Origin of the sequence: Stenotrophomonas sp. NPDC077420 (assembly GCF_044543385.1) — a bacterium.
In the GTDB taxonomy this organism is placed as follows: domain Bacteria; phylum Pseudomonadota; class Gammaproteobacteria; order Xanthomonadales; family Xanthomonadaceae; genus Stenotrophomonas.
In genome coordinates, this window is sequence record NZ_JBITVZ010000001.1 from 1 (window position 1) to 57,671 (window position 57,671).

The 57,671-nt window shown below is 67.4% G+C and carries 43 protein-coding genes and 1 tRNA gene (1 of these 44 running past the window's edge); 23 read left to right on the forward strand and 21 right to left on the reverse strand.

The annotated features are described in order from the left end of the window. Positions 1 to 344 (forward strand): integrase core domain-containing protein (locus ACIGII_RS00005; RefSeq protein ID WP_399657363.1); only part of this gene is annotated, 344 nt, incomplete at its 5' end. A gap of 144 nt (positions 345 to 488) precedes the next feature. Here the strand turns inward: ACIGII_RS00005 and ACIGII_RS00010 are convergent. Next, a complete protein-coding gene (locus tag ACIGII_RS00010; protein ID WP_399637462.1) occupies positions 489 to 1,430 on the reverse strand; it encodes a DUF808 domain-containing protein in 942 nt (313 codons plus the stop codon). Between the two features lie 179 nt (positions 1,431 to 1,609). Between ACIGII_RS00010 and ACIGII_RS00015 the strand changes: the two genes are divergently transcribed. The 3 genes from ACIGII_RS00015 to ACIGII_RS00025 all read left to right on the forward strand — a co-directional run bounded on the left by ACIGII_RS00015 (position 1,610) and on the right by ACIGII_RS00025 (position 11,690). Beyond that, positions 1,610 to 3,250, forward strand: coding sequence for an ABC1 kinase family protein (locus ACIGII_RS00015; protein ID WP_399637800.1), 1,641 nt, complete (start codon positions 1,610 to 1,612; stop codon positions 3,248 to 3,250). Between the two features lie 250 nt (positions 3,251 to 3,500). Next, positions 3,501 to 5,603, forward strand: a complete 2,103-nt coding sequence (locus ACIGII_RS00020) for a phosphoglycerol transferase I (protein ID WP_399637464.1) — start codon at positions 3,501 to 3,503, stop codon at positions 5,601 to 5,603. 267 nt (positions 5,604 to 5,870) lie between these two features. After that, positions 5,871 to 11,690: a hypothetical protein gene (locus ACIGII_RS00025; protein WP_399637466.1), complete on the forward strand. Its 5,820-nt coding sequence runs from the start codon at positions 5,871 to 5,873 to the stop codon at positions 11,688 to 11,690. A gap of 10 nt (positions 11,691 to 11,700) precedes the next feature. Here ACIGII_RS00025 and ACIGII_RS00030 read toward each other — a convergent pair whose 3' ends face one another. Further along, on the reverse strand, positions 11,701 to 14,094 hold the full coding sequence (locus ACIGII_RS00030) for a DUF3772 domain-containing protein (RefSeq protein WP_399637803.1): 2,394 nt from the start codon (positions 14,092 to 14,094) through the stop codon (positions 11,701 to 11,703). A gap of 226 nt (positions 14,095 to 14,320) precedes the next feature. On the opposite strand from ACIGII_RS00030, the gene ACIGII_RS00035 reads away from it, so the two are divergent. The 3 genes from ACIGII_RS00035 to ACIGII_RS00045 all read left to right on the forward strand — a co-directional run bounded on the left by ACIGII_RS00035 (position 14,321) and on the right by ACIGII_RS00045 (position 16,655). After that, a complete protein-coding gene (locus tag ACIGII_RS00035) occupies positions 14,321 to 14,815 on the forward strand; it encodes a lipocalin family protein (RefSeq protein ID WP_399637469.1) in 495 nt (164 codons plus the stop codon). A gap of 6 nt (positions 14,816 to 14,821) precedes the next feature. Continuing rightward, complete coding sequence (locus ACIGII_RS00040; protein ID WP_399637472.1) at positions 14,822 to 16,033, forward strand: NAD(P)/FAD-dependent oxidoreductase; 1,212 nt, start codon at positions 14,822 to 14,824, stop codon at positions 16,031 to 16,033. A gap of 121 nt (positions 16,034 to 16,154) precedes the next feature. Then, positions 16,155 to 16,655: a hypothetical protein gene (locus ACIGII_RS00045; protein ID WP_399637474.1), complete on the forward strand. Its 501-nt coding sequence runs from the start codon at positions 16,155 to 16,157 to the stop codon at positions 16,653 to 16,655. Between the two features lie 21 nt (positions 16,656 to 16,676). Here ACIGII_RS00045 and ACIGII_RS00050 read toward each other — a convergent pair whose 3' ends face one another. Beyond that, positions 16,677 to 17,111 carry a PepSY domain-containing protein gene (locus tag ACIGII_RS00050; RefSeq protein ID WP_399637477.1) on the reverse strand — a complete coding sequence of 145 codons (435 nt, stop codon included), beginning with the start codon at positions 17,109 to 17,111 and terminating at the stop codon, positions 16,677 to 16,679. A gap of 144 nt (positions 17,112 to 17,255) precedes the next feature. Here ACIGII_RS00050 and ACIGII_RS00055 point away from each other — a divergent pair, with 144 nt between their 5' ends. The 3 genes from ACIGII_RS00055 to ACIGII_RS00065 are packed head-to-tail and all read left to right on the forward strand — an operon-like array spanning position 17,256 to position 19,539. Beyond that, positions 17,256 to 17,555 (forward strand): PepSY domain-containing protein, encoded by a 300-nt coding sequence (locus ACIGII_RS00055; protein WP_399637480.1) that lies wholly within the window; start codon positions 17,256 to 17,258, stop codon positions 17,553 to 17,555. After that, positions 17,555 to 18,217, forward strand: coding sequence for a response regulator transcription factor (locus tag ACIGII_RS00060; protein ID WP_399637483.1), 663 nt, complete (start codon positions 17,555 to 17,557; stop codon positions 18,215 to 18,217). Before ACIGII_RS00055 ends, ACIGII_RS00060 begins: the two co-directional genes overlap by 1 nt. Next, a complete protein-coding gene (locus tag ACIGII_RS00065; RefSeq protein WP_399637485.1) occupies positions 18,214 to 19,539 on the forward strand; it encodes an ATP-binding protein in 1,326 nt (441 codons plus the stop codon). Before ACIGII_RS00060 ends, ACIGII_RS00065 begins: the two co-directional genes overlap by 4 nt. A gap of 101 nt (positions 19,540 to 19,640) precedes the next feature. Here ACIGII_RS00065 and ACIGII_RS00070 read toward each other — a convergent pair whose 3' ends face one another. After that, positions 19,641 to 19,964 carry a DUF6122 family protein gene (locus ACIGII_RS00070; protein WP_399637488.1) on the reverse strand — a complete coding sequence of 108 codons (324 nt, stop codon included), beginning with the start codon at positions 19,962 to 19,964 and terminating at the stop codon, positions 19,641 to 19,643. An 82-nt stretch (positions 19,965 to 20,046) separates the two neighbouring features. After that, positions 20,047 to 21,936, reverse strand: coding sequence for an arginine decarboxylase (gene speA / locus ACIGII_RS00075; protein WP_399637490.1), 1,890 nt, complete (start codon positions 21,934 to 21,936; stop codon positions 20,047 to 20,049). A gap of 196 nt (positions 21,937 to 22,132) precedes the next feature. Between speA and speE the strand changes: the two genes are divergently transcribed. Continuing rightward, positions 22,133 to 22,987: a polyamine aminopropyltransferase gene (speE, locus tag ACIGII_RS00080; RefSeq protein WP_399637493.1), complete on the forward strand. Its 855-nt coding sequence runs from the start codon at positions 22,133 to 22,135 to the stop codon at positions 22,985 to 22,987. A gap of 476 nt (positions 22,988 to 23,463) precedes the next feature. On the opposite strand, the gene ACIGII_RS00085 is transcribed toward speE, so the two are convergent. After that, positions 23,464 to 24,369 (reverse strand): aspartyl/asparaginyl beta-hydroxylase domain-containing protein, encoded by a 906-nt coding sequence (locus ACIGII_RS00085; RefSeq protein WP_399637496.1) that lies wholly within the window; start codon positions 24,367 to 24,369, stop codon positions 23,464 to 23,466. 422 nt (positions 24,370 to 24,791) lie between these two features. On the opposite strand from ACIGII_RS00085, the gene ACIGII_RS00090 reads away from it, so the two are divergent. Next, positions 24,792 to 25,439, forward strand: a complete 648-nt coding sequence (locus tag ACIGII_RS00090) for an RIO1 family regulatory kinase/ATPase (RefSeq protein ID WP_399637498.1) — start codon at positions 24,792 to 24,794, stop codon at positions 25,437 to 25,439. Positions 25,440 to 25,468: 29 nt separating this feature from the next. Here the strand turns inward: ACIGII_RS00090 and ACIGII_RS00095 are convergent, their stop codons facing one another. Further along, a complete protein-coding gene (locus tag ACIGII_RS00095) occupies positions 25,469 to 25,807 on the reverse strand; it encodes a P-II family nitrogen regulator (protein WP_145478873.1) in 339 nt (112 codons plus the stop codon). Between the two features lie 76 nt (positions 25,808 to 25,883). On the opposite strand from ACIGII_RS00095, the gene ACIGII_RS00100 reads away from it, so the two are divergent. After that, positions 25,884 to 26,150: an accessory factor UbiK family protein gene (locus tag ACIGII_RS00100; RefSeq protein WP_399637501.1), complete on the forward strand. Its 267-nt coding sequence runs from the start codon at positions 25,884 to 25,886 to the stop codon at positions 26,148 to 26,150. Positions 26,151 to 26,260: 110 nt separating this feature from the next. Further along, positions 26,261 to 27,763, forward strand: a complete 1,503-nt coding sequence (locus ACIGII_RS00105; protein WP_399637504.1) for a YifB family Mg chelatase-like AAA ATPase — start codon at positions 26,261 to 26,263, stop codon at positions 27,761 to 27,763. Positions 27,764 to 27,888: 125 nt separating this feature from the next. Here ACIGII_RS00105 and ACIGII_RS00110 read toward each other — a convergent pair whose 3' ends face one another. Continuing rightward, positions 27,889 to 30,636, reverse strand: coding sequence for a TonB-dependent receptor plug domain-containing protein (locus ACIGII_RS00110; protein ID WP_399637506.1), 2,748 nt, complete (start codon positions 30,634 to 30,636; stop codon positions 27,889 to 27,891). 160 nt (positions 30,637 to 30,796) lie between these two features. Next, complete coding sequence (locus ACIGII_RS00115; protein ID WP_399637508.1) at positions 30,797 to 30,952, reverse strand: hypothetical protein; 156 nt, start codon at positions 30,950 to 30,952, stop codon at positions 30,797 to 30,799. Here ACIGII_RS00115 and ACIGII_RS00120 point away from each other — a divergent pair. After that, entirely contained in the window at positions 30,951 to 31,658 is a 708-nt protein-coding gene (locus tag ACIGII_RS00120; protein WP_399637511.1) for a basic secretory protein-like protein, read from the forward strand. The two genes, ACIGII_RS00115 and ACIGII_RS00120, sit on opposite strands and share 2 nt — an antisense overlap. 147 nt (positions 31,659 to 31,805) lie before the next feature. Here ACIGII_RS00120 and ACIGII_RS00125 read toward each other — a convergent pair whose 3' ends face one another. The 5 genes from ACIGII_RS00125 to ACIGII_RS00145 all read right to left on the reverse strand — a co-directional run bounded on the left by ACIGII_RS00125 (position 31,806) and on the right by ACIGII_RS00145 (position 37,669). After that, entirely contained in the window at positions 31,806 to 33,713 is a 1,908-nt protein-coding gene (locus ACIGII_RS00125) for an asparagine synthetase B family protein (protein ID WP_399637512.1), read from the reverse strand. A gap of 103 nt (positions 33,714 to 33,816) precedes the next feature. Beyond that, a complete protein-coding gene (yidA, locus tag ACIGII_RS00130) occupies positions 33,817 to 34,656 on the reverse strand; it encodes a sugar-phosphatase (RefSeq protein ID WP_399637515.1) in 840 nt (279 codons plus the stop codon). A 149-nt stretch (positions 34,657 to 34,805) separates the two neighbouring features. Then, on the reverse strand, positions 34,806 to 36,503 hold the full coding sequence (locus tag ACIGII_RS00135; RefSeq protein WP_399637517.1) for a peptidoglycan-binding protein: 1,698 nt from the start codon (positions 36,501 to 36,503) through the stop codon (positions 34,806 to 34,808). Positions 36,504 to 36,602: 99 nt separating this feature from the next. After that, positions 36,603 to 37,160 (reverse strand): hypothetical protein, encoded by a 558-nt coding sequence (locus tag ACIGII_RS00140; RefSeq protein WP_399637520.1) that lies wholly within the window; start codon positions 37,158 to 37,160, stop codon positions 36,603 to 36,605. Continuing rightward, a complete protein-coding gene (locus ACIGII_RS00145; protein ID WP_399637523.1) occupies positions 37,160 to 37,669 on the reverse strand; it encodes a hypothetical protein in 510 nt (169 codons plus the stop codon). The genes ACIGII_RS00140 and ACIGII_RS00145 overlap by 1 nt, the downstream gene beginning before the upstream one ends. A 240-nt stretch (positions 37,670 to 37,909) precedes the next feature. Between ACIGII_RS00145 and ACIGII_RS00150 the strand changes: the two genes are divergently transcribed. The 3 genes from ACIGII_RS00150 to ACIGII_RS00160 all read left to right on the forward strand — a co-directional run bounded on the left by ACIGII_RS00150 (position 37,910) and on the right by ACIGII_RS00160 (position 39,989). Beyond that, complete coding sequence (locus ACIGII_RS00150; protein WP_399637526.1) at positions 37,910 to 38,581, forward strand: VOC family protein; 672 nt, start codon at positions 37,910 to 37,912, stop codon at positions 38,579 to 38,581. 88 nt (positions 38,582 to 38,669) lie between these two features. Next, the gene (locus ACIGII_RS00155) at positions 38,670 to 38,801 is read left to right on the forward strand and encodes a hypothetical protein (protein WP_399637527.1); all 132 of its coding nucleotides are present in this window, start codon (positions 38,670 to 38,672) and stop codon (positions 38,799 to 38,801) included. Between the two features lie 3 nt (positions 38,802 to 38,804). Next, positions 38,805 to 39,989, forward strand: coding sequence for a flavohemoglobin expression-modulating QEGLA motif protein (locus ACIGII_RS00160; RefSeq protein WP_399637804.1), 1,185 nt, complete (start codon positions 38,805 to 38,807; stop codon positions 39,987 to 39,989). Positions 39,990 to 40,059: 70 nt separating this feature from the next. Here ACIGII_RS00160 and ACIGII_RS00165 read toward each other — a convergent pair whose 3' ends face one another. Next, on the reverse strand, positions 40,060 to 40,206 hold the full coding sequence (locus ACIGII_RS00165) for a hypothetical protein (protein WP_399637530.1): 147 nt from the start codon (positions 40,204 to 40,206) through the stop codon (positions 40,060 to 40,062). Between the two features lie 398 nt (positions 40,207 to 40,604). Between ACIGII_RS00165 and ACIGII_RS00170 the strand changes: the two genes are divergently transcribed. After that, positions 40,605 to 41,231: a restriction endonuclease subunit S gene (locus ACIGII_RS00170; protein WP_399637532.1), complete on the forward strand. Its 627-nt coding sequence runs from the start codon at positions 40,605 to 40,607 to the stop codon at positions 41,229 to 41,231. Here ACIGII_RS00170 and ACIGII_RS00175 read toward each other — a convergent pair. Continuing rightward, entirely contained in the window at positions 41,212 to 41,523 is a 312-nt protein-coding gene (locus ACIGII_RS00175) for a helix-turn-helix domain-containing protein (RefSeq protein ID WP_399637535.1), read from the reverse strand. The two genes, ACIGII_RS00170 and ACIGII_RS00175, sit on opposite strands and share 20 nt — an antisense overlap. Before the next feature lie 196 nt (positions 41,524 to 41,719). Between ACIGII_RS00175 and ACIGII_RS00180 the strand changes: the two genes are divergently transcribed. Together ACIGII_RS00180 and ACIGII_RS00185 are read left to right on the forward strand one after the other, a co-directional pair. Further along, on the forward strand, positions 41,720 to 43,234 hold the full coding sequence (locus ACIGII_RS00180; RefSeq protein WP_399637537.1) for an N-6 DNA methylase: 1,515 nt from the start codon (positions 41,720 to 41,722) through the stop codon (positions 43,232 to 43,234). Positions 43,235 to 43,450: 216 nt separating this feature from the next. Next, the gene (locus tag ACIGII_RS00185) at positions 43,451 to 46,291 is read left to right on the forward strand and encodes a type I restriction endonuclease (RefSeq protein ID WP_399637540.1); all 2,841 of its coding nucleotides are present in this window, start codon (positions 43,451 to 43,453) and stop codon (positions 46,289 to 46,291) included. Between the two features lie 24 nt (positions 46,292 to 46,315). Here the strand turns inward: ACIGII_RS00185 and ACIGII_RS00190 are convergent, their stop codons facing one another. Both ACIGII_RS00190 and ubiA read right to left on the reverse strand, forming a co-directional pair. Further along, positions 46,316 to 47,707, reverse strand: coding sequence for a short-chain fatty acid transporter (locus tag ACIGII_RS00190; RefSeq protein ID WP_399637806.1), 1,392 nt, complete (start codon positions 47,705 to 47,707; stop codon positions 46,316 to 46,318). Positions 47,708 to 48,082: 375 nt separating this feature from the next. Further along, positions 48,083 to 48,976 carry a 4-hydroxybenzoate octaprenyltransferase gene (ubiA, locus tag ACIGII_RS00195; protein WP_399637542.1) on the reverse strand — a complete coding sequence of 298 codons (894 nt, stop codon included), beginning with the start codon at positions 48,974 to 48,976 and terminating at the stop codon, positions 48,083 to 48,085. Between the two features lie 164 nt (positions 48,977 to 49,140). Here ubiA and ACIGII_RS00200 point away from each other — a divergent pair. Next, positions 49,141 to 49,217, forward strand: a tRNA-Arg gene (locus ACIGII_RS00200). A 17-nt stretch (positions 49,218 to 49,234) separates the two neighbouring features. Here the strand turns inward: ACIGII_RS00200 and ACIGII_RS00205 are convergent. The 3 genes from ACIGII_RS00205 to ACIGII_RS00215 form a co-directional block, all read right to left on the reverse strand. Further along, a complete protein-coding gene (locus tag ACIGII_RS00205) occupies positions 49,235 to 50,590 on the reverse strand; it encodes a Gfo/Idh/MocA family protein (RefSeq protein ID WP_399637543.1) in 1,356 nt (451 codons plus the stop codon). A gap of 53 nt (positions 50,591 to 50,643) precedes the next feature. Next, complete coding sequence (locus ACIGII_RS00210; RefSeq protein WP_399637545.1) at positions 50,644 to 53,634, reverse strand: TonB-dependent receptor domain-containing protein; 2,991 nt, start codon at positions 53,632 to 53,634, stop codon at positions 50,644 to 50,646. A gap of 132 nt (positions 53,635 to 53,766) precedes the next feature. Next, on the reverse strand, positions 53,767 to 57,090 hold the full coding sequence (locus ACIGII_RS00215; RefSeq protein WP_399637548.1) for a TIM-barrel domain-containing protein: 3,324 nt from the start codon (positions 57,088 to 57,090) through the stop codon (positions 53,767 to 53,769). Between the two features lie 357 nt (positions 57,091 to 57,447). Here ACIGII_RS00215 and ACIGII_RS00220 point away from each other — a divergent pair, with 357 nt between their 5' ends. After that, positions 57,448 to 57,671, forward strand: the beginning of a protein-coding gene (locus ACIGII_RS00220; RefSeq protein ID WP_399637550.1) for an SIS domain-containing protein. It continues 934 nt past the right edge of the window; 224 of the gene's 1,158 nt are visible here — the first part of the coding sequence; the start codon lies at positions 57,448 to 57,450; its stop codon lies off the right edge, out of view.

The following is a 57,671-nucleotide window of genomic DNA, read 5'->3' on the forward strand; positions in this document are numbered from 1 at the left end:
TGGAGCACTACCGGAACTTGGGAATCCGCTTCCAGCGGGTGCTGACCGATAACGGCGCTTGCTACCGGTCCAATCTGTTTGCCCAAACCGTCCGGGCGCTGGGGATACGGCATATCCGAACCAAGCCCTACACCCCCCAGACCAACGGCAAGGCCGAGCGATTCATCCAGACCAGCCTGCGCGAATGGGCCTACGCACGCCGGTACGCCTCATCGCAGGAGCGAGACGCCGCACTGCCGGCTTGGCTCCACCACTACAACTGGCACCGACCCCACATGGGGATCGGCAACCAGCCGCCTATTTCAAGAATCCCGCTGAACAACGTACTGGGTTTACACAGTTAGTCGGCTGCCTGACCCGTTCGCCGACTGACAGTCGGCGCTACCTCGGCTGCCTGACCCGTTCGCCGACTGACAGTCGGCGCTACCCTCGGCTGCCTGGCCCGTTCGCTGCCGCTTATCCGTTTCCGTCGTCGGTGTGTCGTGTGGTCAATGCGCCGGGGTCTTCCCGCGCATTTTCTGGAACCCGGTCACCGCCGCCAGCACCACCGCACCGGCGATCACGCCGACGATGAGGTTCGCGCCCGCTTCCACCAGCCAGCCCCACGGCGCCACCTTGCCGGCAATGCCCAGCACGAAGTGATGCACCACCGGCACGTTGTGCACCAGGATGCCACCGCCGACCAGGAACATGGCCAGGGTGCCGGCCACCGACAGGAACTTCATCAGCCACGGCGCCGACGCCACCAGACCACGTCCGAACGCGGCCAGCGCCCCGCCCTTCTTCGACAGGTACAGGCCCACGTCATCCAGCTTCACGATGCCGGCCACCAGCCCGTACACGAACACGGTCATCCCCAGGGCAATCACCACCAGCGCGGTGACCTGGTTGAGGAACGGCGCGGCCGACACCACGCCCAGCGACAGCACGATGATTTCGGCGGACAGGATGAAGTCGGTGCGGATCGCCCCTTTCACCTTGTCCTTCTCCCACGCCACCATGTCGACCTTCTCGTCGGCCAGCGCCTTCAGCCGTGCAGCCTTCTGCTGTTCGTCTTCCTCCTGCGAGTGCAGGAACCGGTGCGCCAGTTTCTCCACGCCCTCATAGCAGAGGAAGGCGCCACCGATCATCATCAGCGGGACCACGATCGGGATCGGATAGCCCTTGCCCTTGAGCCAGGCTTCCAGCGCGCTGATCGCCAGCGCCGCCGGCACCAGGATCGCTTTGTTGACCAGCGACCCCTTGGCCACGGCCCATACCACCGGCAACTCCCGGTTGGCGTTGACCCCGGTGACCTGCTGCGCGTTCAGCGCCAGGTCGTCGCCGAGCACGCCGGCGGTCTTCTTGGCGGCGACCTTGGTCAGGATCGAGACATCATCCAGCAGGGCGGCGATATCGTCGAGCAACGCAAACAGGCTGGCACCGGCCATGGCAATCCAGAAATCGAAGGGAGGCGCCGATTCTGACCCATCCAGCCGCGTTCGTGGAAGATCGCCCGGATTCACCGCCCCACCACCGCCCTGCGGCGACACTGCGGGTCCGTCCTGCCCCGGAGCCCTGCTTGAATACCACCCCTGTCATCCCCGGCTCGCCGTCGCTGGTCAAGGGCATGAACCGCCGCAGCCAGATCCTGCGCCTGCTGCTGCGCTACCGGCATTCGGGGGTGTTCTCGGGAATGAACCTGGATTCCCGTGCCATCCACGACCTGCCGCCGGAAGGCAATGCGGAGCAGTTCGTCACCGATCTGGAGTCGCTGGGGCCCACATTCGTGAAGCTGGGCCAGATGCTCTCCACGCGTCCGGACATGGTGCCGGTGGAATTTGCCACCGCGTTGGAGCGCATGCAGGAGAAGGTGGCGCCGATCCCGGTCGAGCGCATCTACAGCATCATCGAGCAGGAGCTGGGCGCCCCGGTCTCCAAGCTGTTCGCCAGCTTCGACCCGGTGCCGCTGGGCTGTGCGTCCATCGCGCAGGTACACCGCGCGCAGCTGCACGACGGCCGCGACGTGGCAGTCAAGGTACAGAAGCCCGAGGTGGCGGCGCAGCTGCGTTCGGACCTGGAGGTGCTGCGCAGCTTCGCGCTGGCCGCCGACCACCTCACCCAGGTCGGCCGCCGGGTGCGCCTGCGCGACTGGCTCAACGAGTTCGCCAAGACCCTGATGCAGGAGCTGGATTACCACGCCGAAGCCGAGAACCTGCAGCGCTTCGGCCAGCACCTGCGCCCGTTCAAGCCGCTGTGGGTGCCGCAACCGATCTGGGATTACTGCAGCCACCGGGTGCTCACCATGGAGCTGGCGCAGGGTGTCCGCGTGGACATGATTCCCGACGTACGCCGCACCGAGGAGCCGATGGCGCCACTGGCCGCTGCATTGATCCGCGGTTACATCGACCAGATCTTCGTGCACGGCGAGATCCATGCCGATCCGCATCCGGGCAACCTCCGAGTCACGCCCGAAGGCCGGCTGGCGATCTTCGACCTGGGCATGGTCGCGCACATGCCGCCGCGGCTGCGCGAGCGCCTGCTCAAACTGCTGTTCGCGGCCGTGGATGGGCGCGGCGAAGAAGTGGCCGACGAAATCATCGGCATCAGCACCCGCCTGGAAGCCTTCGACGAGGAACGCTACCTGCGCGAAACCGGCCAGGTCATCGCCCGCTACGCTGCCAGCGGTACGTTCTCCGAAGGGCGCGTGGTGCTCGACCTGGTCCGCATCGCCACCGCCAGCGGGCTGCGCACCCCGCCCGAGCTCAGCCTGCTCGGCAAGGCGCTGCTGAACCTGGAAGCGGTGTGCCGGCTGTTGTCGCCCGACCTGGATACGCGCCGCATCGTCGAGCGCCAGCTGCAGCACGTCATGCGCGCGCGCCTGAAGAAGTCGCTGTCGGCCGCCAACCTCGCCAGTGAAGCGATGGAAATGCAGCAGCTGCTGCGCGAGGGTCCGCGCAAGATGTCCGACATCCTCGCGCTGCTGGCAGAGAACCGCCTGCAGATGAAGGTCACCGGGCTGGAGGAATCGCGGCTGATGGAGAACCTCCAGAAGATCGCCAACCGCGTGTCCGCCGGCATCGTCACCGCCGCGCTGATCCTGGCGGCGGCAATGATGATGAAGGTCGACACCGGTTGGCACCTGTTCGGGTATCCCGCCATCGCATTCACCTTGATGTTGATCGGCGTGTTCCTTGGACTGGGCATCATCCTCAGCGCGTTGTTGTTCGACCGTCGCGCACGTTCAAGGGAAGAACGCGGCCATCGGTAAATGCGTACCCACCCACGGTGGGCACCTGGCGAAGGCGCGCATCCGCGCGCCTTCTTCACATGCGTTTTACCCTTTTGAACGCAAGGCGGTGTAAGCGCGCGCAGCGCGTGTTCAACAAACATTTCAGTCAGGTTCGTGCAGGCATGATCCAGTCATCGGCTTGTCATGCGGGTGTGGTTGGACAGCCGGTCGGATGGGAATACGTCGTCACGGCGTCCATCACCACCTGTCTCCGCTGCCGATGATGCCCATGCTCTGGATCCTGCTGCTGTCGCTGTTGCTGCTCACCTGGCTGTTGCTTGCTTCAGGTCGCTGGGCATGGTGGAAGGCAGGCTTGATGTCGCTGCTGCTGTTGACGCTCAGTGCATGGTGGTTGATCAACAAACTCTCCGGCGATGGCCTGAATGCAGCCACCCTGTACCACCTCGGCGCCGACATGGAAGGCGCCGGCGTCTCCGACTTCAAGGGCTACATCGCCGGCTTCATCGCATTGGTGCTGCTGTCGCTGCTGCCCCTGCTCACCCCGCGCATCAAGCGCTGGCACCGCACCGCGCACGGTCGGGGCGTGTTCGCCGGCTTCCTCGCCGTGTGGGTGCTGGCGATCGGCGTCAGCCCGCTGTACCGCGACGGACAGCGGCTGTACCAGCAGATGCGACCGGTCGATTACAGCATGGTGGCCCCGGAGTACCGCGTGCCGCAGCAGCCGCTGCGCAAGCCACGCAACATTGTGTGGATCTACGGCGAAAGCCTGGAGCGCACGTATCTGGATGAGTCCACCTTCCCCGGGCTGATGCCGAACCTGAATCGCCTTGCCGGACAGTCGCTGGACGTGCGCGGGCTGGTTTCTGCCGAGGGCGGTGGCTGGACCATCGCCGGCCTGGTGTCGTCGATGTGCGGCGTGCCCCTGACCACCGCGCAGGGCGATGAGAACAGCATGGACCGCATGGGCAGCTTCCTGCCCGAAGCGGTATGCCTGGGCGATTACCTCAAGCAGCAGGGCTATACCAACCATTACCTGGGCGGGGCCAATGGACTATTCGCCGGCAAGGGTCAGTTCCTGGCCACGCACGGGTTCGATGCCGTGGATGACCTGGCCTGGTTCAAGCAGCAGAAGATCGGCCGCTCGCATTTCTCCACCTGGGGCGTGCACGACGATGTGCTGCTGGACAAGGCCTACGATCGCTTCATGCAGCTGTCCAAGGCCGGCCAGCCGTTCATGCTGACCACGCTCACCATGGATACCCATCACCCGGCCGGGCACCTGCCGGTGGCCTGCAAGCGCACCCGCTACCAGAGCGATTACGGCAACATCGGACTGCTCAATGCCCTCAAGTGCACCGACGGGCTGATCTCCAAGCTGGTCGACCGCATCCAGGCCAGTCCTTACGGCGACGACACGCTGATCGTGATCGCCTCCGACCACCTGGCCATGCCCAATGACCTGAGCCACATCCTGGCCAGGCAGAAGCGCGAGAACCTGCTGCTGTTCCTGGGCAAGGACATCGCCCCGCGCCAGCTTGCGGCCGAAAACGGCTCGACCCTCGACTCGGGCGCGACCCTGCTCAGCCTGATCGAGCCGGAAATCGGCGAGATCGGCTTCGGGCGTTCGCTGCTGCAGCCCGAGCGCCCGAAGAGCGCCAGCGCGGCGGCGTTCCGCGACGACGGCAAGGACTTCCCGCGTTACCTGGCGTTCTCGCGCTCGTTGTGGCTGGGCGACAAGACCCGCCAGCTGCGCATCGACGACGACAACCAGGTGGTGATCGGCCTGCAGCATGTGCAGCCGCCGGTGCTGCTCGAATACGACAAGCAGTGGGACCTGAAGTCGGTGTATCTGGAAAACACGTCGAAGCAGTTCGACCTGGCCGACCCGGCCAACACCCTGGCTTACGTGGATCGCTGCACCGCCTTCGAGGATGGCTCGGCCGACGGCGACTGGTGCGCGATGCTGGTCAACCGCGACAAGGGCATCAAGCTGTACCGCGATGACCAGCTTCGCCAGGGCTTTGCCGTGGATGCGCCGCTGGATCCGTTCAATGGCCCGCGCCCGAGCATCCGCCAGGCGCACATGATCACCCAGAAGGGTCGTCGCACCCGCGCCGGCCAGTACATGCTGCAGCTGGTGGCGAAGCAGTCGCCCGATCGTGGCTTCTGGATCGAGGCGGTCTCGTCCAAGCGCAAGGTGGTGGTGGCCCAGCAGTGGGTGCAGCCCGATGCGGAAGGCCGCATCAGCGTGCCGGTCGGGCTGGATCACGAAGTGGATGATCTTGAAATCCGCGCGTGGTTGAACCATGCCGAGAAACTGGCGGTCGACACGTTCGCGCTGATTCCGTCACGACGTGGCAATCGCGGCTGATCCTGCCGCGCGCCGCGGTATCGCGCGCCGATTCTGCGATGCCTCGCACACATCCGCCGCCCGCTGAGCGGCAAAATCGGCGCCCGCCGATGTCGATCCGGGGAGCACTTCATGCTGGGCCCACTGCCGCCGGCGGGCCGCACGGCGCACGCGCCGTTGCCGGCCGTTGGCGCCGCGGGCACTGCGTCCGCGCGTGTACGGCCTGGCAGCGTTCATAACACCCCCTGGCCGCCAGGCGACGCGCAGCAGCGGCCGTTGCAGCCGGTCGTGGACCGCGTCCTGCGTCGCTGCCCGTTGCTGCCGTCGGAACTGGCCCGGGTAGAAGCACAGCTGTGTGAACAGCTGTCGGTCGCGGCGGCAGACGTGCTCGGCGCGCACCTGGCCAGCGTGCTCCGCAGCACCCCGGTCGCCGAGCGACCGGCCACGCTGGATCGGGTGCTGCGCCACGCGGACGCCGACGCCGCCTCGACCGCGCGCGCGTGGCGGCGCGAAGCGGCGCGCGTCGCCGCGGCGCTGGTCACCGGGCTGGGACAGCTGCACGGCCAGCGGAGTATCGGCATGGCGCTCTACGCCATCGCCAATGCGACCCTCGGCGAGCACGGTGCGCAGCTGCTGGCAGGCGCGCAACTGGCCACGGCGGTGCCGCAGCTGCTGCAGGAGCCGCAGCTGCTGCCGTGGCTGTACTGGCTGTGCCAATTGCCGCTGCCATCGCTGCGCGGCGGCGCCTGGGTGGAGCCGTTGCTGGCGCTGCTGCCGCCGCAGCTGGAGTGCGTGCTGCAGCGGGCCGATGCCACGCACGCCCTGCTGTGCCAGCCTTTGCAGTTGCCGACGTCGCCGTTGAGCCTGCTGCTGCTGGCCACCACCTGGGCGCTGTGGTTCCGCCGGCCGTCGCACCCGGCGCCCGCGACTGCAGCAGGTCGCCAGCTGGCACGGTTACCGGTTGCGCTGGATCGGGTGGACCGGGTGGGTTCAGCCCTGCACCGCCTGTTCGCGCCGCCCGCCGTACCTGCGCAGCGCGCGGCAGGGCCGCATGCCACCGCTGCCGTTGCGGGCGCCGCCACGGCAGCGTCCGCCCGGTTGCCGCGTCCCGATCCCACCGTGCTGGTGGCGATGGCCGCCGCGGTGCCCGTGGCGTGCCGCGCTTCAGCGCAGCGCCGTGTCGTCGCTGCGGTGGCCGGCCTGGCCGCCGCAGGCGCCGGGGCTGCCTGGCTCGGTGCGGCCTGGAACAGCGGCGCGAGCGCGCCGCGCCCGGAGCCGCCGGCGCAGACGTTACCCGGCGATCCCTCCCGGCGCCGGTCACCCCGCGCAGCCGAGGGCGATCCGGCGCGCGAGGAAGCGGCCGCGCAGGACCGCGTTGCCCTGATCGACGCGCTCTGGGCGCTGCGTGACAACGCATTGGCCGTGGGCAGCGCGCCGGTGCCACCGTCACCGTTCGTTCCCACCGAAGGCTCGCCGTTTACGATCGCCCTGCAGCGGGTCCGCCAGCAACTGACGTGGCTGTACCGACAGGACGATTTCCTGGAACGGTTGTATGCCGAACGCACGCCGCCGTCGACGCTGCGCGTGGCCAACGCCACGGTGAGCGCAGCGCGGGTGGTCTCCGGTACCCCGGTGGTACTGCATCCGCTGCCAGCCACGGACAGTGGGGGGGCCTGGTCCGCCCCGACCGCCGCGCTGCTGGACGATCTGCTGCGTCGCGTGGGGGCCGCCGGCGGGTGTTTCGACAATGCCATGACCGCGCGCCTGGATTGTGCGCTGGGCTTCTATGCCGGTCATGCGATACCGACAACGCCGCAGACGCCCCACGCCATCGACCGGCTGATCCTGGCGCAGGAGCAGGTGCTGCACCGATCCGGGGACGGCACCACGCCGGCCACCAACGAAACTGCCACCCTGCTCCGCCTGCGGCAGCAGGTGCTGAAGGTGAAAGCGCTGCCCATCCGGGGCCTGGCGCCGCATTGGCCGGGCTGGCGCCCCGATCCCCGCTCGCACCTCGGCCACAACATGGCGTTGGCGCGCAGCCTGCTGCTGCAGGTGTCGGCCCATGCCGAGGTGATCGCACTGTGCTGGCACCAGCATGCCGACCCTGCGCGACTGGTGTATCCGGCGCACGGCCCGGTGCTGGCGCGCGCGTTGCAGGGCCCGCGTACCGTGCCGCTGTTCGAGGCCGGCCACCCACCGCCGGCATTGAGCGCCGTCGACACCCTGCTGCGTGGCATCGCTACGCTGCTGCACGCACCGGTGCGCTCCGACGGTCGGCTGCAGGTGCCGGAAATGCTGGCGTACTATGCCGCGCCATTGCCTGCGGCACCGATGGACGACGCGCCGTTCGATACCTGCCTGGCCATCCTCGACCGACAGCTGGCGCCGCCGCCAGCACCGGCGACCGGGCCGCACCAGGTGCAGGCCCTCTGGGATACCGCGGCCTCGGAGCTGGCAACCCGGGATCATGCACGCCTGCTGCAGCACCTGTGGGAACGTTTCGACGCCCGGCTGGACACCTGGGACGCAGCGCTTGCCCAACAGCGTCTCACCCCGGCGCACGGCTCGCCGTTGGAGACCGCCTGGCGCGACGCGCAACGCCAGGTGCGGCAGGTGTTTGAACTGCCGACGATCTGGATGGAGATGCGGCGCCTGAATGCCTCGTTCCATTCACTGCGGGTAGCCACCGATGGCATTACCGCGCGGGTGCGCGGCTCCGGCCGGAGCGTGGTGGTGGTCGACGGGCTGGCGGACACGCTGGAAGCGTCCCTCGCCCGGCGCCTGGACGCGTTGTACCGCATGACCGACCGCCTCGGGCGGTTCTCTCCCGGCAACAGCGTGCCACTGGCCAATGCGCTGCAGTTCCACGGTGCGCTGCCGCGACCGGTGGTCGTGGCGTGCGCCTCTCCGGTGCTGTGCACCCAGGCCCATCTGCTGCATGCCATCGCACGGGTACACGACGACTGGCTGCGGCAGACCGCGGCGCCCTCGCGCTGGCACCAGGCCAGCAATGAACTGCAGGCATTGCGCTCCTTGCTGGGCCGGGACCCGGACGCAGCCACCCGCGGCCACCGCATGGCCCTGGGTACCGCCACCGCCACCACGCTGCAGCCCGCGTTGTCGGCGTTCGCCGACCTGCTTGCACTGCCTGGGCTGGAGGCGTCGCTGCAGCACCTGCGGCCGCCGCCGCTGTGGATCAGCGTCGACGCCGACGGCACCGTGGCCGCCCAGGATGCCAGCGGCCTGCTGCATCCGCTCAATGCCACCGCTGCGTGGCGGCACGATCCGTCCGTGGCGCCGCTCCTCACCGCATTGCGCGACACCGCGGCGCGGCTGGGCGGACGGGTGCGCTCGGACGGACGCGTCAATGTCTCGGACATCCTGACCGCACACGGTGGCTGCGGACCCGAGGAGGAAACCCATTTCGATGGGGCCGCACGCTGCGTGGAGCGGCTGCTGGGTGAACTGCGCCTGGGCATGCGCGCTGATCTGCTGCACGCGTGGGACACACTGGACGTCGACGACCTGGCACGGATCCGTGCGGCCACGAGCGCGTTCCTGGCCCAGCGCGCCCCCGACGAACAGACCCTGCTCGAGTACCTGGCGCGCCCCCTGCTCGAGCGCGGCGACATGGGCTGGGACCAGGTGCACCGCACCAGTCACCTCGTCGCCGCCATGGCGCGCACCCCGCGCGCGCTGCTGCTGCAGGCCGCCCTGCTGCACGCACTGGGGTGGTACGCCGGCAGCGTGCACGCGCCCACCTCCCCCACGCTGCTGGCGAGCCTGACCCGGGTCGCCATCGTGCTCGACCTGGGCCCGGCCTCGGACCGCGAGGCCCGGGTGCTGCTGGGTTACCGCCTGCACAAATCCTCCAACTGGGGGCGCACGTTCGCGCAGATCCGGCTGGATTTCCAGGACTACCTGCACAGCATGGGACGTATTCCGGCCTCGGCACTCGGCATGGCCACCACCCTGGCCCTGCAGGATCACGCGCCCGAGCTGCTGGCGCCCGATGTCCCGCCCAACCTGGTGTACGCCAATACCATCGCGTCGATCCAGTTCGTCAGCGGCGTGCACCTGGCCGAACAGATCCGGCGCGGCCTGTCACAGCAGATGCGCTTCAGTGAACTGCTGCGTCTGTCATCGGACCTGGCCGAAGGCGTGGGCGTGCCCGACCTGGTCAAGCAGATGACGCTGCAGGCACGTCGGCTGCCCACCCAGGACTGGTACGTGTTCCGCCAGCTGGAGCGCGCGTCGAGCCCGCCGATGCGGCCCGCCGAACGGATCGAAGCGGCGCTGGCCGCATACGACCAGCGGGTGGCCGACATCGAACGCGCGGTAGCCGACGTGCTGGCGCCGCTGCCCTATCGCATGCCGCTGCTGGAAGCGGAAATACGCCGGGTGTTTCCGCGCTTTCCCGGAGTGCTGGCCGAACAGGCGTGGAATTCGACGGACTTCCTGCTATGCCACGACGACAACCACTTCGGGCGCAGCTTTCCGTTCTTCGAAGTCGCCGCGGCCGGCGCGCTGCGCACCGACGCCGATCGCTGGCGTCCATGCCGCACCTTCGTGCAGGATTCGCCGCTCAACCGCGCGCAGGGCAACCCGCGTTACGAGGCGGCACTGCAGGAGGCCTACGCGCGGATGCGCCCCGCGCTGCCCCTGCTGGCCGACGTCAACGCGCGTTACCAGCGCCGCTTCGACGCCTATTTCCGCAAGGCGCAGCAGGGGTATGGCGTGTTGATCGAAGAAGCGCTGTACCAGCGCCCGGAGGACGAGCGGCATGCGCTGATGCAGGGCCAGGTGCAGGTATTCACCCTGCGCACCCATGAACCTGATCTGGAAGCGCGCCAGGAGACGCGCAACGACACCGATGCCTACCGCGGCCGCTTCGGCGTGGTGTACACCCTCACCCTGTCCGGCCAGCCGCGCCACTTCCAGCTGTTCCCGCTGCAGAGCCGGATCGTGCCGCTGCCGCTTGACGGGCCGCTGCCGCTGGGCGGCGAACTGCAGAACCGCAAGGTGCGCCTGCGCAGCGGCAACATGGCCACCGTGCAGGTGCGCCGCGGCACGCCGTTGCCGGTGGACTGGGACGCGTATGCCACCGACAAGGCACCGGCCGAGGGACGGTCCTCGGCGGTGATCGTGGAGCGGCTGCTGGCGCCGAACGCCACGCAGCGCGACCCGCACGCCCGCCGCTCACCGTTCCACGCCCTGATCGAGCCGATCCAGCACGGGTTCTTCTGGCTGGATGCGGACAGTTTCCGACGCGAGGGGTGGGCGCCCACCGGCTACGAACTGCACCTGGACGACGCACCGCTGTGGCTGAAGACGGTGGACTTCTTCGTGCCGTTCGTGGAGAACCTGCGCCGCATCGCCTCCCGGAACCGCAATGAATTCGCGATGGCCGCGTTCGGCCTGTACCTGGAAGCGATCATCGTGGTCGGGCCGGTCGTCGGCGGCATGGCCAAGGTGCTGGCCCGGCCGGGATTGAAGCTGACCCTGCCGCGCTTCGCGGAACTGTCGCGGGTCCTTGGCCATGGCACCCTGGACGCGCTCAATCCGGCCGCCGGCAGCCTGTCGCTGCTGCGGGTAGGGGTCAGCGTGGTGCAGCGTACCGCGCGTGGCAACCTTCGCTTCCTGTGGGCGGTGATGGGCCGGCAGCCCTCCGCTGCCCGCCCGGCGGGCATGCGCTGGGCCATGCGCGAGGGCATGGCCATTGCCAAGGAGGGCAGCTCGCTGGCTTCCCCGCTCTACGAGATCAAGGTCCGTACCGTCGATGGCATTCCCGGTGCGATGGTGGCGCCGCCGCCGGTCGCCAGTGGCAGCCGCACCCTGCATCTGGTCGACCCGGCCACCTTGAGCCTGTACGGTCCGGCGCTGCAGGAGCAGCTGGGGGAAAGTGGCGGCGCGGCCGGCATGCTGATCAAGGTAGGCGGCGCGCCGCGCACGCCCCACGTGTCGCCGGGCAAGGCGCTCAAGCCGATCAAGCAGGGGCCCAAGGCGTCTGACGAACAGCCCGGGGAGGATACCGGGCTGCTGCAGCCTCCCGTGCTGACCCTCCCCGACCACCGCGCGCTCGGCGTGCCTGCGGCGCACCCATGAAACCGCGTGGTCAGGGGTCGTCGCGGGCCGGCGCCGGGTCGCGCACCAGATGGATGTCGGTCGGCGCCGACAAGGCGATACCGGCCGCAGCGAAGTTCTGCAGCATGGTGAAGTACAGGTCGCTGCGCACGCCGTACACCGCGCGCGGACCGGAGGTATAGGCGAAGCTGTTGATCGCGACCTGGCCGTTGGCGATCGAATCGATGAACACCGACGGCGCCGGGTCGGCCAGCACGCCGACATGCGCGGTGTAGGCATCGAGCAGGATCTGCCGCACCGCGGCGACATCGGTGCTCAGCGGCACGCTGAACTGGATCTGGATCCGGCCCTGCGCGTTGCCCATGGTCATGTTGCGGATCGTCTTGGTGATCAGCTCCGAATTCGGCACGATCAGCGTGGACTTGTCGCCGACCTGGATCTCGGTGGAGCGCACGTTGATGCGCCTGATGTCGCCTTCCTGGTCGCCCAGCTTCACCCAGTCGCCAATCTTGACCGGACGCTCGGCCAGCAGGATCAGGCCGGAGACGAAATTCTGGGTGATCGCCTGCAGGCCGAAGCCGATACCCACCGACAACGCGCTGACCAGCAGGGCCAGGCGTTCCAGGCCGATGCCCAGCGCGGTCAGCCCCCACAGCACCGCCAGGATGATGCCCAGGTAGCGGGTGACGGTACTGATCGAGTTGCGCGCCCCGGCGTCGAGCTCGGTCTTGGGCAGGTAGGTATCGGTGAGCCAGCGCTGGAACGCCTGCATCGCCGCCCACACCAGCAGGAACGCCAGCACCGCGTACACCACGTCACCCGGCTTCAGCGTGACCTTGCCCAGCGTGATGCCCTTTGACAGGGTATCGAGCCCGCCAAACAACGCGTTGGTGTTGCCGAACGGCGCGGTCAGCGCCAGCACCGCCAGCACGATCACGCCGATGCGCAGCACGGCCGACAGCAGCACCCCGCCCTGCTCCAGCCGCGACGCGCTCAGGCCGGTGGTCAGCACCACGGTCTGGCCGATCCGTCCGCCCGGCGACAGCAGCCAGATGGCCAGGTCGTCGGCGAACTTCAGCAGCAGCGAGGCGGCCAGCAGCACCACCGCACCCCAGATCAGCTGCTGGCCGACGAACAGCGCGAAGTTCAGGTAGCCCAGCAGCGTGGCGATGACCGCCGCCGACACCACCACGTTGCCGACCACGCGGGCCAGCACGATCCAGCCGCTGCGGCGTGCGCCGACCTTCGGCTTGGCCGCGGCGTCGGCGCCCTGCGCGTCCAGTTTGGCCTGCACCTCGTCGGCCTGGCGGCGGTGCATGCGCGCCAGCGATACCAGGATGGCGATGATCAACACCATGTAGGTGATGGCGATCAGCCCGTCCACCGCCACCGTGGTGACCTGGCTGGTGCGCGCCTGCTTGTTCAGCGCCACCAGCAGGATGCTCACCCAGGTCAGCCCGGCCGCGCACCAGGCGTACTTGCGCAGGCGCCAGGCCATCTCGTCATCGAGATTCATCAAGCGCCAGGACGGTCGCTTCGGCATCAGCAGGGCCGCACTCAGCGCGGCCATGAACGCCGCCACGAAGGTGGCCACCTGGAAGTTCAGCGCCACCGCTTCAAGGCGCGGCGGGATGGCGCCGATTTCCTGCAGGGAGCCGACCAGCATCGCCGCGGCAAACCCGGGCAGCAGGGTGCCCACCGCCAGCAACCAGACCGCCAGCCCCGAGCGCCGCAGGCGGCCGTCGGGGGCACGCTCGGAGGCGGCAAAGCGCCGTCCCAGCGCACGCAGCCACAGGCGCAGCGGGAAGAACATCAACAGTGCCATCGCCGCACCGAACAGCGGCGTGCCCCAGCCGTGCTGCGCGATCGCCTTGCGCGCCGTGGATTCGCCCTGCCGGTACAGTGCCGCCAGTCGATCCAGGTCCGCCGGCACGTGGGTCGCGAACTGGCGCCACAGCGAGGGCGAGAGCGGCGAGTTGACCTTGCGCACCAGCTCCTCGCTGAGCTGGGTGGCGCGCATCTTCTCGATATCGGCGCTCAGCTGCTTGGCATCCACCGACAGCAGGCGGGCCCGGGCGATGGCCGCGGCGATGTCCGCCCGTTCCTGGTTCAGCGACTTGCGCTGCTGGGCCAGGTCGCGCGATTCCACCGTGCCTTCGGCAACCGCCCCCAGCTGCGAGATGCGGATGTCCAGCTGGTCCAGCTGCGGCTGCAGGGCCGCCTGCGCGTCATCGGCGCGGCGCTGAACGCCCAGGGCCCGATCGGAGAGGGTCTTGAGCGTATCGCGGGTTTCGGCATCGTCCAGCGACTGCTGGATCGCGACCAGGTCCTTGCCGGCCTGCGCCAACTGGGCGAGCGGCTGGTTCTGCCCGTCAGCGGCGCCCTGCGCGAACGCAGCAGGGGCGGCCAGCAGCCAGGCGCACATCAACAGGCCGAGCAGCGGCCGCAGCAGGGGAAAACCAGGACGGGAAGACAAACCAGCAGTACCAGGGCAACACGCGGACCACCGCGCCTTGGCGGACTATAAACCGCTACGTGTTCACATCGGGTAAGCGCCGCCGCGGGGCTGTCACGCCCGCATCGTCCCGGCTTCACCCGGCCGTGGCGGCAGCCCCTGCATCGTGGTTTCAATGTCCCTACCGATGCCAGCAATGACCACCCACCCCGAGCTCAAGACCGTCACCAACCTGCAGCTGCCGCGCTACGCCGGCACGTGGTACGAAATCGCCCGGCTGCCGATGAAGCACGAACCTGACGCGTGCACCGATGTCAGCGCGCACTATGAGGTCAAGCCGGACGGTCATGTCACCGTACTCAACCGCTGCCGCCTGGGCGACAGCATCGAAGAAGCCGAGGGCGAGGCCAGCGCGGTCGACAACGATCCGGCACGTCTGGAAGTGAGCTTCCTGCCCAAGGGCCTGCGCTGGATTCCCTTCACCAAGGGTGACTACTGGGTGATGCAGGTGGCGCCGGATTACACCGTGGCGCTGGTAGGCAGTCCCGACCGCGACTACCTGTGGCTGCTGGCGCGCCAGCCCGAGCTGGACCCCACCGTGCAGGAACATTACCTGGCCCAGGCGCGCCTGCAGGGCTTCGACCTGACCCGGCTCATCCAGACCCCGCACACCGGCCGACCCACTGCCTGACCGCACATGGACCTTAAAAGCGGGTACCCGTTCTGGGCCATCAGCAATGGGCTGATGCACGCCTTCCCTCCGCTGCGCCAGGATCACAACTGCGACGTGCTGGTGGTCGGCGGCGGCATCAGTGGCGCATTGATCGCCGACGAACTGTGCGCGCACGGCCATGACGTGGTGCTGATCGAACAGCGCGACATCGGCTGGGGCAGCACCGCGGCCAGCACCGCGCTGCTGCAGTATGAAATCGATACCCACCTGATCGACCTGGCCAAGCGCTACGGTGAAGCCGATGCGGTGCTGGCCTACCGCGCCTGCGCCGAGGCGATTCCTGCACTGCGCGAGGTGGCCTCGGGCTTCCGCGGCGTGGACTGCCAGCCCATGCAGAGCCTGTACTACGCCAGCAAGCGTCGGCACCGGTCGGTGCTGCAGGAGGAGTACGCCTTGCGCGACCGGCATGGCTTCGACGTGCGCTGGTTGGAGGCAGAGGCCGTGCAGGCGGAGTTCGGCGTCCAGGCACCCGGCGCGATCCTCAGCGCGCTGGCCGCGCGGGTGGATCCCTATCAGCTTACCTACCGTCTGTTGATGCGGTTGGCCAAGGCCGGCTGTGCGGTGCATGACCGTACCGTGCTGGACACGCTGGAGCCGACCCCGCGCGGGGTCACCGCCACCACCACCGACGGCGTGCGCATCCGCAGCCGCCACGTGGTGCTTGCCACCGGCTATGCCGGGCAACACTGGTTGAAGCAGAAGGTGGCCCGCAACCGCAGCAGCTATGCGTTCATCACCGACCCGATCGACACGGCCGAGCTGGGACCACTCAACGACACCATGGTCTGGGAGTCGGCGCGCCCGTACCTGTACATGCGCACCACCGGCGACCATCGGCTGCTGGTGGGCGGCGAGGATGACGCGGTGGACGTCCCGGCCCGCCGCGACGCCCGCGTGGCCGGCAAGACCGGAACGCTGCTCAAGCAGGTGGCGAAACAGTTTCCGCACCTGCCGCTGTACCCCGCGTTCTCGTGGGCCGGCACTTTCGCCGAAACCGCCGATGGCCTGCCGTTCTTCGGTCCGCACCCGCAGTGGGGTTCCCGGGTACTGTTCGCCATGGCCTATGGCGGCAATGGCATCACCTATTCGATGGTCGGGGCGGGGCTGCTGCGCGCGCAGATCGAGCGGCGGCGCCACCCGCTGGCCGCGCTGTTCGGTTTCCAGCGGCTTGGTTGATCGCGGCGACCGCAGCGGGACACGGAGGTTCCGCTTGCATGCGTGGCCACGACAGGCATCATTCAAGCAACGGCTGCTAGCGTCAGCGCTGTCGGCCGCCTTGCCTGCCCCGGAGCCCACCATGATCCGCCCGCTTTCCCTGCTGCTGTGCCTGCTGGCGCCCGGCGTCGTGCTGGCGCAATCCGCCGCTGGCGCCACCGGCCCGCAGTCGGCCACCGACCTGGACCTGTCGTTGCCGCAGAAACCGCTGCAGTACATGAACGACCCCACCCTGCGTGGCGACCCGCCCGGTACCTTCTATGGCGACAAGAGCGGCCGCCGCGCCCTGCCCCGTGATGCCGCGGGCAACCGCATTGCCGGCGTGACCGACGACAAGCTGCGGGTCAATGGCAGCATCACCACCGGCATCGGCTACGCCGAGGGATTCGGCAATACCCACTTCAATGCCGCCGAGTTGAACCTCAACAAGAATTACACCAACGACGAAGGCAAGACCCGCAACATGAACCTCAACATCCAGATCAGCGAGGGCAAAGGCCCTGGCTTCTATGGACCGTATGGGGGTGGCTACGGGTACGGCCGCGGCTATTGGGATGCCGGTCCCGGCCCGGTGGGCTGGTAACCGGCAACCCTGCCAAGGGGCTCAGTCGAACCAGCCATCGCGGCGGCTGCTCAGCACACGCCCATCGTGGCCGCTCATCCGCACGTCCACGCGCTGGTTGCGGGCATTGCGCGCCTCCAGCGTCCAGGTGGCGCCGTCCCGCTCCACCGACTCGATCCGGGTCAGTCCGGCCTTGCCGGCCAGGGCGAGGATCTGACCGGCATCGAGCATGGTCCGGCCATCGCGCGGGTCGAAGATTTCGCCGGTAGCCGGGTCGATGATCACATCGTCGGCGCTGCCATCGGCGCGGGTGACATCGGCTTCCCACACGCCGTCATCGCGCTCCAGTTCGTGCACCTGGGTGTAGCCGGCGGCGCGCAGCTTGGCCTGAACGTTGGCGGCGGACAGATCGGCGGCGAAGGCCGGGGCGGTGGTGAAGGCGGTCGCCAGGGCGGCGGCAAGGATCAGCTTGTTCATGGGGGAGTTCCTGAAAGAGGTACCGGACCATCCCGGCGCCGCCAGTCTGGCAAGCGCGCTTAAGCACAGCATGAGTCCGCTTGTCAGGAAACGTTTAAGCGCCGCGCGTATACCGTAGGCAGCCTTTTTCCTGTCCGGGTTGCCATGACCGCCCTGTCGTTGCTGCTTCCGCTGCTGTTGACCGCCACCGCGCAGGACCCGATGCGGGTTCTCGATGGCGGCGCGCGCCAGCAGCAGGCCGTGCGCCAGGCCGTGCAGCAGGGCCGCTATGTGCCCCTGGAGACGGTGGTGCGCGACGCGTTGCGCCGCCACCCCGGCCAGCTGCTGGAAGTGGAGCTGGACGACGGCCGGTACGAGATCGAAATCCTGGGCGCCAACGGCGTGGTGATGGAGCTGGACTATGATGCGACCAGTGGCCGCCTGCTGAAGATGGAAGAGGACTGATGCGACTCCTGCTTGCCGAGGACGATGCCGTGCTTGCCAGCCAGCTGCAGCTGCTGCTCGAGGATGCCGGCTATGTGGTGGTCCACAGCAGCGAGGGCATCGACGCGGAGTACCAGGGCCAGGTGGAGGACATTGCCGCGGCGATCGTCGATCTGGGCCTGCCCGGCCTGGATGGCCTGAGCGTGATCGAGCGCTGGCGCGAAGCCGGGCGTGATTTCCCGGTGCTGGTGCTGACCGCGCGCACCCGCTGGCACGACAAGCTGGCCGGCTTCGATGCCGGTGCCGATGACTTCCTGACCAAACCGTTCCAGCCCGAAGAACTGCTGCTGCGCCTGCGCGCCTTGATCCGCCGCAGCGCCGGCCATGCCAGCCCGCGCCTGCAGTGCGGTCCATTGCGGCTGGACGTCAACGCCGGCCGCTTCGAACTGGACGGCGTGCTGCTGCCGTTGAGCCCGCAGGAGCACCGCATCCTGAGTTACTTCATGCACCACCCGGACGTGGTGATCAGCCGTTCGCGCCTGGGCGAGCACGTGTATGAAGCCGGTTTCGATCCCGATTCCAATACCCTGGACGTGCTGATCGGCCGCATCCGCCGCAAGCTGGGCAGCACGCTGATCCACACCCATCGCGGCCAGGGCTTCCGCCTCTCCGCGCAGCCATGAAGACCCGCTCGCTGCGCAGCCGCCTGCTGTTGGCCGGTGGCCTTGGCATGGTGCTGGTATCGGCGCTGGCGACCTGGTGGCTGGGTGCGATGTACGAGCGCTCGGCGCGCTCGGCCATGGACCAGCAGTTGGGCAACGACCTGATCGCGGTGCTGGCGCTGGTGGAGGCCGATGCCCAGGGCGCCGTGCAGGTGCGCGGCGAGCTGGGCGACGAACACTACCGCCGCGTGTTCTCCGGCGCGTATTGGCAACTGCAGGATGTGCAGGGGCGCCCGCTGGGGCAGTCGCGTTCGTTGTGGGATGAAACACTGGCCACGCCCCCCACGCTGCGTACGGGCCCTGCGCAGGCGTACGACACCAGCGGCCCGCTGCAGCAGCCACTGCGCGCGCTGGCCCAGCAGGTCAGCCTGCCACGCGTGGCCACTCCGCTCCGGGTGGTGGTGGCCACCGACCGCAGCCAGCTTGACGCGCAGGTGAGCGCGTTCCGCCAGCGCACGGCGCTGGCGCTGATCGTGCTGATCGCGCTGTGGTTCGCGGTGCTGGTCACCCAGGTGCATTACGGCCTGCGCCCCCTGGCCGAACTGGGCCGGATCGCCGAACAGGTGCGCAACGGCGAGGACGTCCGGTTTCCGCAGCAGGGGCTGGTCAAGGAAGTCGCGCCGTTGGCCGGCGAGCTCAACGCGCTGCTGGACCACCACGGCCGCATGGTGCTGCGGGCGCGGCGCAGCGCCCAGGACCTGGCGCATGCACTGAAGACACCGCTCACCGTGCTGACCACCGAGGCGGCCGGCGATGGTCGCGACTGGCGGCGCACCCTGCGCGGCGAAACCGCCCGCATGCAGGCCAGCATCGACCGCTACCTGGCCGTGGGCGTGGCCGCCGACCACCAGCAGCGCACCCCGGTAGCGCCGGTGGTGGCGGCACTGTGCGGGTTGATGCAGCGCGTGCACGGCGAGCGCGACGTGGCCTTTGCCTGCGATGCGCAGGCGGCAGGCGTGTTTGCCGGTGCGCGCGAGGACCTGGAAGAGATGCTGGGCAACCTGCTGGACAATGCGGGCAAATGGGCCGCGCGGCGGGTTGAGGTCAAGGTGACCCAAGCGGGAAGCCGCCTGCACATCGCGGTCAGCGACGATGGCAATGGCCTGCCGGACGCCGATCTTGAACGCGTGCTCGGCCGCGGCGTGCGGCTGGACCAGCGCGCGCCCGGCAGCGGCCTGGGACTGGCCATCGTGGCCGATATCGCCGAAAGCTACGGTGGCGGATTGGTGTTGCGCAATGGCGCGCCGGGGTTGCAGGCGATGTTGACGTTGCCATTGGGTTGACGGCCCCCCGTGTAGCGCTGACTGTTGGTCGGCTGCCTTTGGCGACAGACGCCCAACGGCCAGATCCCGCGCTTCGCGCGGCAGCCGACTGACAGGCGGCTCTACCGCCCCGCGTGCATCCACCAGCAATCAATGGCATCCAGCACGATGTGCACCATCAGGCCGATCCCGAACAACCGGGTTTTCTTCGGCACGCACAACCCCGCATACACCGCGATCGCCGGCACCGTATGCAACGGATGGAAGCCGATGCTGCAGCGGTTCGGCGCGTAGATCGGGTCCGCCAGCAGGTGGTCCAGGTCGATGATCCACCCGAGCAGCAGCAGCACCCAGGCGGACAGGAACCGCTTGCGCCAGAACATCCACGCCAGCAGCGCCGGCACGGCCGCGTGCAGGAAAAGATGGAAAACAGCGCGGCTGCTCATGCCGCCACCTGCCTGCAGGGGGTGCGCGCGCGCACGGTGGTCCCGCCCGGAGGGGAATCACCGTGCATGCCGGTCACGCCCTTCAGGCCAGCGGCTCGTCGGACAGGTAGGTATAGCCGGTCAACCCGGCTTCCAGCGCGTCGGACAGTTCCTGCGCACGTTCCGGCGACAGGTTCGCCGCCGCCACGCGTTCGGCGTAGCTCGCGCGCAGGTCGGCCAGGCGGTAGCCCACGTAGTCCAGCATCACATCGGTGGTGTCGCCACGACGCTGCTGGGTGATCGCATAGCCATCGGCGCTGGCCAGCACTTCCACTGCGTCGGTGTCGCCGAACAGGTTGTGGATGTCGCCCAGGATCTCCTGGTACGCACCCACCATGAAGAACCCGATGCGGTAGCTTTCGCCCGGCTTCACCGCATGCAGCGGCAGCGACGTATCCAGGCTCTCGTTCTCGACATAGGTCTTGACCATGCCGTCCGAATCGCAGGTCATGTCGGCGATGATGCCGCGTCGCTGCGGCTGCTCGTCCAGGCGCTCGATCGGCACGATCGGGAACACCTGGTCGATTGCCCACGCATCGGGAATCGACTCGAACACGCTGAAGTTGACGAAGTACTTGTCGACCAGGCGCTCGTTCAACTCATCCAGCGCCGGGCGGTGGCTCTTCTCGTCGTAGCTCAGGCGCGCACGCACGGCATGGGCGATGGCGTAGAACAGGTCGTCGATGCGCGCCCGCTGCGGCAGGTCGATCTGGCCCAGCGCGTAGCTGGACAGGCCTTCTGCGTGGAAGTGCTGCGCTTCCTGGAACAGCTCCACCGCCGGGCGCTGGTCCAGGTCGTCATGGATCTCGCGCAGGTGGCGGATGGCCGCGGGCTCGTCGTCGTGCGCGTCGGGCACGCGGCCTTCCTGCGCTTCTTCGACTTCGGAGACGTTGGCGATCAGCACCGCGTGGTGCGCGGTCATCGCGCGGCCGCACTCGGTGACGATCCGCGGCGGGGTCAAGCCGTGCTCTTCGCAGGCATTGGCCAGCGGCTGCACGATGTTGCCCGCGTACGAATCCAGCCCGTAGTTGATCGAGCAGAAGCTGCGCGAACGGGTCCCTTCGTAATCCACGCCCAGCCCGCCGCCCACGTCGACGTGGGTGATCTTCGCGCCCAGGCGCGAGAGTTCCACGAAGTAGCGGGTGGCCTCGCGCATGCCGTTGGCGATGTCGCGCACGTTGGAGATCTGCGAGCCCATGTGGAAATGCAGCAGGCTCAGGCAGTCGGCGTATTCGGTGTCGCGCAGCGACTTCCACAGGTCCAGCAGCTGGCGCGGGGACAGCCCGAACTTGGCCTTGTCGCCGCCGCTGTTCTGCCACTTGCCCGCGCCCAGCGACGCCAGGCGCATGCGCACGCCCAGCCCCGGCTTCACGTCCAGCGCCTTGGCTTCCTCCAGCACCAGCTTCAGCTCGGAGGGCTTTTCAATGACGATGAAGGTCTGCAGGCCCAGCTTGCGGCCGATCAGGGCCAGGCGGATGTACTCGCGGTCCTTGTAGCCGTTGCAGACGATCAGCCCGCCCGGGCGCGACAGGGCCAGCACCGCCATCAGCTCCGGCTTGCTGCCCGCTTCCAGGCCGAAGCCCTCGCCGTGGTGGCTGGCCAGGGTGCCGGCCACGCCACGGTGCTGGTTGACCTTGATCGGGTACACGGCGGTATAGCCACCGGGGTAGTCCCACTCGGCCTGGGCCTTGCCGAAGGCGGCCTGCAGCTTGCCCAGGCGCTGGCCCAGGATGTCCGGGAAGCGCACCAGCAGCGGCAGCTTGGCCCCGGCCGCGCGCGCGGCGTCCACGATGTTGGGCAACGACACCACCGGGCCGTCCTGGCCAGTCGGTCTCACCACCATGTGTCCAGCCTGATCCACGTCGAAGTAGCCATCCGCCCAGTGCGGAATCGAGTAGGTCTTGCGGGCTTGGTCGAGGGACCAATCGGTCATTTCAGTGGGCCTGGTTGGTAAAAAAGGGGGTGCATGATAACGCCTAACTGGCGACAGCTCCGTTATCATGCGCGCCCGCGCCCGACCCGGGGGATTGAACCTGAACAGGGCGCGGACCCCGTCCGGACGTGGCTAGACCACGCGGCCATCGTGCCGCCAACCCGGCTCCAACTTCTCCGAACAGGACCGTTACACCATGACTGACAACACCAACTGGTATATCGAGCATTTCGAGCGCACCGGCTCGGCCATCGGCTACCGCCTGAAGGGCAAGCTCGATGAAGTGCAGTCGCCGTTCCAGAAGATCGAGATCTTCGCGACCACCGACTGGGGCAACCTGATGACCATCGATGGCGCCATCATGCTGACCAGCAAGGACAACTTCTTCTACCACGAGATGATCAGCCACCCGGTGCTGTTCACGCACGCCGCGCCCAAGCGCGTGGTGATCATCGGCGGTGGCGACTGCGGCACCCTGCGCGAGGTGCTCAAGCACCCGGGCGTGGAGAGCGTGACCCAGTGTGACATCGACGAGCAGGTCACCCGCATGGCCGAGAAGCACTTCCCGGAACTGTGCGATTCCAACGATGACCCGCGCGCCGAGCTGATGTTCGACGACGGCGTGGCTTACATGGCCAACTGCCCGGCCGGCAGCGTGGACGTGGTGATCGTGGACTCCACCGACCCGGTCGGCCCGGGCGAGGGCCTGTTCAACAAGGCCTTCTACGAGAGCTGCTTCAAGGCGTTGAAGGAAGACGGCATCCTGGTGCAGCAGTCCGAATCGCCGCTGATGCAGCTGGACCTGATCAACGAAATGCGCACCGAGATGGGCAAGGCCGGCTTCCAGTCGTTCAAGACCCTGCCGTTCCCGCAGCCGTGCTACCCGACCGGCTGGTGGAGCGTGACCCTGGCGCGCAAGGGCCAGAGCAGCTTCGACTTCCGCCAGGCCGATTCGGCCTCGAAGGGCTTTGAGACGCTGTACTACACCGCGGCGCTGCATACCGGCGTGCTGGTGACCCCGCCGTTCGTGCAGGCGGCGCTGAAGGGCTGACCGGAGAGCGTACCGACCAACGGTCGGTACCTGCCGGGATCGCGTACCGACCAACGGTCGGTACCTGCCAGGATCGCGTACCGATCAACGGTCGGTACCTGCCAGGATCGCGTACCGACCCACGGCCGGTACCTGCCAGGATCGCGTACCGACCAACGGTCGGTACCTACCAGGATCGCGTAACGACCAACGGTCGGTGCCTACCGGGATCACGTACCGACCAACGGTCGGTGCCTACCGGGATCACGTACCGACCAACGGTCGGTGCCTACCGGGATCGCGTATCGACCAACGGTCGGTACCTGCCAGGATCGCGTACCGACCCACGGCCGGTATCTACCCCGCGGTAGGTGACGACCGTTGGTCGTCACGCGACCCACCCAAAAAAGCCCGCGCTGTCGCCAGCGCGGGCTTTTTTGTCTGCAACCGGGAACACTCCGGTAGCGCCGGCCGTTGGCCGGCCCACGGAAACCGGACTACAGCGCCCAGATCCCCGCAATCACCAGCAGCACCAGCCCCCACTTGATCGCGTGGTAGGCGAACGCGCTCTTCGCGCGCAGCGCCTTGGCCTTCAGCCGCACCTTGTACAACCCACCGAACGCCTTGTTCACCCCACCGGTCGGATCGCCGGGAAAATTGGGCGAGGCACCGCCGGCCAGCAGCGTAGCGGCCACCGCGCGATTGAACAGCGCCGGCAGCCCGAACCGCAGCGGACGCGCAATATCGCAGAACAGGATCACCCGGTCCTGGTCGGTCTCGTTGTGCGCGTGGTGGATGTAGGTCTCATCGAACATCATCCATTCGCCGTCGCGCCAGCTTTTGCGGATGCCGTCCACCTCGATGTAGCAGCGGTCGTCGTTCGGCGTGGCCAGGCCCAGGTGCAGGCGCAGCGAGCCGGCGAACGGGTCACGGTGCGGGCGCAGCTCGCTGCCCGGCGGCAGCTGGGCAAACATCGCCGCGCGGACATCCGGGATCGACTCCAGCAACGCCGTGGTCTTGGGGCACAGCTGCTTCGCCGACGGGTGCGACGGGCCATACCACTTCAGGTAAAAGCGCTTCCAGCCACGGCGGAAGAACGAATTGAACCCGGCATCGTTGTAGGAGCTGGACGCGGCGATCTTCTCGGCATCACGCAGCGCCAGCGCCTCGTCACGGATCGTCGTCCAGTTCGCGCGCAGCGGTTCCAGCTGCGGGAAATCCTTGCCGGGGTCCAGGAATGGCGTGGTCGGCACCTTGGAGAACAGGTACATGACCACGTTGATCGGCGCCATGAAGCTCGAATGGTCGAGCAGCTGCCGCGACCAGCGCGCCCGCACCTTGCCGCGGTAATGGATGTACAGCACGCAGGCCACGAACAGGGCCACCACAATTATCTTGATCATCAAGCTTCCACCGGCCAACGCCGGAACCCATCTGGGCAAAGGGGAACGCAGGACCGGAACCGGCCCGCGTCGGGGAGCACAAGTGCGGCGGAGGCGTGCCGTCGGGTGCGGAACTGCCACACAGGCGTCTACAGCCCGCCAATGGTCGGGACGTGCCGGGCCGCGGTCAACCCTCATCGCATTCATGCACCCGGGCCTCGAGCCCTAACCCGTTGAATTCATTGAAAACGAAATGATTGCAGCAGGCAGGATTCATGGTCTGCGCGACGAACTGTTCCATGGCCGGGTACTACATTTTTCTGACAAGTACTGGTTTCGTGTACTGCGGAGTACTAAAATTAACGAAATCTTCATCCGCCCCCATTCAGCAGCACCGGTACGCCTGACGCTTTGCGCCGACCACCGGGTCGCCCCAGAACGCCATGAATACACTTGTTGCTTCGTGTGTCGACGACACCGCCCCTGCCGAGCTGCTCAAGCGCGGCGAACGCCTGCTTGAACCCGACGTCTACCGCACCTGCCTCAACGGGCAGCCGGCGGTGGTCAAGGACTACACCCGCTACCGCGGCACCCCCCTCTCGCCCGTGGCCCGCCTGCTGGTCCGCCGCGAGGCACGCATCCTGCAGCGTTTGGCCGGCTGGAAGCATGCCCCGGCGCTGCTGGGCACCATCGGCGGCCTCGCGCTGGGCATGGAGTTCATTCCGGGCCAGACCCTCAGCGCCGCGCAGTCGGTCGGCATCGAGGTGTTCGAGCAGCTGCAGCTGGCGCTCAGCCGCCTGCATGCCGCCGGCATCACCCACAACGACCTGCATGGCACCAATGTGATGGTCAACGGCGGGGTGCCGGTACTGGTGGACTTCACCTCGGCGTGGCGCAGCCCGCGCTGGCTGCCGGTGCATCCGGTGTCCCGTCAGCTCCGCCGCAGCGACATGAAGAACCTGCTCAAGATGCGCCAGCGCCTGACCGGCGCCCGCCCCAGCGCTTCCGAAGCAGCCCAGGTGGCCGACCCCCGCTGGGTGGCCGGCGTGCGCGTGGCCTGGAAGCGCTTCTACCGCTGGTTCAAGGCCTGACTGCCTGCCGGGCGGAGCCCGGCATCGCCTTACAGCGCGTCGGCGTCCAGCTCACCGGTGCGGATGCGCACCACGCTGCCCAGGTCGTAGACGAACACCTTGCCGTCACCGATCTTTCCGGTCCCGGCGGCCTTGACGATGGCTTCCACCACCTCCTCGACCTGGTCATCGGTGACCGCCACCTCGATCTTCACCTTGGGCAGGAAATCCACCACGTACTCGGCGCCCCGGTACAGCTCGGTGTGACCCTTCTGCCGGCCGAACCCCTTCACCTCGGTGACCGTAATCCCGGTAACGCCGCGTTCGGCCAGCGCCTCGCGGACATCGTCGAGTTTGAACGGCTTGACCACCGCCATGACCATCTTCATCTGTTGGCTCCCTTCATCTGCGGCGCAAGGATACCGCTATCCTAGTGCCTGGCCAGCCCCACGCGCAGAGATCCCCATGATTGACCTCAACCAGCTCGATGACCTCGCACGCCGCCTGAGCGACATGGTCCCGCCGGGCCTGCGTCAGTCGCGCGAGGAACTGCAGGCCACCTTCAAGAGCGCCCTGCAGGCCGGCCTGGGCAAACTGGACCTGGTCACCCGCGAGGAATTCGACGTGCAACGTGCGGTGCTGCTGCGCACCCGCGAGAAGCTCGAAGCGCTGGAAAAGACCGTGGCCGCACTGGAAGCGGCCAGCGCCACGCCGGAACGTCCCGCGCCCTGACCCACAATGCGCCGCGGTTTCTCCTGATTCCGCAGCGCTACACCACCCGACAGCCAACCCCTCCGTTTCCGGCCAAGCTCGCAGATCGTTGAGCCAACCCAGGAACCTGCATGAGCCTTGCGCTGGTGCACAGCCGCGCGCGCGTGGGCATTGCCGCACCGGCGGTACGGATCGAAGTGATGCTGAGCGGCGGCCTGCCGCACACCACCATGGTCGGCCTGCCCGAAGCCGCCGTGCGCGAATCGCGCGACCGCGTGCGTGCCGCGCTGCTGTGCGCGCGTTTCGAGTACCCGCAGCAACGCATCCTGATCAACCTGGCCCCGGCCGACCTGCCCAAGGAGGGCGGGCGCTTCGACCTGGCCATCGCGCTGGGCATCCTCGCCGCCAGTGACCAGATCGACCGCCAGCTCCTGGGCACCTACGAATTCCTGGGCGAGCTGGCGCTGACCGGTGAACTGCGCGGGGTGGATGGCGCGCTGCCGGCCGCGATCGCCGCGGCGCAGCAGGGCCGCACGCTGGTGCTGGCTGCCGGCAACGGCGAAGAAGCGGCGCTGGCCCAGCACGCCGATGTGCGCGTGGCCCGCACCCTCCTGGAGGTGTGCGCCTCCCTGGCCAGCCGCTCCCTGCCCCATGCGGTACCTGCACCGGTGACGCCGCTGTCCGTTCCCGACCTGCGCGACGTGCGCGGCCAGCAGCAGGCGCGCCGTGCACTGGAAGTAGCGGCTGCCGGCGGACACCACCTGCTGCTGCTCGGCACCCCCGGCTGCGGCAAGACCCTGCTGGCCTCGCGCCTGCCCGGCATCCTGCCCGACGCCACCGAAGCCGAGGCGCTGGAGACGGCGACCATTGCCTCCTGCACCGGTACCGGCATCGACACTGCCCGTTGGCGGCATCGCCCCTATCGCGCCCCGCATCACACTGCGAGCGCGGTATCGCTGGTCGGCGGCGGCACGCATCCGCGCCCGGGTGAAATCTCGCTGGCACACAACGGCGTGCTGTTCCTGGACGAGCTTCCCGAGTGGAGTCGCCACACGCTGGAAGTGCTGCGGGAACCCCTGGAATCCGGCACGGTGATGGTGGCGCGTGCCGCACGCACGGACGCGTTCCCTTCGCGCTTCCAGCTGGTGGCCGCGATGAACCCCTGCCCCTGCGGCTGGGCGGGCGACCGCAGCGGTCGCTGCCGCTGCAGCGGTGAAGCCATCCAGCGTTATCGCGGGCGTGTGTCAGGCCCGCTGCTGGACCGCATCGACCTGCATGTGCAGGTGCCCCGCCTGGAGCCTGCCGAATTGCGCAGCGGCGCACCGTTGGGCGAGGAGAGCCTTGCGGTCCGCGCACGCGTGGTCGCCGCACGCGAGGTGCAGCTCGCGCGCAGTGGAAAACCCAACGCGCAGCTGTTGCCCACCGAACTCGACCTGCATTGCCACCTGGACCCGGATGACCAGCAGTTGCTGGAAACCGCGGTGGAGCAGCTGCAGCTTTCGGCAAGATCCATGCACCGGATTCTGCGCGTGGCCCGCACGGTAGCCGACTTGGCCGCACAGCAGCAGATTGCGACAGCGCACCTGGCCGAGGCAATTGGCTACCGGCAGGTGGATCGTGGGGGTGTGGGGTGACTGAATGACCAGATCCGTCGCCGCGAATGCCAGGATGAAAACCGCTTCGCCAGCCGTGTCTCGTGGTAGCTGGTACCGGAAGCATCGACCGGGGTGACCACTCGAATGGCCACCCCGGCGCTCTGCTACTGGAAGTCCAGCGACAACTCGACGAACATCGACCGCCCAAAGGCGTTGTAAACCCCTTGGTCGTAATACGGCCAGTTGCCGTTGCTGCGATCCACTGGTGGACGCTCGTTGGTCAGGTTGTTGGCGGTCAGCAGCACGCTGGCCACCTTGTTGATCCGGTAGTTGACCGTAGCGTTCCAGGTCGTCCACGGGCCGATATTGCGTTCCTCACCGATGGCGTTCCAGGTCGGTGCGTTGCGGATGCCGTAGACATTGGTGCTGAACGCGCCGATGTTCCAGTTTGCCCCGAAGGTCGCGCGGTAGCGCAGCTCATTGGAGTTCCCGCAGCACAGCATGTCGTAGACCGGGTCGCCTTCCTGCTGCTGCAGCTCGTGCTTCAGCGAGCGGTAGTAGCCGGCGTTGATCCCGAAGTCGCCCGCGCGCCCGGCGCTCCACTTGTAATCCGCCGACGCCTGGATACCGGTCTGGCGCTGCTTGGCCAGGTTGATCGGATAGGAGAACACCTTGGACACGCCGTTGGGGTTCAGCGGATCATTTGCCGGCAGTCGCTGCACCTGGGCCAGGATCTGCCGGCAGGTCGGCGAGTTGATGTCGAACGCCACATCGCCATTCTCCGACGTGCCCAGCCGACAATTGGCCTCGGTGGTGAGGATGCTGTCGGTGCCGAGGATGTTGACCTCGTTCTCGATCTTCACCGAGTTGTAGTCCACCGACAGGTTCAGGGCGTTGTCCAGCGCCGACCACACGAAGCCATAGGTGAATGTCTCGGCGGTGATGTCCTTCAGGTCGCGGTTGCCGGTGCTGGAAGAGAGCACCGACAGCGACGCCTGCGGGCACTCGTCGAAGTTTTCGGAGGTATACCCGGCCTGCCGGCACAGGAAGGTGTCCACGTTGGTGGTATAGCCGCTGCTCTCGCGCGAGTACAGGTAGAACATGTCCGGCGAGCGGAACGCCGTGGCATAGCTGCCGCGCAGCAGCAGCGACTCCACGGGGCGGTATTCCAGGCCCACTTTCCAGGTCGCCTTGCCGTTTCCGCCCCCGCCCTGCAGGGAGTACTTGTCGTAGCGTCCGGACAGGTTGGCGCTGAGGGTGTCGAAGATCGGCACCTGCAGCTCCGCGCCTATCGCGTACAGATCGCGCTGTCCTTCGGCCGAGGTGCCTGCGGTCTGCCCGCGGAACAGCGTGGCTGCGTTGGGGTCGGCCGACTGGTTGAAGAATTTCTCGCGGGTGCCCTGCAGGATCATCGCAAAGCCGACGTCGCCGGCCGGCAGGCCGAACAGCGAGGTGTTGGTCACCAGTGCGGTGACGCCGGTGCGCGAGGCGTTGGATTCGGCACGGTTGGTACCGCTGAACTGGTCGTACTGACCGCGCGTCAGCGGCTGGTACAGCACGTCCAGGTTCGGCGCGTAAGCGTCATAGCCGTTTACCCTGCCCAGCAGCGGACCGAGGTAGTAGTCATCGATGCCGCCCACGGCCAGGAAGTCGGTGGACTTGCGGGTGACGTCGGTGCTGGAACGGTTCACGTACACGTCGTAGTCGAACCCGGTGTCGCCCAGCCCGCCGCGGGCGCCGGCGGTGATGTTCAGCGAGCGGGTGTAGACGCGCTGGTCCTTCGCGTCCATGCCCACTTCCTCGGGTGCATAGATGCGCTGCCACTGCTCGTAGTTGCCGCTGGTCTGGTTGTAGAAGGTCTTGTTCCATAACGGGCTGCCGCCGGAATAGGTGGGCCGTCCGAAGCTGAAGAGGATGTCCGAGTACAGCTCCGTGGTTTCGCTGAGGTGGTAGCGCAGGAACGTGGTGGCGTTCACGTCCTCGCTCTTGTTGTAGAGCGTTGCCGTGCCGACATTGTCCGGGCTGCCGCAGTAATAGCCGGTGCCCGCGGCGTTGCGGTGTGCGTAGGTGGTACTGCCACCGAACAGGTAGGACAGGGGTGCACAGGTCGCCTGGCCCGGGTCGATGTAGCCGTTGGGGGACATCTGCATGCGCAGGAAGGTACGCGAGGGATCCTGCGGGCCGGTCGGGCTGTCGTTGACGCTGTCGATGTAGCTGCGGTCGGAGGCGAAGATGGGCTTCTGCTTGGTGTACTCCAGCCCGTAGCTCAGGTCCAGGTTGCCGAACGAGTGGCCGTTGCTGAAGATGAAGCGCTGGCTGGAGCCGCCGCCATCACTGTAGCCCCCGGCGCGGTAACGGAAGTGCGCGCCTTCCACCTTGTCCTTCAGCACGATGTTGATGACGCCCGCCACGGCCGATGATCCGTACACCGACGACTGCCCACCGGTCAGCACGTCGATGCGTTCGACCATCCCCAGCGGAATGTTGGCGATGTCCACGATGCTGGTGTTGCCGTTGTAGGCCAGCGGATAGCTGTTGAGCGGTCGCCCGTTGAGCAGGGTCAGGGTGTAACTCGGGTCCAGCCCGAACAGGCTGACCGTCTTGGCGCTCGGCGTGTAGAACCCGGTGCCCTGTGAGTCCTGCACCGAGCCGTTGGCCATGGGCAGCGATCGCAGCGCGTCGAACACCGTGGTGAAGCCCTGCGCCTCGATGTCCTCGGCAGTGATGGTGGTCACCGGCGAAGGCCCTTCGATCTGGGCGCGCGGAATCAGCGAACCGGTGACATTCACTGCGTCGAGCTGGCGTGGGGCCGGCGCCGCGCCGCTGTCTTCGGAGGGGGACGCCTGGGCCTGTGCGGCCAGGGGATGGAAAAGTACGGACGACACCAGCAACGACAGCAACGTGCGCTTCATCTTGCAGCTCTCCAGTACAAGGTCTCCCTGTGCCAGGCAGGCGCGGGAAGGTTGGGGTGTGGGCAGGTTCCGTGGGGGGGTGGGGACCCGCTTTTCTAGATCGATCTAAATTTCCTGTCAACAATTTGAAATGAAACTATTTCCCGGTGCTTAGATCGAACTAAATGGCACTTGCGGTGGTGGTGAGCCGTGTAGCAGGATCGGCGTGTTTGTCGGTTTCGATGTCCCCGGCCGGCAACCCTCCAGTGCCGCACTGCAGCAGGATCTCGCTGTGGTGGATCCGCGCCATCCCGTCATCTTCCGGAGTGCCCTGCATGCGTCTGCGCCGTTGCCTGATCGCCCCCGTCATTGCTGCCACCCTCGCCGTCCCTGCCGTGCAGGCGGCCGACATCCAGCAGACCCGCCAGGGCGTCACCCTGACCTACCAGGACCCGAGCGGCAGTACGGTTGCCGACGTGCGCGACCGCATCATCGCGACGTTCTTCTCTGCCTACCCACGCGAGCGCGCCGACTTCCACCCCGGCGCGCCGGACCGCGTGCGCATCGTCATGGATCCGTCCTACGACGGTGTTGCCTACGTGGGCGAGAAGGAGAAGTCGGCCACCATCACCATCAATCCGTGCTGGCTGGTGAAGCACCCGAATGACACCGACCTGGTCACCCATGAGGCGATGCATATCGTGCAGGGCTACCCGGGCTATGCCAGCGAACAGGCGCCGTCGTGGCTGGTGGAAGGCATCGCCGACTATGCACGCGACGTGTACGGTGTGGACAACGCGTCGGGCGGCTGGGCACTGCCCACGCACATCAAGCCCGAGCACAACGTGGACACCGGCTACCGCGTGACCGGCGCGTTCCTGAAGTGGAGTGAGGCAGCCCATCCGGGTCTGGTCAAGGCACTGGATGGCGCCCTGCGCCAGGGCCGCTACACCCCTGCGCTGTGGAAGCAGCACACCGGCAATGACCTGCCCGCGTTGTGGAAGGCCTACGTTGCCGCCCAAGGTACGGGCCAGCAGGCGTAACCGCAGGCGGTCAGTCCTTGATGACGAAGCCTTCGTTGAGACCGGGGGCCCGTCTGCAGCCTCGCCGGAGCCACCGGCAGGCCCTCGAAACCAGCCGTCTGGCGCGCGCCCGCCGGTAGCACGTGCGCGGCGCGGCATGCACGCGCGTCATGCTGCGTTGATCCGTGCATGGAACGCCTGCGCCCCCGCATTGGGCCCATTCCATTCGCGATCCCACGCCTGGAACATCAGTACCGGCCACAGGTGGGTGTGATACTTCCTGTTGCCATCGAGGAACGATCGCCACATACCGGCAACCACCGTTTCGTCCAGGATGCCGCGATCGCGCAGGGCGACCGGGTCGAGCAGGTCCTCGGCCCAGTCGCGTAGCGGCCCTTTCAGCCAGCGCGCCACCGGTGCGCCGAAGCCCTTCTTCGGGCGCCGCACGTAGTGCTCGGGCAGGAAGCGCTCCAGTGCGCGCTTCAGCACCGCCTTGGTTTCGCCATGGTGCAGCTTGTGCTCGAACGGCATGCCCCACGCCAGCGAGAGTACCTCCGGGTCGAGGAAGGGGCTGCGCGCGTGCACGCCATGCGCGCCGAATGCACGGTCGGACTTGGTCATCAGCCCTTCGCTCAACTCGTTGCTCTGGTCGAGGAACAGCAGCAGCTCCGCGCGGTGTGCGCAGGCCGGGTGCAGCGCCGGGTCCAGGAACTGCCGCGGCGGCTCGTGGGCGGCCCGCAGCGCGCGCGACGGATCGCGCCAGCGCGAGACACGCGCCAGGTAGGTTTCCGCCAGCGACCCGGACGCCGCCTCCGAGATCAACGCCGCCAGGCCGCCCAGCCGCGCCCGCTCGGGGTTGCGCGCCGCGCAGGCGCCCAGCACGCGGCGCACGGCGCCGGGAACGCGGCGGGCCATGCCATGGTTGCGCAGCGATTTCACATACGCGGCATGGCCAAAGAACAGTTCGTCGCCACCATCGCCGGTCAGGATGGTGCGGCACGACGCACCCGCAGCTTCGGCCGCCAGCAGGGTGGGAATCGCCGACGAGTCGGCGTAGGGTTCGCAATACACGCGCGCGGCGCGCTCCACCAGCCGCAGTGCACCTGCATCGTCCATCATCAAGCGCGTGTTGCGCGTGCGCAGATGGGTGGCCACCTCCGCCGCCCAGTCCGACTCATCGTGGCCCGGCGCATCGAAGCCCACCGAGATGGTTTCCACGGCTGCCGCGCTCTGCCGCTGCAGCAGTGCGGTGATCAGGCTGGAGTCGACGCCGCCCGACAGCAGGCACGCGGTGCGTGCGCTGCGCGACCGACCGATGGCATCCTCAAGCGCGGTGATCACCGCATCCACCGAGGCGTCGAGGGGGCTGGACGCGCGCGCGGCCATGCGGGTTTCCGCCTCGTGCTTCAGGCTCCAGTGCGGGGTGAACGGTCCGGCGACTGCGTCGCTGCGCCGTCCGGCGCGCAGTTGTGCTTCATGGAACACGCGCATCGTGCCTGCCGGCAGCTTGTACACGCCCCGGTAGACGGTAGCAGGGGCCGGGATGTAGCCGTAGCGAAGCAGCTGCGACACCGCCTGCGGGTCGACCTCGCATCCGCCCATGCATTCATGGGTGAGCGTCTTCAGTTCCGAAGAGAACACCAGACCGAACGCGGTGCAGCTGTAGTAGAGGTCGCTGTGTCCGATGCGGTCACGGGAGAGCGTCAAGCTGCGCTCGCAGTGATCCCAGATGGCAACGCTCACGGCCTCCGGCGTACGGCGCAGCGCGTCGACGGTGCCGGTGCCGACCAGCAGGCGCGCGATGGCATGCGCCGGCGCGGCGCCCAGCCGGTTGAAGGGGTCACCGACTGCGCCACCGGTGACCACCACATAGCGGCCATCCGGGCTCTCGGCAATGTTGGACGCGACATCCGAGCCCGACACCGCGGCCAGCGCAAGGCCAACGCCTGATCGCGCCAGCGGCTGGCGATGCCCGCCACGGTGGGCAAGCGAGAGGGTCAGGCGCCTGGCCGTCGCGCCCAGTTCACTGTCGCCCACGTCCCGATGGACGATCCAACTTCCTGCGATTGCAGACACGTACTGCTCCACCCGATCCACGCCGCCATGGCTGCCTCAGGGTGTGCCCACGCATGGGCGAGGGCCATGCAAGTACTTTCAATTTCAGCCGGAGGCCGACGGTTCAGTCGCCCAGCACGAACCGCTCAAGGGCCAGGGCGACACCGTCTTCGGCGTTGGTGGTGGTCTGGTGCAACGCGGTCGCCTTGACCACATCGACCGCATTGCCCATCGCCACGCTGGTTCCAGCGAACTGCAGCATGGTCAGGTCGTTCTCCTGGTCACCGATGGCCATGACCTGGCTGCGGTCGATCCCCAAGTGACCGGCCAGCTTCTGCAGGCTCGGGCCTTTGCCGGCCCGGTGGTCGAACACCTCCAGGAAGAACGCGGCACTCTTGAGCACCGCGAAGCGTTCGGTCAGCGCCTTCGGCAAGCGGGCGATGGCGGCATCGAGGATGCCGGGCTCGTCCACCATCATCAGTTTGATGAACGACATCGTGGGGTCCATGTCGGCCACGCTGCGGTAGGAAAGCGGCACATGCGACAGATGCGAGTCCACCACCGTGTAGTGGCTGATGTCCTGGTTGGGCGTATACAGCCGCTTCCCGTCCAGGGCCTGGAAGTGCACCCCCAGCTCGCGCGCCACACGCTCGCAGTACAGGAAGTCGTCGAAGCTGAGCGGGTACTCCACCACCACCTCGCCGTTGCCGACACGCGTGACCAGGCCGCCGTTGCAGGCAATGCAGTAATCGTCGTCACCGTTGATCGCCAGCTCGTCCAGGAACGGCGCCAGGCCGGACACGGGCCGGCCACTGGTCAGCACGATCCGGACACCGCGTGCCCGCGCACGGGCAATGGCCTGCTTGACCCGCGCGGTCAAGCGGTGCGCGGGGTCCAGCAGCGTCCCGTCCATATCGATGGCCACCAGCTGGATATCGGCCGCAGTGCTGCTTGTCTGTTCCACGCTTACCCTTGGCATTGCAACCGCACTGGCCATGCCAGCAATGCGACACAGTTTAATGCAGGCAGCGGCGTGCGCATGAAGACGCCAGCCGGGTTTCCCCGGCTGGCGTCAGTACCACACACACGTCATGCAGCGGCGCGGTCAGGCGCTCAGCGCCCCATCGCCACCTTCTGCTGTTCTTCCTGCACCTGGCGCTGCTGCTGGGCGTCGTTGCCGCCAAGCAGCTGCGCGCTGGTCTGTTCCAGCGGCGGTGCCTGGCTCAGGTCCACGGCGGCACGGTAGCCCGGCGTGGTGCCCATCACGAACGCCTTGCCATCCTGCACGGCCACGCTCTGCAGCTTCTCCGGCGAATCGATGCCGGCCTGCTTGGCCTGCAGCGTCACGTTCGCAGCCGCCTCGTTGGAGATCATGCTCGGCAGCTGGGCACGGATGGCGTTGTGCAGCGGGGTGTCGGGGTGGCCCTTGTCGCCCAGCTGCGGGACGGCGGTGCGCGTTTCAGCGCCCTGCGCCTGCGCTGCCGCCAACTTGCCGAACGTCTCGCGACCCACCACGCCGTCGTCCTTGAGGCCCTGCTGCTTCTGGAAGGCCTGCACGGCTTCGCGGGTGTTGTCGCCGAACTTGCCATCCTCGGCGAGGCGGTTGCCATTGGCATCGCGCACGCCCAGGCGGTTCAGCTCCTCCTGCAGCCTGGTCACCTCATCGCTGCGGTCGCCCTTGCGCAGGGTGCCGGCCGGCGCGTGGTCATGGTCGTGCGCGTGCCCGTGCTTGCCCGCGTCCTGCTGCACGCCCTTGTTCCAGTACGCTTCCGGGTTGATCAGCTTCCCGGACGGGTCCTTCATCTGGTAGTGCACGTGCTGGGCGTACTGGTTGGCGCCCTGCGGACCGCGGCCGCCCATGGTGCCGATCGGATCGCCCGGCTCCACGTGCTGGCCCACCTTCACCTGGGTGTCCTGCATGTGCAGGATCTGGTGCGAGTTGCCGTCGGCATCCTGGATCATCACCGTGCCGTACCTGCCGCCCACCGAGGTCACGGTGCCGGCGATCGGCGCGTGGATGGTCGGGTGCTGCAGGTTGCGGCCGGCCTGGCCGCCGACATAGTTGAAGTCGCTGCCGCCATGGCTCTTCTCGCCACGGTGCTCACCGAAATGACCGGTGATGTGCGGCTTGACGCCATTCTGTGGCGGCAGCATCACCTGCATGGTGTGCTCGTAGGAGCGCGCCTGGCTGGCGGCCACGGCCGGCGCGGTGGCCTGCTGCTGTGCCGGCGCCTGGTCGAGCGTCTGGCCCAGGCGCTGGTTGACGAACTGTTCGTACTCATCCAGGTGCGGCGCCACCTTGCGCTGCGACAGGCCCAGGCCGCCGTAGTCCTTGGTCGGGCCATCGTGGTGGTACTTGTAGATGTAATCTTCGCCCTGGCCGCGGTCGCGCGCCAGGTTGCGGTTGTCGACGAAGTGCGCCACCAGCGCGTCGGACTGCGCGTCCACGTCGAAGCGGTTGGCGTTGGTCAGGCCGTAATGCTTGCCGGTCCGGTCGATGAACTGGCCCAGGCCCGAGGCCGAGGTGGTGCCGGCGGCAGCGTCCGGGTTGAAGCCCGACTCGACGCGTGCGATGGCCAGCACATGCGCGGTTTCGCGCGGGGTAAGCCCGGCCTCGCGCGAGGATTCGATCAACGAATCGATCACGCGCGACTGCACTTCCGGCGACGCATCGCCCCAACGGCGCGATTGGCCATGCAGCGGGCGGCTTTCGTCGATCGGCTCGCGGTAATGGCTCCACGGCTCGATCTGGTTGCTACGGTACGCCGCACCAGGCGGCTGCACCATGCTGGTGTAGATGTCATTGGGCATGTCAGTGCTATCCATTCTATGAAAAAGGGACTTTCCTTAAGGGGTGTTGCTCCAGGTGAATCACGTACCCACCAACGGCGGGCACCTTCCACATCCTTCTCAGTCTTCGATGTCGTCCACCTCCGGGTGCTGGATGCCGAGCTTGGCGATCAGCTGCGAATACTCGTCGTTGTTGGGCGACTGCGACCCGGCTTCGCCGCGCAGCGGCGGGGTGCTGTGGGTGAGCTGCCTGCCGTTGGCGTCGTAGAGATAGAACCATTCGCAGAACGCGCAGCCGTACGGCAGCTCGCCGTACTGCACCACGAAATACGAAGCGCCCTGTGCGTCTTCCACACAGGCCAGGCCAACGGCGGTGTAGCCCTCCATCTCCACCGGGGCATCAAGGGTGCGGCGCTGGCCGTCCTTTTCAATGTCCAGGCGGGTGCGGGTGGCGGTACCGTCCGTGGCGGGCAACGTGGTCAGGTGCAGCCGCGCACCTGCGCATTCCTTGTGCATGCCGTTCTCTTCTTCTTGCTGGGTGGGTGAAGGGGTCTGCGCCGCGGGGGCCGCAGGCGCGGCGGCCCCATCCGGGGCGGCGGTGGAAACCGACTGTCCGCTGGGCGCACTGCATGCGGCCAACAGCAGCGCGACTGCGGGTGCTGTGAACAGGCGGGCCATCAGATCGACTCGTCCGCCATGCGTACCAGCTGCCAGCACGGGCGCTGGGCGAAGTAATACGACTGCTGGTCGCTGGTGTCCGGGGTGCGGATCAGCACTTTCATGCTGCCGTCGTCCTGCCGGCTCACCTGCATCTCACGACCGACGTCCTTCAAGCCGGACGGATTGGGCATCACCGGCCAGGTCACGTCGGAAAGCGGCACCTTTTCGGCCACCAGCGTGGGCTCATCGCCTCGGGTGTCGTAGCGCTCACTGATCAGCGGGTCGGCCACGGACTTTTCCTGGAGCGCGATGTCGCGGCCGAACTGCGGCAGGAAGCCATCGAAATCGGCATGCGCGCACCCGGCAGAAGCATCGGCGGCAGTGGCGGGAGCGGCCGCAGCGGCAGCTGTCGGGGCGGCGGGGGCTGCGGCATCCGCCGGCGCGATGGCGGCGGCGTCAGGCTTGCAGGCGGCCAGTAGAATGCTCAGCGACAGCGCGAGCAGCGTCATGGAACGATGATGGGACAACGGATCCTCCTGATCGTGTCGTGGCGCGGATTGGACTGCGCCGGGGCGCGTAGCATAGCGGCGCGTCAGCGTTTTGGCGTTCACACACCCATTACATACCGTAGCCGCCCCCTACTTGCGTGATAAGAGTCACAGTATTTGCGGGGAAGCGCGCCACATTGTCTGTGCGGCAACGTTCATTCTCCTCCCGCGCGATGTCAGCGAATTGACACGTGCGTCTGTTCCAAGGATTTCACCACCATGCGCATTCACGCTATCCGGCTTCCCGTCTCCCAAGTTGCCGCTGTCGCCAGCTGGTTCGCCGAGGTCATGCAGCTGCCGGTGCAGGGAGAGGCCGTGCAGATTGGCTGGACCACGTTGCAGCTGCGCGCCGCAGGCGACGACCCGGTAGGCGGTGTGCACCTGGCCTTCAACGTCCCGGCCGATCGGTTCGAGGCGGCCACGGCGTGGCTGCTGGCGCGCTCGCCACTGCAGCGCAATGCGGCAGGCCAGGCGCACTTCACGTTCGGGAATCGCTGGCAATCCGAGTCCATCTACTTCGACGGTCCGGACGGACTGATCCTGGAGCTGATCGGACGGCGACGGCTACCCACGTCCGGGCGCCAGGGCGCGTTCCATGGCAGCGAGCTCACCTGCGTGAGCGAAGTGGGCCTGCCCACCGCCAACGTGGCCGCGTTCGCCGCCCGTGCGGACGCCGTGTTCGGGCTGCAGCCGCTGAGTCCCCCTACCCCACACTTCGCCGCCCTGGGGGACGACGAGGGCCTGTTGATCGTCGTCGATGCAACACGTCATTGGTTCCCGGAGCAGAAGGTGCTGCCCAACGCGCGTGGCATCGAGACAATGCTGGGCGGGGTCGCGGAAGGACAGCTCGAGGATGCCGACCAGGGGTGGCGGGTGGCAGCGGTGCAGTAGATTTGCTGAGCCGTAGCGCGTAGAAGGACCGTTGCGCAACGCGCCGTCTACCGGGACAGTAGCAACAGGCCCATCCCGGTTGCCCGTCGTGGAACTGCTCACTGCCGAACGCGCCCTCGACCCCACCCGGGACGACCCCGCTCTGGGCCCATTGCTGGAGGTCGACGCCCACCTTGCGCGGCTTGGCAGCAGGATCCGCGTGCTCTCCGCCCTGGCCTGACCGATCGACACCGAAACCCGCTTCCTCGAGCGCTGGCGGGCCGGCAAGCCGGAGCTGCCTGCCCCGCCGACCCAGGCGCAGGACCACACCGCGACCCTGGCCGCGCTGGACGGCATCCTGCAGCAGCTGGATCGTGGCCACCCGGTGGGTGACTGGCTGTACCGCACCGCGTGGAGCTATCGGGTGGCCGCGCGCATGCTGGGCAGCATCGGTACCCCCCGCTTCACCGAATGCTCCACCCTGCTCTACGGACACCCCAGCACCCGCTATCGCTCGCAGACCATCACCACGGCACAGTCGGCCGCACAGATGCTGCTCATTACCGACCAGCTGCTCGGTTCGCAGTACGTGCCTCGCATCGCCTACACCATTCCCGCCCCCGACTTCTCGGTGATGCTGCGCGAGCGTATCGAGCCGTTCTTCACCGACGACCCGGTCAAGGTGGTGCTGGACACCCAGCTGGCCTCCAAGGCCGCCGCCGGCAGCAAGGTGATCCGGCTGCGGGCAGACGCCATGTTCTCGCAGCTGGACCTGGACCAGCTGGTGGAACACGAAGCGTTCATCCATGCCGGCACCCTGCTCAACGGCAAGCACCAGCCCTGGCTGCGCTGCCTGGGCAGCGGCGCGCCGCGCACCACCCGCACGCAGGAAGGCCTGGCCACGTTCTCGGAAATCGTCACCGGCGCAATGGACATCAACCGCCTGCGTCGCCTGGCCCTGCGCGTGGTGCGGCTGCAGGAGGCGTTGGAGGGTGCGGATTTCATCGACATCTTCAAGGCCTTCCTGGCCGCCGGCCAGACCGAAGAGGACAGTTATCGCAGCGCTGCGCGCATCTTCCGCGGCGGCGACGTGCGTGGCCGGGTGTGCTTCACCAAGGACGGCGCGTACCTGGAGGGGCTGCTGCTGGTTACCGCCTTCATCAAACGCGCCCTGCACGAGAATCGCGCCGACACGCTGCGGCTGGTGTTCTGCGGGCGCGTGGACCTGGGTGACCTGGTGACCCTGGCCCCCTACCGCGCCTCCGGCCTGATCGCACCGCCACGCTACGTGCCGCCGTGGGCACAGCATCCCGAGCGGGTGCTGGCCACGCTGGCGTTCACCACTGCCACGCAGGCCATGCGGCTGGACACGTTCGACCTGGAGCGGTTCTCGGCGGTCGAGGATGCGTTGATGGCGGGCCAGCCCTGAACCGCCTGCCGACGCATGAAGAAGGCCCCGCCGAGGCGGGGCCTTCAGTCACCGGCGCAACAGCCAGCCGTCATTCTTCCTCGTCCTGCCAGCCCTGCTGCTGGTTCTGGTTGCGCTGCTGCTGTTCCTGCTGCTGTTGCTGCTGCTGGTCGCGGCCACGCCCCTCCTGCTGACCGCGCTGGTCCTGCTGGGAACTCTGATTGCGCTGCTGTGCCATCTCGGATCTCCGGAAGCCGCGTGCGGAATGCCGCGGTCGTGGCCATCCTCTGAAGGCGGGGGTTAAATCCGTGTGGCCATTTTCGTACGAATTCGTCAAAGATCGCGCGCAGCACGTCCAGTGGCGCTTATTCCAAACTGGAACCCCGTCATGTCGCCACTCCCTGGCCCGCGCAGTCATCCGCATGAATGTGGGCGCTTGGGCACGTTTGGGGATTCGCAGATTTGCGCAGTCTCAAATATTCGATTGATGTTTTCTCAGGGTTCGGCCGGAAGACGCAGCGCAATCTATCCCAGACAGTTAAGTCGGTTACAGTTTTCCTCACTCAACTCGCATCATCCCGAATGGTGTGAAACGGCACATTGACGGCCCACTACGCGCCCCGCATGGTCGCCGCCATGAACATTTCATACGGTAGTGCGCGGCTTGGCGACATCGCCAGCATCCGCCAGGGACACCCGTTCCGCGGTGCGATCACCCCAGCCGCAGATGGCCCGGTACGCGTCATCCAACTGAAGAATGTCACCGCAACCGGCATGCAGGGTGCGGATGAACTATTGCGCACACACTTGAGCCACCGGAAGACACCGGACTGGGTCAAGGACGGCGACGTGCTGCTTGCCGCGCGCGGCAGTCATCCCATGGCGGCGCTGCTGTGCTCGCCTGCGGAGAGGACAGTGTGCAGTCCACACCTGTACGTGATTCGGCTGAAGGATCCGTCCAGCGTGATGCCAGCATTCCTTGCCTGGCAGTTGAATCAGCGACGCGCTCAGGATTATCTGCAGGGGCAGTCGGCTGGCTCGCGGCAACAGAGCGTGCGCAAGGCCTCGGTGGAGGCGCTGACAGTTCAAGTGCCCTCGCTTCTGCGACAGATGCGCATCGTAACCATCGCGAGGACGGCACAGCTTGAACTACGCCACTGCGAGCAGCTGATGGCGGCGCGGCATGACGAGGTAGCCCGATATGCCGAGCTCCTGCTGTCCGGATCCCGCGTCGACTCTCCTCTTACTCGCCGCGGGCCGTGACTTTCGCCCGAACGCGTGGCGTTCGCCTGGCTGGCTGGACGGAACGCTTTTTTCGCAAGCGGATCTCCATTTCGCTCACATACTCCAAAAGTGACACCCCATAGATGCGCAGGAGATCTCTCAGCTCGACTACGTCCACGCGGCGGCTGTTGCGCTCCACGTCGCTGATGTACGACTGGGTGACCCCTAAACGCTCCGATACCTCCGCCTGCTTGAGTCCCGCGCTGAGGCGGAGTTCGCGCAGAAGTTCGGTAACGACAAGGTGTTCGATGCGGTGAATGGTTCTTTGCATGGCTGCGCTTGCAGAAGGGGCAGCCCCATAAGCTATATCCAACTTTGCAATATCGGAAAAGACGATATAGTGGAGACATTCGATTGTGGAGAGCTTCAATGTCCGGGCGTGAGAGGTCAGCTGGTAATCGATTCGGCCGCGCGCATCGTGCGCAGGCCTTGCGTAGCGCCCGGTATGTCAGCCAAGGGTTGACCTGATGAAATACGGCGCCCTTCCCAACACCCCCGCGACGCTAGCCGCTCTCGTCCACGCCCGCGATGCGCTGGGCGATGTTGCCCATCCCGATGCGGACACGCACCTGACCCTGGCGCTGCTGCTGCTGAAGCTGGCCAGCGATGCGCACCAGGCCAGAACGCCGACGTCGGCGCAGCGGCCATTCGACCGCCTGCACTCGCTTCCGTTCTGCGTTCCCGCGCATGCCCGGTTCGACACGCTGTTCAGGCAGCGCCACGTGCCGGGCAATGCATTCCGGGTGATGGATGCCTTGCGGGTGTTCACGCTGGCCAACCCGCGCAAGCTGGGGGGCCTCTTCCCGGCGTTGCAGCTGGACGAAGCGCTGCCGGCCGACGACACCCAGCGCGACCAGGCGCTGGTCCAGCTGCTGGAGCGCCTTGCGCTGCCCGCGCTGGATTTCCGCGCCCAGGCTGCGGTGGGCAATGCCTGCATCAGCGATGCCGTGGAAGGCCTGCTGGAGCGGTCCGGTGCCGGTCGCGGTGGCGCCGGAACGGCCGCGGTCCCTGCGGCAGCAGCATGGTTGATGGCCGCGCTGACCCGGCCCACCCCGCATGAGGCCGTGTACGACCCGTTCTGCCGCCACGGCGCAGTGCTGTTGGCCGCATGGCGCTGGATGCGTGCGGAAAGCAATGGGGCAGGCGCCAGCACGCAGATGCGTCACCCGATGTCCGGGCAGGAACCCGACCCCTTACTGTGCGCGCTGGCGCGCCTGCGCCTGTTGCTGCATGGCAGCGACGACCTGCAGCTGCGTTCATGCGACGCGTTGCAGGAGCCGCTGCTGGAGGAAGGCCGACTGCAACGGTTCCACGTGGCGCTGGCGTGCCCGCCCCTGCACCTGAAGTGGGTGGCCACGCAGGCCCGCAGCGATCCGTACCTGCGCTTCCTGCATGGCACTGCGCCCCGGCAATGGGCACATGCCGCGCTGATCCAGCACATGCTGGCCACGCTGGATCCGCAGGTGGGGCGGGCGGCCATCGTGGTGCCTCACGGGGTGCTGTTCCGCGACGGCGAAGAAGCCCGGATCCGCGCTGCCTGGCTGGACGCCAATCGCGTGGAGACGGTGATCGGGCTGCCGGACCGGTTGTTCGGCGGCGCGTCGGTCGCCACGGCCCTGCTGGTGTTCCGTGTGGCGCGCAGCGATGCGTTGGTGCTGTTCGTTGACGCGCGCACGCTTTCAACCCCCGGCAAGCGGCGTGCCCGGCTGGGCATGGAGACGGCCGCGGCGCTGCACCGGCTGTGCACGCAGCGCAGCAGCGTGCCCGGCGTGGCGCATCTGGCAGGACTGGATGAGATCACCGCCAACCAGGGCAACCTGAGCATTGCCCGTTACGTACGTCCGGCACCCGCACGCATGCCGCCTGACCTGGCCACGTTGCGCGCACGTCGCACCGCCCTGGAAGCGGCCTTCGCTTCCATCCAGCGGGAGCTCAACGCCGAGTTGGATGCATTGGAGCGCGAGTTCGCGAATCTGGCCTGAAACGACGCCTTTCGATGAAGCGATTGGCTCTCGCTATTCCAATTTGAATTCGGATTGAGAACGTGTTGTGTGGCGCGCACGCGCAACGCATGATTCGGAATGATGCACACAGTGTGCGAGGGGGTTGATCGAACACACTGCCCGCATGGATACGACCCACCCGCGCTTTTTCGTCGCGCCCGCGCGCACCCGCTCACTGTCGCCGGAGAAGCCCGCGTGAGCGCGGCGCTGGGCAGGTTCGGGGTTCGCCACTCCGCCCTGGGCTGGCTGCGACGGCTGGGCTGGAACTACCTGCAGCCCCATGAGCTGGACCCGCTGCGTGGGGTGCCGGAGAGCACCCTGCTGGAGAAGCGGCTGCTGCCGTGGCTGCGTCGCTTCCGGTTCCAGCACCACGGCGAGCAGCTGCCCCTGTCGCCGCACACCTTTCACGACATCATTGCCGTGGTGGATACCTGCTGCCACAGCCTGGACTGGCAGGCCTCCAGCAGCACGGTGCACCGGCTGTTGATGGAGGGCGTACGTACCGTGCAACCGCTGCCTGGCGGCCGCAGCACGACCGTGCACGTGCCGTTGATCGACTGGGCGCATGTGCTCCGGAACCACTGGGATGTGGCCGACGCAACGCCCTTCCCGGATGCGCTGGATCCCGATGTCCGCGAACTGGTCGGGTACGTAAATGGCATTCCCCTGGCGGTGCTGGCCTGTGTGGAGCGCGATCGCGAAAGACGGTGGGGCCGAAGCGCCGCCGGCATAGCCCATCTGGACCGGGGGCAGGCCGCCGTCCTGGCCCATCACCCACCGCTGCAGGCGCAGGTGCTGCTGTGCCTGGACCGGCGCGGCGGCTGCTACGCCAGCGTGGGCACTCCGCCCCACCGCTGGGTGCGCTGGCGCGAACACGGTTGGAACCGCGCCACCCAGGACCAGTTGCGCGACCAGGCGGTGCCCTTCGCCGACGTCGCGCTCGATCCCCCATGGGCGGTACATGCCGAACTGCTGTACGGGGTGCTGGCCCCGGCCCGACTGCTGCAGTTGCTGCGCGGTTTCCTGCACACCAGTGCGCGCGGGCAGCGGTACCTGGCGCGGCCAGGCCAGTTCTTTGCCGTGCAGCACGCGCTGCAGGCGTTGCGCACGCGGGACCCGGCAGGCAGACGCGGCGGCGGCCAGCTCTGCCTTGCCGCCGGCAGTGGCCTGCAGCGCACCCGCGACTGGCTGCTGCAGGCGCTGCGTACCGACCCGGCCCTTGCGGGCATGCGGGTGCTGCTGCCGGTCACCCGGTCGTCGCCGGCCGCGCTCGAGCACAAGCGCAGGCCGGGCCCGCGCCCAGGGGACATGCTCACCGAGTTCCTCAACGGCCATACTGCTTCGCCGCACGAAGTCCCCCTGCGGGCACTTCGCGGATGGGGACGCAAGGCGCCGATGCCCGCGCCGGACGAGCCGGCGGCGGGCGACATCCTGCTGCTGGTGGATGCCGACTTCTGGGAGAGTCCACCGGCCTTGCTGCGCCGATTGCGTCGTTGTCTGCCGCTGTCTGCCTGGATCACCGTCTGCGCGCAGCCCATTGTCCTGCCATCGGCCCACCTGGATACCGGCACACCGCTGTACCACTACCCGCCGGAGCATGCGGTAGCTGACGGCGTAGTCGTGCCCACCTGGCGCGATGGCGCACCGATTTTTCCCGAACCTGTGCGCCCGGGTACGCCACAGGCCGCCGATGACCGCGCCAATCCGCGCCAGGGCCGGGTGGCCACCGCCATCAGCCAGCACTTCCATGGCCTGATCCGCGTGGCCGAGCGCAGACTGCGCGGCACACTGCTGGTAGACACCCCCAAGGACGCGGAGGGCTACCAGCACGCGCTCAGCGGCGATGGGCGCCTGCAGATCCATGTGGCCGGTTACGACGGCAACGGCCATCCGCTGGAGCGCGGTTCCGGGCACATACCGGGGCAGGCAGAGCTGGTCATCGCCCATGGCCAGCTGCCGGCCGCTCAGGACGCGAAACTGGGCCTGCTGTATGTGGACCGCCCGCTTTCCGCTGCCGAACGCCTGCGGGCTGTAGGGCTGGTCAACGCACCGCACCCCGACAAGCACGCCGCGCTGGTGGTGGATTTCCATGCCAGCGGCATGACCGAGGCGCCGGGGCAGGAGTGGCTGCCGGCGCCCGTGCAGGTGACCCGCGAGGCACTGCCCACCGACCATCGGCGTCTGCAAGGCCTGCTGCCGGGGGGTGCCGAGGAGGACTTCCACGCCTGCTGCGACCACCTTGCTCCGCGCTGGGTCCTGGGCGCGCACGGCAACGACACCGACCTGCACCGGCGCAGGCGCGACCTGCTGCACCGGCGCGTTACGGCATTCGGCCAGCGCCTGCAGGTGGCGATGGCCTCCGAGAGCGCGCTGACCGGAGACCAGGCGGCTACGGCGGTGCGCTACCGCGCCACACTGCACCGCTATTCGCTGCTGCGCGATGCGGTGAACCGGATGGCGCTGGAAGAACACCGCCTCAACCCCGAAGATCTGCGGGTACGGCACTGGGCACGCGAGCGCGCGCCGGCGGTGCACGAGGCACCGTTGGACTACGCGCTTCTGCTTGATGCCGCACCGGCACCGACCGAAGCGGAACACGCGTGCAACCAGATGTACACGCGTCTGCGGCAGTACCTGGCCGCAACCGGGGAAGCGCCGCACCTGATCGAGCAGAACCAGCACGCGCTGGGCCAGACACTGCTGATTCCGGCGGGCCCGCTGCGGTTGCAGGCGCTGGAGGCCTTTGAGCAGGCGCTGCAGTCGCGGGTTGGCGGATGCGGCGCGCACTCCCCATCGCGCGGGCTTGCACTGCTGGACAGCCTGTTCGGCGCGGCCCGCCACCCCACGCTCCGTGTTTTCATCGGCGCCCAGATCGACGTGGTGGTGGCCGAAGCGCACGCCGGCCCGCGCGCCCTGTTCCATGGTCATCTGCGCACCCGGCTGGAGCCGATGCTGCGCGGTCAGCTGGACGAACCGCAGGTACAGGCCATATTGCACGCCGTGCTTTCGCGCGCGCACGACTGGCCACCGGCATGAACCGCAGGACCGCGCGGCGCGCGGTTACGGCATTACAGGGGGTACGTAGGTCAGGGTCATGCCCAGTACCCACAGCAGGCCCAAGACCAACGGGATATGCACCAACAGCTGGATGAAGGTGAAACCGACAATATCGCGTGCCTTAAGACCCAGGACGCCCAACAGCGGCAGCATCCAGAACGGGTTGATCAGATTGGGCAGCGCCTCGGCGGCGTTGTACACCTGCACTGCCCAGCCCAGGTGCGCCTTCAGTTCATTGGCCGCCTGCATCACGTACGGCGCCTCGATGATCCACTTGCCGCCGCCGGACGGCACGAAGAACCCGAGCACCGCCGAATACACGCCCATGACCAGCGCGAAGCTGTCGGTGGTGGCGACGTGCACGAACACCGTGGACAGGCGATGCGCCAGGGTTTCGCCACCGCTGCCCACGGCATGGGTAAGAATCATGGCGATGCCGCCGTACAGCGGGAACTGGATCAGCACGCCGGTGGTGCTGGGCACGGCCTTGGCCACCGCGTTGAGGAAGCTGCGCGGGCGCCAGTGCAGCAGCAGGCCCAGCGAAATGAACAGGAAATTGTAGGTATTGAGGTTGGCGATGGCGGTGACCACCGGCTTGCTGGCGAATTCGCTGAACAACCAGCCGAAGGCCAGCAGCGACAGCAGCACGGTCAGCAGCGGGCTGTATTCCAGCCATTCGCCGGCGCGCGTGCGCGGCGGCAGCGGTTCCGGTTCGGCCTGGGCGGCACCGGCGAAATCGCGGGCGGTGCGTGCGGTAGCCGGGCCCGGCGCGGTCAGCCAGGCGATCAGCAGCGAAACCAGGATGAGCGCGGCGGTCAGCGCGATGGACTGCCACAGGAAAATGGTTTCGGTGAAGGGCAGCACGCCGGTGATCTCCACCAGGCCGGGCGGCATGCTGGCCGGGTTGGCCTGCAGCTGCGCGGCCGAGGAACTCAGGCCCATCGCCCATACCGCGCCCAGGCCAAGGTAGGCCGATGCACCGGCGGCGCGGTAGTCCATCTGCAGTTCCTGGCGGCGCGCCAGTGCGCGCACCAGCAGGCCACCGAACACCAGCGAAAAGCCCCAGCTGAGCAGCGAGGCCAGCATGCTGACCAGGCCCACGTACACCACCGCGCCCCGGCCGGTGCGTGGCACCCGGGCGAGGAGTTCGATAAAGCGCGCCACCACCGGGGCGGTGGCCACGGCATAGCCGCCGATGACCACGAAGGCCATCTGCATGGTGAAGGGAATCAGGCTCCAGAAGCCGTCGCCGAAGGCTTTGGCGGTGGCCTGCGGGGTGGCACCGAAGCCCATTGCCGCCAGTGCCACGATGACCACGCCGAGCACCGCGAACACATACGCGTCGGGGAACCATTTCTCCGCCCAGGCCGCCGACCGCAGCGCTGCGCGCGCCATCCAGCCGTCCTGTGCCGGCGCTGATGTGTTGGTGGCCATGCCTTACCCTCCCAGGTTCAGTGACCTGATTTTCGCGGCAGGGATGGCCCATGTCAGTAACCCATTGGTCGGGTCACGACCAACGGTCGTGACCTACCCGGGCCCGCTCTGCCCCCGACCGACGGGCGCGCGTGGGTCATGGCCCGGTATCCCCCGACCGACGGCGCGCGTGGGTCATGGCCCGGTGTCCCCCGGCCGACGGGCACGCGTTGGTCATGGCCCGGTATCCCCCGACCGACGGGCACGCGTGGGTCATGGCCCGGTATCCCCCGACCGACGGGCACGCGTGGGTCATGGCCCGGTAGCGCCCGACCGTTGGTCGGGCGACCCGGCGGCTCACCCCAGCGCCAGTGCCGCGGCAATACCCGCAAACAACGCCGCGCCCACCCAGTTGTTGTGCAGGAACGCCTTGAAGCAGGGGTCACGCTCACGCTTTCGCGCGATCCAGAATTCCCAGGCAATCAGCCCGGCAGCCACCGCCACGCCCAGCCAGTAGTAAAGACCCAGCCCGCCGCGCACGCCCACCAGCGCCATCGTGCCGAGGAACAGCGTGTACAGGATTCCCTGGATCACCAGGTCCAGGTCGCCGAACAGGATGGCGGTGGAATGCGAGCCCATCTTCAGGTCGTCATCGCGATCGACCATGGCGTACCAGGTGTCGTACGCGGTGGACCACAGGATGTTGGCGCCATACAGCAGCCAGCCGATCACCGGCACTTCGCCCTGGATGGCGGCGAACGCCATCGGGATGCCCCAGCCGAAGGCCATGCCCAGGTACACCTGCGGCAGGTGGGTGTAGCGCTTCAGGTACGGGTAGCTGGCGGCCAGGAAGATGCCGATGAAGCTCATGCCGATGGTCAGCAGGTTCAGGGTGAGCACCAGCGCGAACGCGACCAGCATCAGCCCGGCGAACAGCAGCAGCGCCTCGCGCCCGGACACGCGCCCGCTGGCCAGCGGGCGGTCCTTGGTGCGCTTGACGTGCGGGTCCAGCCAGCGGTCGGCGTAGTCGTTGATCACGCACCCGGCCGAACGCGTCAGCCAGACCCCGGCGGTGAACACGAACAGGATCCACAGCGGCGGCAGCCCGCCGGCGGCCAGCCACAACGCCCACCAGGTGGGCCACAGCAGCAGCAGGGTGCCGATCGGGCGATCGGCGCGCATCAGTTTCCAGTACTGCCCCCACCGCGACGGCGGGGCGCTGGCGGGGGTATCGAATCGTTCGTAAGCCATGCGCAAAGGATACCGCCAAGGCCCCTGCCCCGGCGCCGGAAGCGCTGTTTCGTCCAAGGGGGCAGACCTGCGCCGCGTTTACGGATAGAATGCCCGTCCCGCACCGCCTCATGGCGCTGCGATGCCCACCCCGGCCCGCCGGTGGTGCGGCGGTTCTTCAAGATGCGCCCGTAGCTCAGCCGGATAGAGTAGTGGCTTCCGAAGCCATTGGTCGGGGGTTCGAATCCCTCCGGGCGCACCATCTTCTTTGCTTTCCCGTCAGTAGGTCCCGTCAAACGCGAAGATCGGCTTGCGCTGTTTCCACAGGCCGGCGGTGAAGTCCGGGAACTCCAGGGTCTGGAAGCTGTTGGCGATGGACTGCTCCGACAGCGGGGTGATCGCGCTCCAGGTGATGGCGTCGTAGATGTCGATCGGCATCGGCGCCTTGGCCTTCAGGGCTTCGACGAAGGCATGGATCACGAACCAGTCCATGCCGCCGTGGCCCGCGCTGGCGGCGGTGTCGGCGTGCTGCTTCCACAGCGGGTGTTCGTACTGGTCCTGGTAGGCCTGGAACGGTTCCCACTTGTGCGGCGGGCTGCGGCCTTCGATGTGGATGGACTGGTTCACGTCCATCCACAACCCCTTGGTGCCCTGCACGCGGAAGCCCATCGAGTACGGGCGCGGCAGCGAGGTGTCGTGCTGCAGCAGGATGGTTTCGCCGTTCTCGCAGGCCAGCGTGGTGGTGACGATGTCACCGAGCTTGAAGTTCACCTTGGTGCTGGGGTGGGTGGTGCCGCCACTCTTGGCCACGGTGTACTCGTGCAGGCCGCGCGCCTTGCTGGCGAACGCATTGATGTGGGTGAAGCGGTTGCCGCGGTTGATGCCGGTGTACATGGCGCACGGGCCGATGCCGTGGCTGGGGTACAGCTCGCCGTTGCGGTCCACCGAATGCTGGGTGCGCCAGCGTGCTTCGGACCACGCCTTGGGGCCGAATTCCACGCCGCTGTCGTACGGCTGGGCGGGATCGCCGGAGTTGAACTTCACTCCGCGCAGGTCGTGCTGGTAGCCGGCCTGCAGGTGCACCAGTTCACCGAACAGGCCGTTGCGCACCATCTGCAGGGTCGCCATCACGTCGCGGCGGTAGCAGACGTTCTCCAGCAGCATGTACGGGGTGCCGGTGGAAAGCTGGGTCTTGAGTACGTCCCAGTGGTCCTGCAACGTGATGCCTGCGACGACTTCGCAGCCGACCGCCACCTTCGCCTGCATGGCGGCAATGGCCATCGGCGCGTGGTACTCCCACGGGGTGGCGATGATCACGCCGTCCAGGCCACGCTGCTCGAGCAGGCGCTTCCACGCGTTGCGGTCGCCGTCCTGGCCGTAGGCGGTGGGCGCCTTCCTGCCGGCCTTGGCCACCATGTCCATGCCGCGCTTGAGCATGATCGGTTCAATGTCGCACAGCGCGACCACGTCAACGTCGTCGCGGCGGACCAGCTCCTTCAGCAGCACCTGACCGCGCATGCCGGTGCCGATCAGGCCCAGGCGCAGCGTGCGCCCGCGTGCCCAGGCGGGGGTCTCCGGCAACAGGCTGGTGGCGGCCAGGGCCGCACCGGCGGCGATGAATTCCCTACGCTTCATGGAACGTTACTCCCTTAAAATGCGCGCCGGCCGCAACCGGCGCGCTGGAACAATCAGAACTTATAGCCGACCTGCAGACTGTAGCTGCGGCCGAAGATGCTGGCATAGTCACTGGAGTCACCCAGGAAACTGTTCGGGTCGTAGAACGGCAGGCGGTTGAACAGGTTCTTGACCGTGAAGCCCAGGCTCCAGTGGTCATCCGGGCGCCAGCCCACGCTGAGGTTGGCGGTCCACCACGACGGCACGCCATCGCACTGGGCCGGGTTCACCGGCAGCGAGCCGGCGGTGCAGGTGTCCGGGTTGTTGTCTTCGGCATCGACGCGGTCCCACGCCCACTTGGTGCCGCCCACATAGTTGACGAAGAAGCTGGTGGTGACCTGCTTGTAGGACCAGTCGGCGTTGAACGTGGCACGCATGCGCGGGTTGCCGTAGTAACCGATGGTGTTGCCGTAGTACCACCGATCCGTGTCGTCGATGTAGGCCTCCTTGCGGCGCGCGATGGTGGCGGCCACGCCGATGTTCAGCGCGCCCCATTCACCGAGCATGAAGCGACCGCGCGCGTCGATGTCGAAACCGTCCACCAGGGTGCGGCCCTGGTTCTTGTACTGGCCCACCACGGCCGCCACGTTGCCCACGCTGTAGCCGGGCAACGCGCCCGGGCAGCTCACGCCGCTGGCCGGGTCGGCGCACATCTGCGCCAACGCAGCCTCGGCCGCCCGATCGGAGTCGCTGATCGGGTTGCGGGTCATCGACAGGATGTCCTGTTCCTTGCTGTAGTCCGGCGCGGCAATCTCGTTGCGACGGTAGATGAACCAGTAATCGGCCGAGATCGACATCCAGCTCGCCGGCTCATACACGAAACCCAGCGTGGAGATCTTGGCCTTCTCCGGCTTCAGGTCCGGGTTGGGCTGGGTCATGCGCGCCACGGTACGGCTGCAGTCGGCGTTGAGCAGCGAGTTGCCCAGGTCCACGTCGCCCGGCCGGTTGGACTGGCGCAGCAGGTTGGCGATGGCATTGGTCTCATCGCAGCGGATGTCGTCCTCGAAGCCACCGAGCTGGGCGAACACGCCGCCGGTGCCCGCTTCGGCCAGGCTGGGTGCGCGGAAGCCTTCGGAATAGGTACCGCGCAGCAGCAGTTGCGGCAGCACCTGGTACTTCAGGCCGATCTTCGGGGCCAGGTTGGCGCTGAAGTTGGGGTATTTGTCCACGCGCAGCGCGGCATCCAGTTCCAGCTTGTCGGTGAGCGGGGCCACGGCTTCGGCAAACAGCGCGTAGGTGTTGCGCTTGCCATCGAACCACGAGCCGCCCTGCTGGGTGATCAGGCCGTTGGCAGCGTCTTCGTTGCCCGGGGTGTAGAAGGTTTCGCGGGTGGCATTGAAGCCGAACGCGGCGCGCACGTCGCCGGCCGGCATGCTGAAGAGCGGGCCTTCGATCTTGCCGTCCAACGTATGCAGGCGCGTCCACGACTGGATGTCGAAGGTGGGGTATGCCTCGCGGATCAGCTTGGCGTTGGCGTCACTGATGACGCCGAACTGGTAGGCCGGGTTGTCGGAGATGATCACCCGGCCGGTGCCCGGGTCGATGGTGTAGGGTCCAAACGCGCGCTCGAAGCCGTCCAGGTTCACGTTGACGGTCTGGTAGGTGACCGAATGGCTTCCGGCGGTGGCGAACGCGGTTTCCCAGTTCCAGTCGTCGCCCAGGGCACCGCGCAGGCCGGCCAGCACCCGGTAGCTCTGGTCGGTGTTGCGCTGGCCGAAGTGGCCATCGCCTACATCCTGCATCAGGTAGTTCAGGCCCACCACGCCGCCCATGAGCGCCTTCAGTTCCGGGCTGGCCAGGTTGTAGACGTTGTTCGGTCCCAGATACGGCGTGCGGAACTGGTTGACCACGTTGCCGGTGTTGCGCGAGTACCAGCTGGACGGATTGCCGGTCGTGGTGTTGTAGGCAGAGGGCGTACCACCGTTGGCAGTCAGGTCGATGTCGGTGTAGGTGACCTCGGCGAAGGCTTCGGTGCTGTCGCCGATCAGGAAGTGCGAGCTGATGTACGCCGTGGCGCGCTCGGTCTTTGCACCCGCGTCGACTTCGCGGTTCATCCATTGTTCCCACGCGCAGCTCGTGCCGGCGGCCTGGGTGATGGGAGTGGTGCAGCCGGGCGCCGCTTCCTGGCGGCGCGCGTTGGTCACCGGATCGAACGCGAAGTAGGTGCCCGGGTTGAACTCACCCGGTCGGCTGCCGACGCCCAGGCGGAAGTTGCTGATGTAATTGGGGTTGTCGACGTAGAACTGGCTGGGCCGCTTGTCGTAGAAGTCGCTGATCGGAATCGCGTTGCGGCGATACAGGTTCACCGAGGCGTAGACGTTGTAGCGGTCTTCGTCGAGGTCGCCGAAGCCGGCAGTGATGCTGCCCTGCTGCTCGCCGTAGGAATCGATGCGCGAGGACTTGTCGGCGGTGATGTTGATCTCCGCGCCCCGGTAGGAGCGTTTGGTGATCACGTTGATCACGCCGGCCACCGCGTCGGTGCCGTACACGGCCGAGGCGCCGTCGGTCAGCACTTCCATGCGTTCGATGGCAGCGGCCGGAATGGCGTCGATGTTGACGAACTGGGTCTGGAAGCCGGCCGGCGCACCGTAGTACGACAGCCGCCGGCCGTTGAGCAGCACCAGCGTGCCCTGCGCGCCAAGGCCGCGCAGGTTCGCCTGCGAAGCGCCGTCGGAACCGGTGAACAGCGAGCGCGAATCCTGCTGGCCCGGGCGCGCCGCGGGCAGGTTGTCGAGCACCTGCAGCAGCGTGCGCGCGCCCATGTTCTCGATGTCCTGCTTGCTGATCACCTGCACCGGCGAGGAGGTTTCCACATCGCTGCGGCGGATGTTGGAGCCGGTGACCTGCACGCGCGCCAGTTCGGTGGCGTTGGCGTTTGCCTTGGCATCAACGGCCATGTCGTCGTCCTGGGCAAACGCCGGACCGGTGACGGCCAGGGCAAGCCCCAGCGCGACGGACAAGGGTGTAGCGGGGATGCGGCGATGGCGATGGCGTTCGTTCAACATCGTTGGCTCCTTGTGCTTCCGCAGCGTGGGGCTGCCTGGGTGGGTTTTTTCGGGCAACAGTCACCCGCACCACGGCCGGCAGGCCGTAGTCGGGAAACGGTGGGGAATTCTGTTTTTCGGTACGTCCCTGGGTTACGGCGACACGATGGTGGCGGTATCGCCCTCCTGTCCGATCAGTGCGGCGTTGGCCCAGTTGCCACACACCTGTGCGGGCTGCGTGCCTTGTGCGCCCAGCGTGCGCAGGCTCAAGCGCTGCAGGCCGCGGATATCCAGTTCGGGCTTGACCACGCCCGGTGCCTTCACCAGGCCGCTGTCGTAGAGCAGGCGGTCATCGCCCCAGACCTGGAACTGCATGCCGCCGGCGCTGCGGCACGCATCGTCGATGCCCAGGTCCGCGCGCAGCAGGCGCCACTGACCCTGCAGCTGCAGGTCGATGCGGCTGGCGGGCCCCACGCCCAGGCCACGGCGGAACAGCAGGCCGTTCATGCGCATGGGTTGCCCGCCCTGGAAGGCGAGGTCGGCGCGCACCTGTGCGTTGGCCGCGGCCGGCAAGGTCAGTTCGGACAGGTAGCGCTGCTGCGCCGGGCGCTCTGCAACCTGGTGTTCCAGGATCTGGAACGTGGACAGGGTGATCGGACCGACATCACGCGGTTGCAGTGCATCCACCGCACGCGCGACGTTGCCCTGCGCCGCAGTGACCATCGGGTCGCTGCCAGCGGCCCCATCACCGTCCGGGTTCTGCACGCTGAGCACGCGGAAGCGCAGCAGGCGGCCGGCGCGGGCGGGGAAGTCGATCTGCTGCAGGTCCTGCTTCAGCGCCAGGCGGCCGCGCTTGATCGGCTCGCCCCATTCGCCATTGGTGTCGGCCAGGTAGATCTCGTAGTCGCGGATCTGCCCACTCTTCCAGTGCTGGTCATTGCGCGGTGCCAGTGCGATGCCGTCGATCAGGCGGCGCTCGCCGAAGCCGATCACCCATTCGTGGGCACCTGTGCGCACGGCCTGGTTGCGCACGGTGCGGAACCAGGTGGCCGGGTCGTCGTCGAATGCCTTTTCCAGTTCGTAGCCGCGCTCTTCGGCCGGGCGGTTGACCACCAGCAGGCTGTCGGCCGGCAATGCGCGGCCCAGCACCGGTGCGGCGGGGAACACATCATCGGACGCTGCCGGTGCCTGCGCGATATCGAGCTGGAAGGCCAGTGGCTGGCGGATGTCGGTGGGTACGGTCCGCACATGCACGGTGCCACGGCGTTCGCCTGCATCGAAGTACCAGCCTTCCGCCGCGGCCTGCCACGCGACGGCATCTGTGAGCATCGGCAGCGCGCGGCCATCAAGACTTACCGCTGCCGGCTTCTGCCGGCTGAGTACGCGCAGCGCGTAGCGGCGCTGTGCCAGCTGCCCCTGGTACTGACCGCGCACGCCATTGATGTTCACCTGCACCGGGCCACTGCCCTGCGCCGGCGCCTGCATGGTGACCTGCTGCTGGCTGGATTCGCCCTTCTCGTAGCGCCGCGTGTTGCCGTCGTCTTCGTACAGCGTGTACTGCGAGCTGCCCTGCGGGTAGAGGTCGAAGGTGACCTCATCCAGCGGCTTCTGGCCGTCGTACAGCATCTCCGGGTACATCGGCACGATGGCACCGGCGCGCACGAATACGGGGATTGTTGCCAGATCGACCGGGCGGTCCAGCTGACGGCCTTCCGCACCGGCCTGCAGCGCGCGGCCGTCCCAGTAATCGATCCAGCGGCCCTGCGGCAGGTGGATGTCGCGGCGCCAGCCACGGCTGGCGGCCTGGCTGCGGTACACCGGCGCCACCAGCAGGTCGCGGCCGAGCAGGAACTGGTACTTCCAGGTTTCGTCCCAGGCGTGCGGGTCCTGCGGGTAATCCCACATCAGCGCGCGCAGGATCGGCGCGCCGGTCGTCGCCGCGTCGTGTGCCAGCCCATACATGTACGGGGTCATGCGCATTTTCAGCTTGAGGTAATCGCGGTTGACGCTGCGGTAGGGCTCGTCGAACCACCACGGGTGCTTGCGCGCACTGCCCGACCAGCCGGACATGCCCATCAGCACCGGGGTGAAGCTCTTCCACTGCAGGTCGCGGGTGAAGGTTTCGGCGCTGCCGCCGAAGATCGCATCCACATCGCCACTGGCGTAGGCCATGCCCGAAAGGCCCGATCCGACCAGGGTGGGAATGTGCCAGCGGATGTAATCCCAGCTGCTGCTCTGGTCGCCGGTCCAGGCGACCGCATAGCGCTGGATGCCGGCCCAGCCCATCACCGTCCACAGGAACGGGCGCGAATCGGCGTTGTGCAGGATGCCGTTGAACGCGGACTGGTTGGCATCCATCGCGAACTGGTAGCCCTTGCCGGTCCAGGCCACGTCCAGCTTCTGCACGCGGCTGCCGGCGGTGCCCACTTCCCAGGCGATCTTGTCCACGCCGTTCTCGGTCCACAGCCCGGTCTTGAAGCCGTAGCCAGCCAGCCCCTTCACCGTTTCCGGCAGGGCCTTGTAGCCGCAGCCGTAGCCGTCGTTGGGCAGGATCCAGCCGCCGGGCATGTCGTGCTCGCGGTACTGTTTTGCCACGCTGTCGACCACGTCCGGGGTGGTGCCGGTGGGGCCATCGCTCCAGCCTTCGGGCACGCTGCCGGGCTTCTTGATGTTGTCGCCATCGTTGTAGCAATCCGCGTCGCCGTACGAGAACGCCCAGCGCGGCAGCAATGCGGCGCGCCCGGTGAGTGCGGTGTAGCGGTCCAGCAGCGCGGGCAGGCCGGCGCCGACAAAGTAGTAGGCGTCGAAGCGGTCTTCGCGGTGCAGCAGCGTGGCCTGGTCGGGCTGGCGCAGGTCGTAGCTGCCATCGCTCCAGGTGTTGCGCAGCATGCCCCAGCCACGGGAGCTGAGCAGCATCGGCGCGGGGTTGGGGCGGTCGCCTTCTTCCCAGCCACCGGAATAGGACACCTCCAGTTCACGGCCCTTGAAGGCGAAGCGGCCGTTCTGCTGGCCGCCGCCGACGAACTGTTCGTCGGCGCTACTGCTGAGGACCTGCACGCTCTGCGCGCTGTCGAGGTCCAGCGGCTGCAATTCGTGCCACAGCGGCACGTCGTTGCCGGCCTCGCGCCGATCCAGGGCCAGGCGCAGCGGTTGCCGGTGGATGCGCAATACCAGCGCGTCGGTGCGGATGCGCACTTCGCTGGCGTCTTCTTCCAGGGTGAACGGGACCGCGATGGCGGGCTGCGGCAACACGATCGGCGCGGCCTTGTCGCCGGCCGGCACCAGGGTGCCGTTGCGTCCGGCCTGCACCCGCAGCAGATCGTCGCGCACCAGGTCCACGCGCAGGATGGCACCGGTGCTGCTGGTCAGCGTCCAGGCGGTGCCGTCGGCTGCGGGTAGTGCGCGCACTGCCTGCAGGTCGCCCACCGGCGCAGCGATGGCGGGCGTGCACGCCGTCGCGCAGGCGATCAACGCCATGGTCACTGTGGTGCGACGACAACGGCTTGCCACTTTGCCCCCAAAGCCCGCGTTCGACGGGTGTCCGAAACCAGTGCGGCCGACTATGGGGCAGCGATTCGAAACTTGTCAATGAATTGCAAAGAAAAAATCTTAGGAATTTCGTGCAAACGAAAGATGTTGCGAGGCACCACTTTCTAAATGACGACTGAATGCGGGGCTTTTACCCTTTTAGGAGCTGATAGATAGCGGAGGACGAATCGGTTCCGCCACGGCATGACAGTCGACAGTGCGCCAGCGCAAACTTGTTTTTATCTTTCGATAATTGACATTTCGAAAGAAAACGCAGAAGGTGAGCTGGCCCAACAGGAAATGCTTATGGAAACGTGCCTGCTCCCTGATCTGCCTCAATGGCAGCGCCTCGGTGGTGCCCATACCGCCGAAGAAATCGCGCAGCAACCGCGCCTGTGGGCCATGGTGGCCGACCAGTTGGCGGGCGCGCAGGACAGCATCGACGCATTCCTCGGGACTGCCCTGGCGCAGCCCAACCAGAAGGTCATCTTTACCGGCGCCGGCAGCTCGGGGTTCATTGCCGAGATGGT

Coding starts and splice junctions, on each gene's coding strand:
- ACIGII_RS00010 (WP_399637462.1), bottom strand. CDS start 1,430: ATGGCCGGTGCCAGCCTGTTTGCGTTGCTCGACGATATCGCCGCCCTG.
- ACIGII_RS00015 (WP_399637800.1), top strand. CDS start 1,610: ATGAACCGCCGCAGCCAGATCCTGCGCCTGCTGCTGCGCTACCGGCAT.
- ACIGII_RS00020 (WP_399637464.1), top strand. CDS start 3,501: ATGCTCTGGATCCTGCTGCTGTCGCTGTTGCTGCTCACCTGGCTGTTG.
- ACIGII_RS00030 (WP_399637803.1), bottom strand. CDS start 14,094: ATGTGCGCCTGGCTGCTGGCCGCCCCTGCTGCGTTCGCGCAGGGCGCC.
- ACIGII_RS00035 (WP_399637469.1), top strand. CDS start 14,321: ATGACCACCCACCCCGAGCTCAAGACCGTCACCAACCTGCAGCTGCCG.
- ACIGII_RS00040 (WP_399637472.1), top strand. CDS start 14,822: ATGGACCTTAAAAGCGGGTACCCGTTCTGGGCCATCAGCAATGGGCTG.
- ACIGII_RS00045 (WP_399637474.1), top strand. CDS start 16,155: ATGATCCGCCCGCTTTCCCTGCTGCTGTGCCTGCTGGCGCCCGGCGTC.
- ACIGII_RS00050 (WP_399637477.1), bottom strand. CDS start 17,111: ATGAACAAGCTGATCCTTGCCGCCGCCCTGGCGACCGCCTTCACCACC.
- ACIGII_RS00055 (WP_399637480.1), top strand. CDS start 17,256: ATGACCGCCCTGTCGTTGCTGCTTCCGCTGCTGTTGACCGCCACCGCG.
- ACIGII_RS00060 (WP_399637483.1), top strand. CDS start 17,555: ATGCGACTCCTGCTTGCCGAGGACGATGCCGTGCTTGCCAGCCAGCTG.
- ACIGII_RS00065 (WP_399637485.1), top strand. CDS start 18,214: ATGAAGACCCGCTCGCTGCGCAGCCGCCTGCTGTTGGCCGGTGGCCTT.
- ACIGII_RS00070 (WP_399637488.1), bottom strand. CDS start 19,964: ATGAGCAGCCGCGCTGTTTTCCATCTTTTCCTGCACGCGGCCGTGCCG.
- speA (WP_399637490.1), bottom strand. CDS start 21,936: ATGACCGATTGGTCCCTCGACCAAGCCCGCAAGACCTACTCGATTCCG.
- speE (WP_399637493.1), top strand. CDS start 22,133: ATGACTGACAACACCAACTGGTATATCGAGCATTTCGAGCGCACCGGC.
- ACIGII_RS00085 (WP_399637496.1), bottom strand. CDS start 24,369: ATGATCAAGATAATTGTGGTGGCCCTGTTCGTGGCCTGCGTGCTGTAC.
- ACIGII_RS00090 (WP_399637498.1), top strand. CDS start 24,792: ATGAATACACTTGTTGCTTCGTGTGTCGACGACACCGCCCCTGCCGAG.
- ACIGII_RS00095 (WP_145478873.1), bottom strand. CDS start 25,807: ATGAAGATGGTCATGGCGGTGGTCAAGCCGTTCAAACTCGACGATGTC.
- ACIGII_RS00100 (WP_399637501.1), top strand. CDS start 25,884: ATGATTGACCTCAACCAGCTCGATGACCTCGCACGCCGCCTGAGCGAC.
- ACIGII_RS00105 (WP_399637504.1), top strand. CDS start 26,261: ATGAGCCTTGCGCTGGTGCACAGCCGCGCGCGCGTGGGCATTGCCGCA.
- ACIGII_RS00110 (WP_399637506.1), bottom strand. CDS start 30,636: ATGAAGCGCACGTTGCTGTCGTTGCTGGTGTCGTCCGTACTTTTCCAT.
- ACIGII_RS00120 (WP_399637511.1), top strand. CDS start 30,951: ATGCGTCTGCGCCGTTGCCTGATCGCCCCCGTCATTGCTGCCACCCTC.
- ACIGII_RS00115 (WP_399637508.1), bottom strand. CDS start 30,952: ATGCAGGGCACTCCGGAAGATGACGGGATGGCGCGGATCCACCACAGC.
- ACIGII_RS00135 (WP_399637517.1), bottom strand. CDS start 36,503: ATGCCCAATGACATCTACACCAGCATGGTGCAGCCGCCTGGTGCGGCG.
- ACIGII_RS00140 (WP_399637520.1), bottom strand. CDS start 37,160: ATGGCCCGCCTGTTCACAGCACCCGCAGTCGCGCTGCTGTTGGCCGCA.
- ACIGII_RS00150 (WP_399637526.1), top strand. CDS start 37,910: ATGCGCATTCACGCTATCCGGCTTCCCGTCTCCCAAGTTGCCGCTGTC.
- ACIGII_RS00165 (WP_399637530.1), bottom strand. CDS start 40,206: ATGGCACAGCAGCGCAATCAGAGTTCCCAGCAGGACCAGCGCGGTCAG.
- ACIGII_RS00170 (WP_399637532.1), top strand. CDS start 40,605: ATGAACATTTCATACGGTAGTGCGCGGCTTGGCGACATCGCCAGCATC.
- ACIGII_RS00175 (WP_399637535.1), bottom strand. CDS start 41,523: ATGCAAAGAACCATTCACCGCATCGAACACCTTGTCGTTACCGAACTT.
- ACIGII_RS00180 (WP_399637537.1), top strand. CDS start 41,720: ATGAAATACGGCGCCCTTCCCAACACCCCCGCGACGCTAGCCGCTCTC.
- ACIGII_RS00190 (WP_399637806.1), bottom strand. CDS start 47,707: ATGGCGCGCGCAGCGCTGCGGTCGGCGGCCTGGGCGGAGAAATGGTTC.
- ubiA (WP_399637542.1), bottom strand. CDS start 48,976: ATGGCTTACGAACGATTCGATACCCCCGCCAGCGCCCCGCCGTCGCGG.
- ACIGII_RS00205 (WP_399637543.1), bottom strand. CDS start 50,590: ATGAAGCGTAGGGAATTCATCGCCGCCGGTGCGGCCCTGGCCGCCACC.
- ACIGII_RS00210 (WP_399637545.1), bottom strand. CDS start 53,634: ATGTTGAACGAACGCCATCGCCATCGCCGCATCCCCGCTACACCCTTG.
- ACIGII_RS00215 (WP_399637548.1), bottom strand. CDS start 57,090: ATGGCGTTGATCGCCTGCGCGACGGCGTGCACGCCCGCCATCGCTGCG.